Source organism: Citrobacter sp. RHBSTW-00599, assembly GCF_013784065.1.
Classification (GTDB): domain Bacteria; phylum Pseudomonadota; class Gammaproteobacteria; order Enterobacterales; family Enterobacteriaceae; genus Citrobacter; species Citrobacter braakii.
This window is the reverse complement of the sequence record NZ_CP056717.1, coordinates 1150478-1207104: the sequence shown is the minus strand read 5'-3', so window position 1 is coordinate 1207104 and position 56627 is coordinate 1150478. Positions and strand designations below refer to the sequence as shown.

Here is a 56627-nt window from a genome sequence, read left to right as displayed (position 1 = left end):
GCCGTCCACACGGTATGGGACAGGCACAGATGATCCACCAGATCCGCTGGCGTAAGGGGCGTGCCATGACGGGCAAGATAATCCTTTGACGCACAGATCGCCATACGGTAAGGGCACAGGTATTTCGCCACCACATCAGTCTGATGGATATCGCCAATACGGATCGCCAGGTCGACGCCTTCATTCACCAGATCAACCATCCGGTTGGTCAGATCCAGCTCAATGCGCACCTCTGGCCAGGCCTGTAAAAACGCAGCGGCCAACGGCGAGATAACGCAAGCGCCAAAAGAAGTAGGCGCGCTAATGCGCAGCGTCCCCGCAGGGGCCAGCCGCAGACGCTCTACCGAACGCTCAGCTATCGACACCTGCTCCAGCACGCGGCGGGCTTCTTCAAAATAGACACGCCCGGCATCGGTCAGGCTCTGGCGGCGAGTATTGCGCTCCAGCAGACGCGTGCCGAGCTGTGCTTCCAGTTGGGTGATATATTTTCCCACCATCACCGCAGACATCTCGAGTCTAGTTGCCGCGGAGGTAAAGCTTCCGCTCTCCACCACGGCGATAAACGTTTCCATGCCGCGCAGCTTATCCATATTACAAACTCCTGGTTAGTAATCATCTAACTTATAGCCAGTTTATCCGATTTCATTTTCATTAAAGAATAGTGGCTCACACTATTCTGGAGGTGGTTATGAAAATCGTCATTATTGGTGCCAGCGGTACAGTGGGGCGCGCAGTCACAGAAACGTTAAGCCGTAAACATGAGGTGATCCGCGTAGGTCGCACGCAGGGAGATTACCAGGTCGATATCACCTCGCAGGAGAGTGTCGAGGCATTGTTTGAAAAAGTCGGTCGGGTAGATGCGATCGTTTCCGCCACCGGCAACCTGTTCTTTGGCCCGCTGTCGACAATGACCGACGAGGACTTTAATCAGGGATTACAGGATAAGCTGTTAGGCCAGATACGTCTGGCATTAACCGGACAACATTTCCTCAATGATGGCGGCTCTATTACGCTAATTAGCGGCATTATCGCCGATGAACCCATCGCACAAGGGGCGAATGCGGCAACGATCAATGCCGGGCTGGAAGGATTTGTGCGCGCTGCTGCCTGTGAGCTAGGTCGTGGTCAGCGCATTAACCTGATAAGCCCAACCGTACTCAGTGAATCCGCCGAAGCATACGATGGTTTCTTCCCAGGCTTTGAAAGCGTCCCCGCCGCTACCGTTGCCAATGCCTATCGCCGCAGCGTGGAAGGCATCCAAACCGGGCGCATTTATAAAGTCGGTTACTGACTTTGCTGCTGCCGTTGAGTTACCCTCAGCGGCAGCATAATTAACTCTTTGTTTTAAAATAACATTACCTGTCCTCCCTTCTCATCCCCGCACTTAACCTCACTTTTTATAATGTTAAATAATTGTTGTTTTTGATCACAAATAATAAACAAACAAGCTCATTCTGTGCGCGTTTTTCAAAAATGTAGATATTTTTAATTTATGGCTACGAAACGAGCTGCGCCATATCTCCCTGACAATCTACTGAGAGGAACGATTTGATGAACGCACTGACTGCCGTAAAACCGAACGCTGATGATCCAGCCCAGCACTACAGCGGTTTCACGTTGAAACCATCAGCCCAGTCCCCACGCCTGCTGGAGCTGACTTTTTCCGCTGAGACCACTGAGCAATTTCTGAAAGCCGTAGCGCAGTGGCCGGTGCAGGCACTGGAATACAAATCCTTCCTGCGCTTCAAAGTGGGCAAGATCCTCGACGACCTGTGCGGCAATCAGTTGCAGCCTTTGCTGCTGAAAACGTTGCTCGATCGTGCCGAAGGCGCACTGCTGATCAACGCCGTCGGCGTGGATGATGTGGCACAGGCTGAAGAGATGGTCAAGCTGTCGACGGCGGTAGCGCATCTTATCGGGCGCTCCAATTTTGATGCGATGAGCGGTCAATACTATGCCCGTTTTGTGGTGAAAAACGTTGATAACTCAGACAGCTATCTGCGCCAGCCGCACCGTGTAATGGAGCTGCATAACGACGGAACCTACCTCGAAGAAATCACCGACTATGTGCTGATGATGAAGATTGACGAGCAGAACATGACCGGCGGTAACTCGCTGCTGCTGCACCTCGACGACTGGGAACATCTGGATCAGTACTTTACCCACCCGCTGGCGCGTCGCGCCATGCGCTTTGCCGCACCGCCAAGCAAAAACGTCAGCCAGGAAGTGTTCCATCCGGTGTTTGACGTTGACCAGCAAGGCCGTCCGGTGATGCGCTACATCGACCAGTTCGTCCAGCCAAAAGATTATGAAGAAGGCGTCTGGCTGAGCGATTTGTCCGATGCGTTGGAAACCAGCAAGGCCATTATTTCAGTTCCGGTTTCAGTCGGTAAATTCCTGTTAATCAACAACCTGTTCTGGTTGCACGGTCGCGATCGCTTTACCTCGCATCCTGACCTGCGCCGCGAACTGATGCGCCAGCGTGGTTATTTCGCTTACGCGACAAACCACTACCAGACCCATCAGTAAGCGCGAAGGAATAAAGCGGATGTATGATTTTGTGATTATTGGCGGCGGCATTATCGGCATGTCGACCGCCATGCAGCTGATTGATGTCTATCCGGACGCCAGAATCGCGCTGCTGGAAAAAGAGTCCGGCCCGGCCTGTCACCAGACGGGCCACAACAGCGGCGTAATTCATGCCGGGGTCTATTACACCCCCGGCAGCCTGAAGGCGCAGTTTTGCCTGGCCGGAAATCGCGCCACAAAAGCCTTTTGCGACCAAAACGGCATCCGCTACGACGTCTGCGGAAAAATGCTGGTTGCCACCTCCGAACTGGAAATGGAGCGCATGCGCGCGCTGTGGGATCGCACCGCCGCTAACGGCCTTGAGCGCGAATGGCTGAATGCGCAGGAGCTTCGCGAGCGTGAACCCAACATCACCGGGCTGGGCGGTATTTTTGTTCCGTCGAGCGGGATCGTCAGCTACCGCGAAGTCACCGCCGCGATGGCGAAAATATTTCAGGCCAAAGGCGGTGAGATTATCTACAACGCTGAGGTCAGCGCGCTAAAAGAGCACGCTGCGGGCGTTGTCGTACATACCCGTCAGGGTCAGGAATTTGAGGGAGCGACGCTGATTAGCTGCTCTGGCCTGATGGCGGACCGACTAGTGAAAATGCTCGGCGTTGAACCCGGCTTTATCATCTGTCCGTTCCGTGGCGAATATTTCCGTCTGGCGTCAGAACATAACCAGATAGTCAACCATCTGATCTACCCCATCCCCGACCCGGCGATGCCGTTTCTCGGCGTTCATCTGACCCGGATGATTGACGGCAGCGTCACCGTGGGCCCCAACGCGGTACTGGCATTTAAACGTGAAGGCTACCGTAAACGCGACTTCTCGCTCAGCGATACGCTGGAGATCCTCAGCTCTTCCGGCATTCGTCGCGTGCTGCAAAACAACCTGCGCTCAGGACTTGGCGAAATGAAGAATTCGCTGTGCAAAAGCGGTTATCTGCGGCTGGTACAAAAGTACTGCCCGAGTCTGACGCTCAAGGATCTGCAGCCCTGGCCTGCTGGCGTGCGGGCACAGGCTGTATCACCGGACGGCAAGCTAATCGACGATTTCCTGTTTGTCACCACACCACGCTCAATTCACACCTGTAACGCGCCTTCTCCGGCAGCAACGTCGGCGATCCCTATCGGCGCGCATATTGTCAGCAAAGTTCATGCGCTGCTGGAGAACCAGAGTAATCCCGGACGCACGCTGCGTGCGGCACGTAGCGTGGAAACATTACACGCCGCATTCACCCGTTAAAACGATTAAGACAGGACGCAATTATGCAACTTAACGATCCAACCTTATTTCGCCAGCAGGCACTGATCGACGGCAACTGGCGTGACGCCAACAGCGGCGAGACCATCGCGGTGACCAACCCCGCCAACGGTCAGCAATTAGGTAGCGTACCGAAAATGGGGGCGGATGAAACCCGCGAAGCAATTAACGCCGCTAACCGCGCTCTGCCCGCCTGGCGTGCGCTGACCGCCAAAGAGCGGGCCAACATCCTGCGCCGCTGGTTCAACCTGATGATTGAGCATCAGGACGATCTCGCCCGTCTGATGACCCTGGAACAGGGTAAACCGCTGGCAGAAGCCAAAGGTGAAATCACCTATGCCGCTTCCTTTATTGAGTGGTTTGCCGAAGAGGGCAAACGTATCTATGGCGATACGATCCCCGGCCACCAGGCCGACAAACGCCTAATCGTCATCAAACAGCCGATCGGCGTTACCGCCGCGATTACGCCGTGGAACTTCCCCGCGGCGATGATTACCCGCAAAGCCGGTCCGGCGCTGGCGGCTGGTTGCACAATGGTGCTTAAACCGGCCAGCCAGACCCCCTACTCCGCACTGGCGCTGGCAGAGCTTGCCAATCGCGCCGGGATCCCGGCAGGCGTTTTCAGTGTGGTGACCGGTTCAGCGAGCGCGGTCGGCAACGAGCTGACCGGCAACCCGCTGGTACGCAAGCTGTCATTTACCGGCTCAACCGAAATTGGCCGTCAGTTAATGCAGCAGTGCGCCAAAGACATCAAAAAAGTGTCGCTGGAGCTGGGCGGCAATGCGCCGTTTATCGTCTTTGACGATGCCGATCTTGATAAAGCCGTGGAAGGCGCACTGGCATCGAAGTTCCGTAACGCTGGCCAAACCTGTGTCTGCGCCAACCGCCTGTACGTGCAGGACGGCGTGTATGACCGTTTTGCCGAAAAACTCCAGCAGGCAGTAAGCAAACTGCACCTCGGCGATGGTCTGCAACCTGACGTCACCACCGGGCCGCTGATCGACGAGAAAGCGGTAGCCAAAGTGCAGGAACACATCGCCGATGCTCTGGATAAAGGCGCGCGCATTATCGCGGGCGGCAAACCTCACGCACTCGGCGGCAACTTCTTCCAGCCCACCATTTTGGTGGATGTGCCTGACAACGCGAAGGCCGCCAAAGAAGAGACGTTCGGCCCGCTGGCTCCGCTGTTCCGGTTTAAGGACGAGGCTGACGTCATCGCTCAGGCCAATGACACCGAGTTTGGTCTGGCCGCCTATTTCTACGCCCGTGATTTGAGCCGCGTCTTTCGCGTTGGCGAAGCGCTGGAATACGGCATTGTCGGGATTAACACCGGCATTATCTCCAACGAAGTCGCCCCGTTTGGGGGAATTAAAGCCTCCGGTCTTGGCCGTGAAGGATCGAAATACGGCATCGAAGACTACTTAGAAATCAAATATATGTGCATCGGCCTTTAATAAAATAAATACTGGAGAACACCTGATGAGCACCAACAAAGAACTTATGCAACGTCGCAGCAACGCCGTTCCCCGTGGCGTAGGACAAATCCACCCTATTTTTGCCGAGCGTGCAGAAAACTGTCGAGTCTGGGACGTTGAAGGCCGTGAATTCCTCGATTTTGCTGGCGGTATTGCGGTGCTGAACACCGGCCACCTGCACCCGCAGATCGTCTCTGCGGTAGAAGCACAGTTGAAAAAGCTGTCCCATACCTGTTTTCAGGTGCTGGCCTATGAGCCGTACCTGGAGCTGTGCGAAATCATGAATAAGAAAGTGCCGGGCGATTTCGCTAAAAAAACCCTGCTGGTGACAACCGGCTCGGAAGCGGTGGAAAACGCGGTGAAAATCGCCCGCGCCGCCACCAAACGAACCGGCACTATCGCCTTCAGCGGCGCTTACCACGGTCGAACCCACTACACCCTGTCGCTGACCGGGAAAGTAAATCCGTACTCTGCAGGAATGGGGTTAATGCCGGGCCACGTGTATCGTGCGCTTTATCCTTGCCCGCTGCACGGCATCAGTGAAGACGATGCTATCGCCAGCATTCACCGTATCTTCAAAAATGATGCCGCTCCGGAAGACGTTGCCGCCATCGTGATTGAGCCAGTCCAGGGCGAAGGTGGTTTTTACGCCGCCTCTCCTGCTTTTATGCAACGTCTGCGCGCCATTTGTGACGAGCACGGCATCATGCTGATTGCCGATGAAGTACAGAGCGGCGCGGGCCGTACCGGTACGCTGTTCGCTATGGAGCAGATGGGCGTTGCGCCCGATCTCACCACCTTTGCCAAATCTATTGCTGGTGGCTTCCCGCTGGCGGGAGTGACCGGGCGCGCCGAAGTCATGGACGCTATCCCACCGGGCGGTCTGGGCGGTACCTATGCCGGTAACCCGATTGCCTGTGCCGCCGCCCTGGCGGTACTGAATATTTTCGAACAGGAAAATCTGCTGCAAAAAGCCAACGACCTGGGGCAAACCCTGCGCGAAGGCCTGCTGGCTATCGCGGAAACCCACCGCGAGATTGGCGATGTACGCGGGCTGGGAGCGATGATCGCAATCGAACTGTTTGAAGACGGCGATCACACGAAACCAGACGCCAAACTGACCGCGGAAATCGTCGCGCGTGCGCGCGATAAAGGGCTGATCCTGCTCTCCTGCGGACCTTACTACAACGTACTGCGCATTCTTGTCCCACTGACCATTGAAGATGCCCAAATCCGCCAGGGGCTGGACATTATCGCTCAGTGTTTTGCCGAAGCGAAGCAGGGTTAACACCGCATTCGACCAATAAAAAACGCAATCCTCAGGCCGGATAAGGCGGAGCCGCCATCCGGCAGACAGGGTCAATAACAATAAATACGCGTGCCCCGGCGCGGGAATGCCGGGGTGCTCTCCCAAGTGAAATACTTTCGAGAGGTTTAAAAGATGGGGCAAGTGTCACAATCACATGATTTAGGGGGCGGGCTGAAATCACGCCACGTCACCATGCTGTCTATTGCCGGGGTTATTGGCGCAAGTTTGTTTGTGGGTTCAAGCGTGGCGATTGCAGAAGCCGGTCCCGCAGTATTACTGGCCTATCTGTTCGCCGGATTGCTGGTGGTGATGATTATGCGCATGCTGGCCGAAATGGCCGTTGCCACCCCGGATACCGGTTCCTTTTCCACCTACGCCGATAAGGCCATTGGCCCGTGGGCGGGTTATACCATCGGCTGGCTGTACTGGTGGTTCTGGGTGTTGGTTATCCCGCTGGAAGCGAATATCGCCGCCATCATTCTGCACTCCTGGGTTCCAGGCATTCCTATCTGGCTGTTTTCTCTGGTTATCACGTTGGCATTAACCGGCAGTAATTTGCTGAGCGTCAAAAATTACGGTGAGTTCGAGTTCTGGCTGGCGCTGTGCAAAGTGATTGCCATTCTGGCGTTTATCACTCTCGGCGCGGTGGCGATTAGCGGTTTCTACCCCTATGCCGAGGTCAGCGGAGTTTCGCGTCTGTGGGATCAGGGCGGCTTCATGCCCAACGGTTTTGGCGCGGTGATCAGCGCGATGCTAATCACCATGTTCTCCTTTATGGGCGCAGAGATTGTTACCATCGCCGCCGCCGAGTCCGATACCCCGGATAAGCACATCGTCCGCGCCACCAACTCGGTTATCTGGCGTATCTCCATCTTCTATCTGTGCTCTATTTTCGTGGTCGTCGCGCTGATTCCGTGGAACATGCCGGGACTGAAAGAGGTGGGCTCTTACCGCTCGGTGCTGGAGTTACTGCATATCCCACACGCGAAGCTGATCATGGACTGTGTCATATTGCTGTCAGTAACCAGTTGTCTGAACTCCGCGCTGTATACGTCGTCGCGTATGCTTTACTCCCTGAGCCGTCGTGGCGATGCTCCCGCCTTTATGGGTAAAACGAACCGGAGTAAAACGCCTTATGTGGCGGTGTTGCTGTCTACGGGGGCCGCGTTCCTCACCGTGGTGGTCAACTATTACGCCCCGGCCAAGGTGTTCAAATTCCTGATCGACAGCTCTGGCGCCATCGCCCTGCTGGTTTATCTGGTGATTGCAATTTCCCAACTGCGGATGCGCAAAATCCTGCTGGCGCGAGGCGGTGAAATTAAACTGAAAATGTGGCTCTATCCGTGGCTTACCTGGCTGGTAATCGCCTTTATTATCTTTGTGCTGGTGGTGATGCTCTTTCGCCCAGCTCAACAACTGGAAGTTATCTCTACCGGGTTATTAGCCATAGGAATTATTTGCACCGTGCCTATTATGTCACGCTGGAAAAAACTGCTATCGTGGCAAAAAGCACCGTTGCAAAATACGCATTAAACCTTTTCCCGGCGCAGGCCGGGAAAACCGTTCAGGAGTAAGACCATGACCGCCATTCCCCAACCGACGGCCATTGATGGATACCGCTGGCTGAAAAACGACATCATCCGCGGTGTGTATCAGCCTGATGAAAAACTGCGTATGAGCCTGCTGACCTCACGCTATGAGCTTGGCGTGGGACCGCTACGCGAAGCGCTTTCGCAGTTGGTTGCCGAGCGGCTGGTCACGGTGGTCAATCAGAAAGGGTATCGTGTCGCCCCAATGTCCGAACAGGAGTTGCTCGATATTTTCGATGCCCGCGCCAATATGGAAGCCATGCTGGTCGCGCTGGCCATTGAACGCGGCGGCGACGCCTGGGAAGCTGAAATTCTGGCGCGGGCGCATATGCTCGGCAAGCTTGAAGCCGTTGACGCCAGTGAACAGATGCTCGACGAGTGGGATCAGCGCCATCAGGCTTTTCATTCGGCAATTGTCGCTGGCTGCGGTTCACAGTATCTGCTGCAAATGCGCGAACGGCTATTCGATTTGGCGGCGCGCTACCGGTTTATCTGGCTGCGAAAGACGGTGCTGTCGGTGGAGATGTTGGAAGATAAACACGATCAGCACCAAACGCTGACCGAAGCAATTCTGGCACGCGATGCTGCACGTGCCAGCGAATTAATGCGCCAGCACCTGCTGACGCCCATTCCGATTATTCAACAAGCGATGTCCGGCAAATTGCTGACGCAATAAGCCTGAACTTTCTTATTGTTCTGGAATACGCAAAACCTGCCCTGGATAAATTTTATCCGGGCTTTTCAGCATCGGTTTATTCGCTTCAAATATCTGGTTATACAGGTTGGCGTTACCGTATACCTGTTTGGCAATAGCGCTCAGGGTATCTCCTGATTTTACGGTATAAAACTGGCTTTCACTCGCCGGCGCAGAAGTTTTTACCTGATCGTCGACGCTGGCAATACCAGAGATATTACCAATCGCAATCAGGATTTTTTCTTTCGCTTCCTGACTTAATCCATCGCCAGAAACGGTGGCTTTACCTTCGTTAATTTGGACGTTCACTTTATCCGCATCCGGGATGCCCGTTTTGTTCAGGTGTTCCTGTACCTTTTTTGCCAGATCGGCAGTGTCATGGTTGCCAGTAACCGCATCCCACAGTTTTTCACCCGCATCTTTTACAAAATTAAAGAGTCCCATATCCACCTCGGTAGTTAACAATCAACACCAGGAAGTGTAGCAGAGGAGAAAGAAGCGCAAAGAAAACGGCGCCAGAGCGCCGTAGTAGAAAAGTAATTAGTTACGCGTTTGTATCCAGAAGGCGTGGATCAGACCCGGGATGTAGCCCAGCAGCGTCAGAACAATATTGAGGATAAATGCCCAGCCGAACCCCTTCCCCAGCAGCACGCCAAGCGGGGGCAGAATAATAGTAAAAACGATTCTCCAGAAACCCATACACACTCCATACAAGCAAAAAGTTACTCATTGTTTAAAAAGAGATTTTATCTCTAAGCATAGTCAGTGTACCTAACTCTGCCAGCCTTCCCCTGCTGTTTTACCCTCCTTTACGCTCTTTACGCTGGCGTACGTTGACCATTTATTTTAGAATAATCTTAATTTAGAACATGCTTAAATACATATGACTGAACTTGAACAACTCCAGGCCAGCGCTGAGCAGGCTGCCGCCCTGCTAAAAGCGATGAGTAACCCGAAAAGGTTGCTGATTTTGTGCATGCTCTGCGGCTCACCCGGTACCAGCGCGGGCGAATTAGCCCGTGTTACCGGCCTGAGTCCTTCCGCCACTTCGCAGCATCTGGCGCGTATGCGTGAAGAGGGCCTGATAGACAGCCAACGCGATGCCCAGCGCATCCTGTACTCCATCAAAAATGCGGCCGTGAATTCACTGATCGCCACATTAAAAACACTGTATTGCCCATAAGGAGCCATCATGACCATTGGGACGATTTCCCCACGCGAGGCGCAGACGCTGGTCGCACAAGGCGCAAAACTGATTGATATCCGCGATGCTGACGAGTATCTGTACGAGCATATTCCGGAGGCGCATCTGGCGCCATTACCTACGCTTGAGCAGGGATCGCTGCCTGCAAATTTACGCGCCGGGCAGGTGATTTTTCACTGCCAGTCAGGCAAACGTACACAAAACGCGGCGACAAAACTGAACGCTATTGCCGCGCCTGCGCAGGTCTGGTTGTTGGAAGGTGGCATTGACGGCTGGAAAGCCGCAGGTTTTCCGGTGGCAAAAGATCGTTCACAACCGTTACCGCTGATGCGCCAGGTGCAGATAGCCGCAGGCAGCCTTGCCTTACTCGGCGTCATTCTGGGCTACACCGTTAGCAGCGCCTTCTTCCTGCTGAGCGGTTTTGTGGGCGCCGGGCTAATACTCGCTGGCTTGACCGGCTTTTGCGGCATGGCGCGATTGCTGGATATCATGCCCTGGAACCGACGTACTCATTAAGCGGTAATCATTGAAACTGCACTGTACCCGCTGATTGACGTGATCTATGGTGAGTTCTGCGATAAATAAAGGAGAGCAATATGTTTAAACCTGGCGATCTGGTTCAACCACGCATGGGTGGACCTAAACTGAAAGTTGTCGAAGTCAATGGCGATCACATTGTGGCGGTACACGCCAGTAATGAAAGCGGCGAAAAATTCACGCTGAAAGCAGCTGACGTGACGCGATATACCGAAGAGGGTGATTTTGGCGTTTGCTGAAAATAAGCGGTGAGGTCGCCCTCACCGCATTAATAATCAGATCAAAAAGTCATCAAGAGATTTACCGGCAGCCAGTGCCTGGGCAATTGGCTTCGGTGTGCGACCTTGTCCGGTCCATGTTTTTGTTTCACCATTGAGATCGGTAAAACGATATTTCGCCGGGCGCGGCTGACGTTTTTTAACTGAACCTGCCGTCGCAGGCGTCATGCTCAGCAGCTCTTCCGGATTGATCCCGTCTGCCTGCATCATCGCCAGCAAAGTATTAATTTTTTCCTGCTGTTCTGCACGTTGGCGCTGTAGTTGTTCTTCTTCATCACGGCGTTCTTTGGTCACTACCCTGAATTTTTCAAGCATATCTTCCAGCACGTCAACGGAAAATTCACGAGCCATTGCACGCAGCGAGCGGATATTATTTAAGTTTTTTAACATTGAACTCATATTAACAAAACCTCTTTAACGTAAAACATAAAAACGGTATTACCCTAAATATTGTATGCAACTGCTTATTATATTTCCAGTCTAATTTATTCGCATATTACTAATCAAAAAAGCTAATTCGTGTATTTATAGCATCCATTTTGACATCGCCTATGCGATATATTCTATTCCTCTGCTAGTCGCTATAAATATACCTGCAAGGAGTCTCAGGGTATCAGTCGAGAAACAGGCCACAACATCGCGCGGAGCCGGTGCGTATACATATTGCACATTAGTCAACATTGAGAAAAGGAGCGCAAAAAATTCAGAAAAACAAATTTCCATAACCCATTGATCTAAAATGCCTTTAATTAAATCAGCAACGAAAATACCAAAACGAACAAAAAACAAACCATTACAGAGCATTTTATCGACAAAAAGGTAATAAATAAAAATTTTAAGCTAGTTGCTAGTTATTATCCAGGCAGATATCCTATTCAAACGCGAAAGTAGCAAGACAAATCACTAGCAAGAAGGTATTCAAAACCTTTTTTTCCCTTTTTACAAGGAGCATTAACATGTTCTCTCCGCAGTCACGCTTGCGTCATGCAGTAGCAGACACGTTCGCGATGGTTGTTTATTGTTCTGTCGTGAACATGTTGATCGAAATATTCCTTTCAGGAATGAGCTTCGAACAGTCTCTGTACTCCAGACTGGTGGCTATCCCCGTCAACATACTGATCGCGTGGCCATACGGCATGTATCGCGATTTGTTTATGCGCGCGGCGCGTAAAGCCACGCAAGCAGGATGGGGGAAAAACCTGGCGGACGTGCTGGCTTATGTCACCTTCCAGTCACCAGTGTATGTGATTATTCTATTGACGGTTGGCGCCGACTGGCACCAGATTACGGCTGCAGTAAGTTCGAACATCGTGGTATCAATGCTGATGGGCGCGGTCTATGGCTACTTTCTTGATTATTGCCGCCGCCTGTTTAAGGTCAGCAGCTATCATCAGGCTAAAGCCTGACAGATCTCTTCGCGACTGGCCCTGCCAGTCGCATTATTAGTTTGAACTAACGTCGCCAAACAACCCACTCAGATAACGCTCAAGCGCAATTCGCGAACTGAAGCCGTGCGGAATACCATAATGTTCGTGAGTCTCTCCGGCTAAATATAGCGGGAATTGCTGGTAGTGATCGCAGGTTTTAATATCCGTCGCAGGTTCCGCCAGCGAAGAGCTGCGCTCTTTTAGCGTGGGATGGATAACTAATGCGGTACGTCCCATACGTGCTTCACGGTTAACGTACACATAATTTTCGCCACGACGATAGCCGTACGTTTTTTGCGTCACTACATCGACGATAAAGCCCACTTTTTCAAGTACGCGCGCCACCTCATCAGGTCGTAAATACATATATTTTCCTCGTTATCTTTTTTACTGCGGGCTTACCTTACCTGATTCAGCATTAGCAACGCTTTCAGAAAAGTCCATAAACGAGTGGCGATGGTGGGACTAATATCTTAAGAACCGCGCAGAATTATGTCAGCGACATCCGCAGTTGATACGCCGCCTGCTGCGCCATTTCCACCGAGCTGATGTTGGTAAACGACAGCAATATTCCCCCCTTTCCTGCTGAAGTTATTCGCCAGCGGCTTAACGCCTGAACCGCCAGCCCGGCCTGATTCGCTTTGCGCACTAGCGCAACATCATCTCCGTCGACAGTTATCACCAGCTGAATCCCTCCTTCCTGAGGAATGACGTTAAACCCTTGTTCGCTCAACGCGTTTTCCATCCATTGACGTCGCAGGGCATAATTCTGGCGCATACGTTTTAAGTGCCGCCAGAAGTGGCCATCTTGCATAAAATCCGCCAGCGTTTGCTGCCATAAAACCGGAACGCTACAGGCCGTTAGCGCCGCCTGCTGACGAAAATGTTCGACCTGAGTCAGGGGTACCACCAGCCATGCCGTGCGCAAAGCCGGAAACATCGATTTGCTGAACGTTCCGGCATAAATCACCCGCTGGGGCGCATCCAGACTTTTTAGCGGCGGCAACGGTTTGCCGTGGTAGCGAAATTCACTGTCGTAATCATCTTCAATGATCCACGCCTGCGCCCGAGTCGCCCATTCAAGCAGTTGGTGGCGACGGTCTAATGACAGGGCGACGCCCAGCGGACTTTGGTGTGCGGGTGTGAGCAGCACAAAACGCGCCTGCGGGTAGTCACGGATCCCAGCGCAGACATCCAGGCCATCGGCATCAACTGCCACCGGCATCAGCTCAATGCGCTCCTGAGCCACCACGGGGTGAATCAACGGAAAGCCAGGATCTTCGACCCACATCCCCTCACCGGGTTGAGACAGAGCGCGCAGGATTAACGTCATTGATGCCGCGTAGCCTGAAGTAATAAAAATCTGCTCCGGCTGGCACTCAATACTGCGTGAGACGCGCAGGTAATCGACAATCGCCTGACGTAACACCCGTTCGCCGCAAACATCGCCCACGGCCAGGTCAAAACGCGTTTGGGTGCGTAAACGCCGCCCCATCACCCGCGCCCAGACGTCCCGCGGGAAGAGATCGAGTGCGGGTAATCCCATCTGAAAAGGCTGCGGCCTGGGGTTTTCTCCGGCGAAGATGGCGGGAGACACAGGTGCGTTTTCCGGTCGCAGTTGCTCACTGACAAATGTTCCTGCCTGCCCGCGTCGCGCGAGCCAGCCCTGCGCCACCAGTTCTGCATAGGCATTTTCCACCGTCGAACGTGATACCCCCAGCTCCTGGGCCCAGGTCCGACTGGAGGGCAATCTTGTGCCTGGCTTTAGTTCACCTTTCTCAATGGCGTTTTTTAACTGACGGGCGATTTGCTGATAGCGTGGCATTTATGGTCTGCTTTTTTGGCAACAATATGGCTCTCTGTAGCAGTCCATTATAGTGCTACATTGCGGGTCATCCAAACGAGGAGAAATACCATGACAATGTTACGCCAGCCCTATTATGAACTCAGTCCTGAAATCTATAACGCTTTGGTTCAGGCCAGCAAAGCGCTGGAAAACTGCGCGCTGGAACCTACGCTGACGGAACTGATTTACCTGCGAGTCTCGCAAATCAACGGCTGCGCCTTTTGCCTGGAAATGCACAGTAAGGCGCTGCGCAAATCCGGTGTTGCGCAGGCCAAACTGGACGCGCTGGCAGGCTGGCGGGTGAGTCATCACTTCAGCGAGCAGGAGCGTGCGGCGCTGGCGTGGGCCGAATCCGTCACCCATATAGCCAGCACCCATGCCGAAGATGACGTTTATCTGCCGCTGCTCGACCATTTTAGCGCGAAAGAGATTAGCGATCTGACGTTTGCTATTAGCCTGATGAACTGCTTTAACCGTCTGGCGGTAGGGATGCGCATGTGATTCTGCGCTGCCGGATGGCGACATAAACGCCATCCGGCAACCTGCCATAGTTTCTATCACTTCCTCCGTCACGCTCATCACCCATGCCCTCATCAATCTAAAATTACCATATCTTGTATGGTTGAATCTTTTTAAAACTACATCTAGTATCTCCTCTATCAAGACACACACAACCTGACGCCCTCTATCGCGTCATTCTTTTACTTTTAGATGGAAATACGAATCATGCGCATTGTTATTTACACTCGTAACAACTGTGTTCAGTGCCACGCCACTAAGCGGGCGATGGAAAGCCGCGGGTTTGACTTTGAGATGGTAAACGTCGATTTACACCCTGATATGGCGGATCGCCTGCGCGATCAAGGCTTTCGTCAGTTACCGGTCGTGGTCGCAGGGGAAACCAGTTGGTCAGGATTTCGCCCGGACATGATCAACCGTCTGCGCCCGGCTCCTCAAGTGGCCAGCGCATGAGTCAGCTCGTCTACTTCTCCAGCAGCTCCGAAAATACGCACCGCTTCATGCAGCGTCTGGGGCTGCCTGCCATCCGCATTCCGCTTAACGAACGCGAGCGGATCCGGGTAGACGAACCTTACATTTTAATCGTGCCCTCCTACGGTGGCGGCGGTACAGCTGGCGCGGTCCCGAGACAGGTGATCCGCTTTTTAAACGATACGCACAACCGGGCGTTAATCCGTGGAGTGATCGCCTCCGGCAATCGCAATTTCGGGGACGCCTACGGTCGCGCGGGTGATGTCATCTCACAAAAATGCGGCGTGCCGTGGCTCTATCGCTTTGAGCTGATGGGCACCCAAAGCGATATCGACAACGTGCAAAAAGGAGTGAGCGAATTTTGGCAACGACAACCGCAGAACGTGTAGAACAGCAGACGCTGGATTATCACGCCCTGAACGCCATGCTGAATCTGTACGATAAGGCCGGGCGCATTCAGTTCGACAAAGACCATCAGGCGGTGGAGGCATTCTTTACCGCCCACGTTCGCCCCAACTCGGTGGCGTTTGCCAGCCAGCAGGCGCGTCTGGACACGTTGGTGGATGAAGGCTATTACGATGCCAGCGTGTTAGCCCGCTACGATCGCGCGTTTGTGCTGAAGCTATTCGCCCACGCCCACGCCAGCGGATTCCGTTTCCAGACGTTCCTCGGCGCATGGAAGTTCTACACCAGCTATACGCTGAAAACGTTCGACGGGAAGCGCTATCTCGAAGACTTTGAGGATCGCGTAACGATGGTGGCGCTCACGCTGGCGCAGGGCGATGAAGCGCTCGCTCTGCAACTGACCGATGAAATGCTCTCCGGGCGTTTTCAACCCGCCACGCCAACCTTTTTAAACTGCGGTAAACAGCAACGCGGCGAGCTGGTTTCCTGCTTCCTGTTACGCATTGAAGACAACATGGAGTCAATTGGACGGGCGGTCAACTCGGCGCTGCAACTCTCCAAACGCGGCGGCGGTGTGGCATTTTTGCTCTCTAACCTGCGTGAGGCGGGTGCGCCCATTAAGCGCATTGAGAACCAGTCCTCAGGGGTGATCCCGGTAATGAAAATGCTGGAGGATGCGTTTTCTTATGCGAATCAATTAGGGGCGCGTCAGGGTGCGGGCGCGGTGTATCTGCACGCGCATCATCCGGATATTTTGCGTTTTCTCGATACCAAACGTGAAAACGCCGACGAGAAAATCCGTATCAAAACGCTCTCGCTTGGTGTGGTGATCCCGGATGTCACCTTCCAGTTAGCCAAAGAAAATGCCCAAATGGCGCTGTTTTCACCGTATGACGTGGAACGCATTTACGGCAAACCATTCGGTGATATCGCCGTAACTGAACGGTATGACGAACTGGTTGCCGACAAACGAGTGCGCAAAAAATACATTAACGCCCGCGATTTCTTCCAGCGGCTGGCCGAGATCCAGTTCGAGTCCGGCTACCCTTACATCATGTTTGAAGACACGGTGAATCGCGCTAATCCAATTGCCGGTCGTATCAATATGAGCAACCTGTGCTCAGAGATTTTGCAGGTTAACAGCGCTTCCACCTACGATGAAAACCTCAATTACGCACAAACAGGGCACGATATCTCCTGCAACCTCGGCTCGTTGAATATCGCTCATACCATGGATTCGCCAGACTTTGGGCGGACCGTGGAAACGGCGGTTCGCGGTTTAACGGCCGTTTCGGACATGAGCCATATCCGCAGCGTACCCTCAATTGAGGCCGGGAACAGCGCATCGCACGCTATCGGTCTTGGGCAGATGAACCTGCACGGGTATCTGGCACGGGAAGGTATCGCCTACGGCTCACCTGAAGGGCTGGATTTCACCAATCTCTATTTCTACACCATCACCTGGCATGCGCTGAATACGTCGATGAAGCTCGCCCGGGAACGCGGCAAAACCTTTGCCGGATTCAGGCAGTCCCGCTACGCCAGCGGTGAGTATTTTAACCAGTATCTGCAGGGCGACTGGCAGCCAAAAACCGCCAAGGTTCGCACACTGTTTGCCGCCAGCGGCATTACGCTGCCAACGCGTGAAATGTGGTCGCAGTTGCGTGAAGATGTCATGCGCTACGGCATTTATAACCAGAATTTACAAGCGGTTCCGCCAACGGGTTCTATCTCCTACATCAACCATGCGACATCAAGCATTCACCCGATCGTGTCAAAAGTGGAGATTCGCAAAGAGGGCAAAACCGGGCGCGTTTACTACCCTGCCCCGTTTATGACCAATGAGAATCTGGCCTTGTATCAGGATGCCTACGAGATTGGTCCACAAAAAATCATTGATACCTACGCTGAAGCAACGCGGCATGTCGATCAGGGGCTTTCACTGACGCTCTTTTTCCCCGATACCGCCACCACTCGCGATATCAACAAAGCGCAAATTTACGCCTGGCGTAAAGGCATCAAATCGCTGTATTACATCCGACTACGCCAGTTGGCGCTGGAAGGAACCGAAATCGAAGGTTGCGTGTCATGCGCGCTGTAAGGAGGACAACATGACATTATCCCGCGTGAGTGCCATCAACTGGAACAAGATTGAGGATGATAAAGATCTCGAGGTTTGGAATCGCCTGACCAGTAACTTCTGGTTACCGGAAAAGGTCCCGCTCTCCAACGATATCCCGGCCTGGCAAACGTTGAACGCCGCCGAACAGCAGCTGACTATCCGCGTTTTTACCGGGCTGACGCTGCTCGACACCATTCAGAACATAGCCGGTGCGCCAGCATTGATGGCCGATTCGTTAACGCCGCATGAAGAGGCGGTGCTATCGAATATCAGCTTTATGGAAGCGGTGCACGCCCGTTCGTACAGCTCAATTTTCTCCACTCTTTGCCAGACCAAAGACGTGGATGCGGCTTACGCGTGGAGTGAAGAAAATACCCCACTCCAGCGCAAGGCGCAGATCGTTTTGACACATTACGCCAGCGACGAACCGTTGAAGAAAAAAATTGCCAGCGTGTTTCTGGAATCCTTCCTGTTCTATTCCGGCTTCTGGTTGCCAATGTATTTCTCCAGCCGCGGAAAACTGACCAATACCGCCGATCTCATTCGTCTGATCATTCGTGATGAAGCCGTTCACGGGTATTACATTGGTTATAAATATCAAAAAGGTCTGGAGCACATTTCTGAATCCGCACGCGAGGAGTTAAAGAATTTTGCCCTCGACCTGCTGATGGAATTGTATGATAACGAAGCGCGTTATACGGAAGAATTGTATGCAGAAACCGGCTGGGTGGATGACGTCAAAGCCTTCCTTTGCTACAACGCCAATAAGGCATTAATGAATTTGGGGTATGAGGCATTATTTCCGCCAGAAATGGCGGAGGTTAACCCGGCAATCCTTGCTGCGCTGTCGCCCAACGCTGACGAAAACCACGATTTCTTCTCGGGTTCCGGTTCATCATACGTGATGGGAAAAGCTGTCGAAACCGAAGACGACGACTGGAATTTCTAGCACTCATTTCCGCGGGAAATACCGTACATTTTTCGCGGAAATATTTTAACAGGATCACACTTTTGTCGTGCAAATATAATTGTGTGATCTACACTCAATATCAGCCGCATTATTCGCCTGCATTTCAGCAATTCAGGCGACTTTTCATTGCCATTTACAAAAAATATTACCCCATTCACATTCGCGCTCAGCCCTTATATCACGGGAAGTCCCGCCACATGGCCTTCAGCAATATTCGTGCCACAAACAAATTCAGGGTTGTCTCAGATTCTCAGTATGTTAGGGTAGAAAAAGGTCACTATTTCCATCAGGTAATATATCGATATAAACAAATAACAGGAATCATTCTATTGCATGGCAATTAAATTAGAAGTTAAAAATCTCTATAAGATATTTGGAGAGCATCCGCAGAGAGCCTTCAAATATATTGAAAAAGGACTTTCAAAAGAGCAGATTCTGGATAAAACAGGGCTATCGCTTGGCGTTAAGAACGCCAGTCTGGCCATTGAAGAAGGCGAGATATTTGTCATCATGGGATTATCCGGTTCGGGTAAATCCACAATGGTACGCCTTCTCAATCGCCTGATTGAACCCACCCGCGGGCAAGTATTGATTGACGGCGTAGACATCGCCCGGATATCCGATGCTGAGCTTCGCGAGGTGCGCAGAAAAAAGATTGCGATGGTTTTCCAGTCCTTTGCCCTGATGCCGCACATGACGGTCCTGGACAATACGGCATTCGGCATGGAATTAGCCGGTGTTGGCGCGGATGAACGTCGTGAAAAAGCGTTAGATGCGCTACGCCAGGTTGGTCTGGAGAATTATGCTCACGGATACCCGGATGAACTTTCCGGAGGGATGCGCCAGCGTGTGGGCCTCGCCCGTGCATTAGCCATTAACCCTGACATCTTATTAATGGATGAGGCCTTTTCTGCCCTCGATCCGTTAATTCGTACCGAGATGCAGGATGAACTGGTAAAACTACAGGCGAAACATCAACGTACCGTGGTCTTTATTTCCCACGATCTCGACGAAGCTATGCGTATTGGCGACAGAATTGCCATTATGCAAAACGGTGAAGTGGTCCAGGTCGGCACGCCAGATGAAATCCTGAATAATCCGGCCAATGATTATGTACGCACCTTCTTCCGCGGCGTTGATATTAGCCAGGTCTTTAGTGCCAAGGATATTTCACGTCGTAGCCCTGAAGGTTTAATTCGTAAAACGCCCGGGGTCGGTCCACGTTCAGCGCTGCAATTATTGCAGGACAAAGATCGCGAATATGGTTACGTGATCGAGCGCGGCAATAAATTCGTCGGCGTTGTCTCTATCGACTCTTTAAAAACAGCATTAAGTCAGGCGCAAGGTATTGAAGCGGCATTGATCGATGAGCCGCTAGCCGTGGATGCACAAACTCCTCTCAGCGAGTTGCTTTCTCATGTCGGCCAGGCCCCGTGCGCGGTGCCGGTTGTTGATGAGGAACAACAGTATGTGGGCATCATTTCAAAACGCATGCTGTTACAGGCTTTAGATCGTGAGGGGGCAAACAATGGCTGATCAAACCAATCCGTGGGATACCACACCAGCGGCCGACAGTGCCGCACAAACCGCCGATGCCTGGAGTACGCCATCAGGCGCGCCAGCTGACGGCGGTGGCGCAGACTGGCTGACCAGCGCACCCGCGCCGGCGCCAGAGCATTTCAATATTATGGATCCGTTCCATAAAACGCTGATCCCGCTGGATAGCTGGGTCACAGAAGGGATCGACTGGGTCGTTACCCATTTCCGTCCGGTCTTCCAGGGCATTCGAGTCCCGGTGGATTATATTCTCAACGGCTTCCAGCAGCTTCTGTTGGGTATGCCAGCCCCGGTGGCGATTATCCTGTTCGCTCTGATTGCCTGGCAGATTTCCGGCGTTGGAATGGGCGTTGCTACGCTGATTTCATTGATTGCAATCGGGGCCATCGGCGCGTGGTCGCAGGCCATGATCACCCTGGCGCTGGTACTAACCGCTCTGCTGTTCTGCGTGGTGATCGGTCTACCGATGGGGATCTGGTTGGCGCGCAGTCCACGGGCGGCAAAAATTGTTCGTCCGCTGCTGGACGCCATGCAAACCACACCGGCGTTCGTCTATCTGGTGCCGATCGTCATGCTGTTTGGTATCGGCAACGTCCCGGGCGTGGTGGTGACGATTATCTTCGCCCTGCCGCCAATCGTGCGTCTGACCATTCTGGGGATTAACCAGGTGCCAGCCGACTTGATTGAAGCCTCGCGCTCATTTGGCGCCAGCCCGCGTCAGATGCTGTTTAAAGTGCAGCTCCCGCTGGCGATGCCTACCATTATGGCCGGGGTCAACCAGACGCTGATGCTGGCGCTCTCAATGGTCGTCATCGCGTCGATGATCGCCGTCGGCGGACTGGGTCAGATGGTTCTGCGCGGAATCGGTCGTCTGGATATGGGGCTTGCCACCGTCGGCGGGGTTGGGATCGTGATCCTCGCCATCATTCTCGACCGCCTGACGCAGGCTGTCGGTCGCGACGCCCGTAGCCGTGGCAACCGTCGCTGGTACACCACCGGTCCCGTTGGGCTTATCACTCGCCCATTCACGAAGTAATTCACCCGTTGCCCGGTGGCGTATTGCTTACCGGGCCTATACGTCCCTCCAATAATTAAGGAACAACGATGCGACAGAACGTCATTATTGCCACAGCGTTTGCCACCCTTGTCTCCACCAGCACTTTCGCTGCCGATCTGCCAGGCAAAGGCATCACTGTACAGCCAATCCAGAGCACTATCTCTGAAGAATCCTTCCAGACGCAACTGGTCGCCCGTGCGCTGGAGAAACTGGGTTATACCGTTAACAAAACAAGCGAAGTTGACTACAACGTCGGCTATACCTCCATTGCCTCTGGCGATGCAACTTTTACCGCTGTGAACTGGCAGCCGCTGCATGATGATATGTATGCCGCAGCGGGCGGAGACAAAAAGTTCTATCGCGAGGGGGTATTCGTTACGGGTGCCGCGCAAGGTTATCTGATCGATAAAAAAACCGCTGAGCAGTATAAAATCACCAATATTGCCCAGTTAAAAGATCCGAAGATCGCCAAAATCTTTGACACCAACGGCGACGGAAAAGCAGACATGATGGGCTGCTCGCCGGGCTGGGGCTGCGAAGCGGTGATCAACCACCAGAACAAAGCCTTCGATCTGGAAAAAACCGTCGAGGTCAGCCACGGTAACTATGCGGCGATGATGGCTGACACTATTACCCGCTTTAAAGAAGGCAAACCCATTCTTTACTACACCTGGACACCGTACTGGGTGAGCGACGTTATGAAACCGGGTAAAGATGTGGTCTGGCTGCAGGTGCCGTTCTCTTCCCTGCCAGGCGAGCAGAAAGACATTGATACCAAGCTGCCAAACGGCGCCAACTACGGCTTCCCGGTGAACACTATGCATATCGTCGCCAACAAAGCCTGGGCGGAGAAAAACCCGGCTGCGGCGAAACTGTTTGCCGTCATGAAGCTGCCGCTGGCGGATATCAACGCGCAGAACGCGATGATGCACGACGGGAAGGCATCTGAAGCCGACGTGCAAGGTCACGTTGACGGCTGGATCAAAGCCCACCAGCAACAGTTTGATGGCTGGGTGAAAGAAGCGCTGGCTGCGCAGAAATAACCCCCTCGTAGGTCTGATAAGCGTAGCGCCATCACACCAATGCCTGATGGTAGCGCGATGCACCTTATCCGGCCTACACGCCCTCCCCCCAACCGCACAATCCATCACCCAACAAATCAGCAACATTTAATCACTTACGTTATGATTGTTTTCTGCAACCCATTTTTCAGTTGAAAACCATGACGAAAACCACTCAGGGACTTAGCCCTTCGCTGATCCTGTTAATGTCTATCGCCACCGGCCTCGCCGTCGCCAGTAACTATTACGCGCAGCCGCTGCTCGACACCATCGCACGTAACTTTTCGCTATCGGCCAGCACCGCTGGCTTTATCGTCACCGCGGCCCAGCTAGGCTATGCCGCCGGCCTGCTGCTTTTAGTACCGCTTGGCGATATGTTTGAACGTCGGATGCTGATCGTCTCCATGACGCTGTTAGCAGCAGGCGGCATGCTTATTACCGCCAGCAGCCAGTCGCTGGGCATGCTGATCCTCGGCACCGCCCTGACCGGGTTGTTCTCGGTAGTGGCACAGATTCTGGTTCCGCTGGCGGCGACGCTTGCCACGCCGGATAAGCGCGGTAAAGTTGTCGGCACCATTATGAGCGGCCTGCTGCTGGGTATCCTGCTGGCGCGCACCGTGGCGGGATTACTGGCCAATCTTGGCGGCTGGCGCACCGTATTTTGGGTCGCATCGATATTAATGGCACTGATGGCGATTGCGCTGTGGCGCGGTCTGCCGAAGATGAAATCAGATACTCATCTCAACTATCCGCAACTGTTAAGCTCCGTATTCAGCCTGTTTATCCATGATAAATTGCTGCGTACCCGCGCGATGTTGGGCTGCCTGACCTTTGCCAATTTCAGTATTCTCTGGACCTCTATGGCGTTTTTGCTCGCCGCGCCGCCGTTTAACTACTCTGAAGGAACGATCGGGCTGTTTGGCCTGGCAGGGGCCGCAGGGGCGTTAGGCGCGCGTCCGGCAGGTGGTTTTGCCGATAAGGGAAAATCACATCTCACCACGACCACAGGTCTGTTATTACTGCTGCTCTCCTGGTGGGCTATCTGGTTAGGGCATAGTTCCGTACCAATGCTGATTATCGGTATCCTGGTCCTGGACCTCACCGTTCAGGGTGTGCATATCACCAACCAGACGGTTATCTATCGCATTCATCCGAACGCGCGTAATCGCCTGACCGCCGGATACATGACCAGCTATTTTATTGGCGGGGCGGCAGGTTCGCTGATTTCGGCCTCCGCCTGGCAGCATGCCGGTTGGGCTGGCGTTTGTCTGGCCGGTACGACCGTTGCCCTACTCAACCTGTTGGTCTGGTGGCGAGGATATCACCGTCAGGAAGCCGTAAATTAAGCATATAGCGTATGTTTACCGCTGATTGGGCTCCGCAGGGTGTTAAGGAGCCCATCAGTCTGCTAAGGTTATAACTCATTGAACCAAGTTATATTAATTTCGGTAATGAAACCTATAACCCTATGGAAAGCCCGATATCCCAGTCTGAACCCAGTTCTGCGACGCTAACTGAAGGATTCAAAGACAGCCTGCCAATAGTCATCAGCTATATTCCGGTCGCTTTTGCATTTGGTCTCAATGCCACTCGCCTTGGCTTTACTCCGGTTGAAAGCGTGTTTTTCTCCTGCATTATCTATGCGGGAGCCAGCCAGTTTGTCATCACCACAATGCTCGCCGCAGGCAGTTCTTTGTGGGTCGCCGCACTGACCGTCATGGCCATGGATGTACGCCATGTTTTGTACGGACCTTCCCTGCGTAGCCGAATCGCCCAGCGACTGAGCAAACCCAAAAGCGCGCTGTGGGCCTTTGGCCTCACCGATGAAGTCTTTGCCGCCGCCACGGCGAAGCTGGTACGGGATAACCGGCGCTGGAGTGAAAACTGGATGATCGGCATTGCGCTATGCTCCTGGGCCTCCTGGGTGTTTGGCACGGTGATCGGCGCGTTTTCCGGTAGTGGTTTACTCAAGGATTACCCGGCAGTTGAAGCCGCGTTGGGCTTCATGCTCCCGGCGCTGTTCATGAGCTTCCTGCTCGCCTCTTTCCAGCGTCAACAAGCACTTTGTGTGACTGCAGCACTGGCCGGCGCGCTGGCTGGCGTCATGCTGTTTTCCATTCCTGCCGCCATCCTTGCAGGCATTGTCTGCGGATGCCTGACGGCTCTTATCCAGTCATTTTGGCAGGGAGGTCCCGATGAGCTATGAGGTCTTGCTGCTTGGCCTGTTGGTCGGCTGCGTTAACTACTGTTTTCGTTATTTGCCGCTCCGTCTTGGAGTGGGGAATGTTCGCCCGACGAAGCGCGGCGCGACGGGCATATTACTCGACACCATTGGCATTGCATCAATTTGCGCCCTGTTGGTGGTGTCTACCGCGCCAGAAGTGATGCACGATTCTCGTCGGTTCGTGCCTACGCTGGTGGGGTTTGTCATACTGGGCGCAAGCTTCTATAAGACCCGCAGCATCATCATTCCAACCTTACTGAGTGCTCTGGGCTATGGATTAGCCTGGAAAATGCTGATTGTCTTATAGATAAAAACAATCATTTTAAATAAATAATACATTTACTTTATTTGTCACTGTCGTTACTATATCGGCTGAAATTAATGAGGTTATACCCAAATGGATAGTTCGTTTACGCCCATTGAACAAATGCTAAAATTTCGCGCCAGCCGCTACGAAGAGTTCCCTTATCAGGAAGTGCTTCTGACTCGTCTATGCATGCACATGCAGGGCAAGCTGCTGGAAAACCGCAATAAGATGCTGAAAGCTCAAGGGATTAACGAGACATTGTTTATGGCGTTGATTACGCTGGAGTCTCAGGAAAACCACAGTATTCAGCCTTCTGAACTGAGTTGCGCGCTTGGCTCGTCACGCACTAACGCAACCCGCATTGCGGATGAGTTAGAAAAACGTGGCTGGATCGAACGTCGCGAAAGCGATAACGATCGCCGCTGTCTGCATCTGCAATTGACCGAGAAAGGCCACGCATTTTTGCAAGAGGTGTTACCGCCTCAGCATAACTGCCTGCATCAGCTTTGGTCATCTCTCAGCACCACCGAAAAAGATCAGCTTGAGCAAATTACCCGTAAACTTCTGACCCGTCTTGACCAGATGGAACAGGATGGCGCGGTATTAGAAGCGTTGCGCTAACGCGCCGACTCGCTCAGAAATCCAGATTTATAAATGAAAAAACCGACAGGCCAGCACGCATACTGCTGGCCTGTCTGATAAACAGGTCGGCTCAGCCGATGTGAAAAAAAAAGAAGATCGTGGAGAACAACATGAGCGCAAATGCGGAGACTCAAACCCCGCAGCAACCGGTCAAGAAGAATGGCAAACGTAAAAGTATGCTGCTCCTTCTGACCTTGCTCTTTATTATCATTGCCGTGGCATATGGGATTTATTGGTTTTTAGTACTGCGTCATGCCGAAGAGACAGACGATGCGTACGTGGCAGGGAACCAGGTTCAAATCATGGCGCAGGTATCAGGCAGCGTGACGAAAGTCTGGGCTGATAACACTGACTTTGTAAAAGAAGGCGATGTGCTGGTCACCCTCGACCAGACGGACGCAAAGCAGGCATTTGAAAAAGCCAAAACTGCGCTGGCTTCCAGCGTGCGTCAGACGCACCAGTTGATGATCAACAGCAAGCAGTTACAGGCAAGCATTGAAGTGCAGAGAACCGCGCTGGCGCAGGCACAAAGCGACTTTAATCGCCGTGTCCCGCTGGGCAATGCCAACCTGATTGGCCGCGAAGAGCTGCAACATGCGCGTGATGCCGTCGCCAGCGCTCAGGCTCAGCTTGATGTTGCTATCCAACAATATAATGCCAACCAGGCGATGATTCTCGGCAGTAAGCTGGAAGACCAGCCCGCCGTGCAACAGGCTGCCACTGAAGTGCGCAATGCCTGGCTGGCGCTGGAACGAACCCGAATCGTCAGCCCAATGACTGGCTATGTTTCCCGTCGTTCCGTGCAGCCGGGAGCGCAAATTAGCCCGACCACGCCGCTGATGGCGGTCGTTCCAGCCACTAACCTGTGGGTGGATGCCAACTTCAAAGAAACACAGCTCGCGCACATGCGTATCGGTCAACCGGCGACCGTGATCAGCGATATTTACGGCGATGACGTGAAATATACCGGTAAGGTTGTCGGCCTGGATATGGGTACGGGCAGCGCCTTTTCCCTGCTGCCAGCACAAAACGCAACGGGTAACTGGATCAAAGTCGTCCAGCGTCTGCCGGTGCGTATTGAACTGGATGCACAGCAGCTGGCGCAGCATCCGCTGCGTATCGGTTTATCTACGCTGGTTAAGGTAGATACCTCAAATCGTGACGGACAAATTCTGGCAAGCCAGGTTCGCACCACGCCGGTATCAGAAAGTAATGCACGGGAAATCAACCTTGCTCCGGTCAATAAGATGATCGAAGAGATCGTGCAGGCCAACGCGGGCTAATTCAAAGGTGCGTGTGATGCAACAGCAAAAACCGCTGGAAGGCGCGCAGCTCGTCATTATGACGATCGCGCTGTCCCTGGCGACATTCATGCAGGTGCTGGACTCCACCATTGCTAACGTGGCGATCCCCACTATCGCCGGGAACCTCGGCTCTTCACTGAGCCAGGGAACCTGGGTGATCACCTCATTCGGGGTGGCGAACGCTATCTCGATTCCGATCACCGGCTGGCTGGCAAAGCGCTTTGGCGAAGTAAGGCTATTCATGTGGTCAACTATCGCCTTCGTCATTGCGTCATGGGCATGCGGGATGTCCACCAGCCTGAACATGCTGATTTTCTTCCGCGTAATCCAGGGGATTGTCGCCGGACCATTAATTCCGCTGTCACAAAGCTTGTTGCTGAATAACTATCCTCCCGCCAAACGTTCTATCGCTCTGGCGCTATGGTCGATGACGGTGATTGTTGCCCCGATATGCGGCCCTATTCTTGGGGGCTATATCAGCGACAACTATCACTGGGGCTGGATATTTTTCATCAACGTGCCAATCGGTGCTGCGGTGGTATTGATGACTCTGCAAACCCTGCGCGGTCGGGAAACCAAAACCGAGCAGCGGCGCATCGATGCCATTGGTCTGGCCCTGCTGGTCATTGGTATCGGCAGCTTGCAGATTATGCTCGACCGCGGCAAAGAGCTGGACTGGTTCGCCTCTCAGGAGATTATCATCCTGACGGTGGTCGCCGTGGTCGCCATCAGCTTCCTGATCGTCTGGGAGCTTACCGACGAGCACCCCATTGTCGACCTCTCGCTGTTTAAGTCGCGCAACTTTACCATCGGCTGTCTGTGTATCAGTCTGGCCTATATGCTCTACTTCGGCGCAATCGTCCTGCTGCCGCAGCTGTTGCAGGAGGTATACGGCTATACGGCAACCTGGGCCGGTCTGGCGTCAGCGCCGGTTGGGGTGATTCCGGTGATCTTATCGCCAATTATCGGCCGCTTCGCGCACAAGCTTGATATGCGTCGGTTAGTTACGTTCAGTTTTATTATGTACGCCGTCTGTTTCTACTGGCGTGCGTGGACGTTCGAACCGGGTATGGACTTTGGCGCATCGGCCTGGCCACAGTTTATTCAGGGTTTCGCGGTAGCCTGCTTCTTTATGCCGCTGACGACTATCACGCTGTCCGGCTTACCGCCTGAGCGTCTGGCCGCGGCATCAAGTTTGTCGAACTTTACGCGAACGCTGGCCGGCTCTATTGGCACATCAATTACGACGACGATGTGGACTAACCGCGAGTCACTTCACCATGCGCAGTTAACGGAATCCGTTAATCCTTACAATCCAAATGCGCAGGCAATGTACGATAAGCTGCAGGATTTAGGGATGACGCATCAGCAAGCGTCAGGCTGGATAGCCCAGCAGATCACCAATCAGGGGCTGATTATTTCCGCCAACGAAATCTTCTGGATGTCGGCGGGGATCTTCCTGGTCTTGCTTGGCCTGGTGTGGTTTGCCAAGCCACCCTTCGGTGCGGGCGGCGGCGGCGGTGGCGCGCACTAAATATCTGATAAAAGGGATCTGCGGATCCCTTTTTTATTGCCCCGTAAACCACCTCCCAGGGATATGGTTGAGGGGAGGCAATAAAAAACCCCGGTTATAAGCCGGGGTTAATTTAAATACTGGAACAACTAATCAGTATGACTAAATATGCAGTTCCTGCAGTTTCTCTTTCGGCAGCGCCAGCTCTTCATTGTTGTTAACGCGTACATCATGCTCCAGAATATGACGTGCGATATCCTGTGCTTCGCTAAGAGAGTGCATCTGATACGTACCACACTGGTAAACGTTCAGCTCCGGGATCTGGTTTTGATCCTGCACTTTCAGCACGTCCGCCATCGCCGCTTTCCACGCGTCGGCAACACGCTGCTCGTCTGGCGTACCAATCAGGCTCATGTAAAAGCCAGTGCGGCATCCCATCGGAGAGATATCGATAATCTCCACGCCGTTGCCGTTGAGATGGTTACGCATAAAACCTGCAAACAGATGTTCCAGCGTGTGGATACCTTTCTCAGGCATCACTTCTTTGTTCGGAATGCAGAAACGCAGATCAAACACGGTGATCGCGTCGCCATGCGGGGTGTTCATCGTTTTTGCAACCCGGACCGCGGGAGCTTCCATCCGGGTGTGATCGACAGTAAAACTATCTAACAACGGCATTTAGCCACCTCCGATAAATTTTTTGAAAATAATCTGAACTCTTTGTTCCGGGGCGAGTCTGAGTATATGAAAGACGCGCATTTGTTATCATCATCCCTGTTTTCAGAGATGAAATTTTGGCCACTCCCGAGTGGCCTTTTTCTTTTGTATCAAGCGTGCTTTTCCAGCCACACGCTAAACGGCTCAGTATCAGCCGCTTCGATCTCCTGCTGACGACGCTTTGAAGCCTCGGTTTCAGCAATAAATTCCGCTTCCTGCAATATTTCTAACGGCTCTTCACGCAGCAGATTTCGGTAAGCCTCACCCAGCGCTTTACCCGTGCCGCCAATGCCTTCATCAATCATAGACCGTAGGATGCGGGCAGAGAAAGTCAGTTCTGGGTTGTCAAAACAGGCAACCAGTTCATCACAGACCTTTTGATACTCCTCTCCCCCATCGATGCTGTCCAGCGTTTGTGCCACGCGTTTCAGATCACGGAACAGATCTTTCCCTACCTTAGGCAGCGGGAACTGGGCTGTTTCACAGCCAATACCTAACGTCAGCCCAGGCTTACGACCTTCAAGAATCACCCGATTCCAGTTTTTACGCGTACACAGCAATTCATCGCTGCTCATTTCCGGGGCATCGGCCAGCGCACACCAGACCATAAACAGATCGAGGAAACGCACCTGCTGCTCGTCCACACCGATCGGTGAGAACGGGTTGATATCCAGTGAGCGAACTTCAATGTACTCAATACCGCCACGCAAAAGCGCGTCAGAAGGCGTTTCGCCACGACGAGTGACGCGTTTCGGGCGAATAGGTGCATACAGCTCATTTTCAATCTGCAGAACGTTGCTGTTGATTTGCAGACGCTTACCGTCCTTCTCCAGACCGATCGCCGCGTACTCCTCGGAAGGGGTTTTAATCGCGCGCTTTAATCCTGCCACATACTCATGCAAATCGTTAAACGTAATTCCGAGATTGCTTTGCGACTTATTGGTATAGCCCAAATCACTCAGGCGCAGCGACGTCGCATACGGCAGGTAATACATCCCACAGTCGGTTTTTTCAAACGGCAGGGTTGTCGGTTTTCCTTGCAGGAAAGAGGAACAAATGGCCGGAGAGGCGCCAAACAGATACGGGATCACCCAACCAAAACGGTAGTAGTTGCGGATCAGACGGAAGTAACCCGCGGAGATCTTCTCTTTAGCATCTTCGCCGTCCGTTACGCCACATTTCGCCTGCCAGAAAGCCATCGGCAATGAGAAATTGTAGTGTACGCCGGAGATAGTCTGCATCAACGCGCCGTAACGGTTTTTGAGGCCTTCACGGTACAGCGTTTTCAGACGACCAGTATTCGACGTACCGTACTGCGCCAGTTCGATATCCTGACCTTCGGCAATATAGCAAGGCATGCTCAACGGCCACATACGTTCGTCGCCCAGGTTCCTGGCGGTATACCGATGCAGGTCGCGCATGAACGTGAGCATTTTCTCAATGTCGTCGCCTGGAGGCGTAATAAACTCCAGTAGTGCTTCGGCAAAGTCAGTGGTTATCCATTTATGCGTTAGCGCTGAGCCTAACACCTCAGGATGGCCTGTCGTTGCTAATGACCCATCTGCATTAACGCGCAGCGTTTCGCGCTCCAGCCCACGTTGAATCCCCTTTAACGCCTGAGGATGGTTTTCCAGCCAGGCCAGCGCCTGTGATACGTCCGGGATCAAATTGACCTCCCGCCTGTCAAAATCGTTTTAATTAGCATAATGGTATTGGTTACCCTGAAGGCTATCTCACAACACAATTAGTGCCACCACATAATGCCTTGCGTCGTTACCGCTGCGACAACTACATAGCGCAGCGCCTTGCCAAGGCATAAGAAAAAAAGTACTGGACCCCACGAGATGCGCATCCATCCAGCTAACAGGCACAGTAAATCACCCACAACCGGCATCCAGCTTAATAATAGTGTGACAGCGCCATAGCGCCGCAGCCAGCCAGTGGCTTTTTCTTGCCAGCGCGATGTTTTACGCAATGGAAAGAAACGCCCAAGGATAACGTTAGTTAACCCTCCAAGGCTATTACCCATTGTTGCTGTTAAGACTAAGACCCAGGGATGACTTACCCCAGAGACCAGCAAAGCAACTAAAACAACTTCAGAATTGCCGGGTAATAGCGTAGCGCTGAGAAAACTGCTGGCAAACAGTGACAGGAGCGATAGTCCATCACTCACAATAACCGGACATCCACCGCGTCCATTCCTGCGGCACGCGCCGCCTGCAGTCCAAAATCGGCATCTTCAAACACGACACAGCGTGCCGGAGCAACACCCATACGTTCGGCACAGAGCAAAAACGTATCAGGAGCAGGTTTATGGTGTTGTACGTGATCGGCTGCGACTACAGCATCAAAATAGCGACGCAGCCCAAGGTGTGCGAGCAGAGCTTCCGCAATCGCGCTTTCACTCCCCGTACCTACCGACATAGGACGACGACCATGCCAGGCTTTCACGACGTCAACCAATGGCAAAGGCTGGACGCTATCCAGCAGCATGCTTCTCACCTTGTCGGTTTTTTCACGCGCCAATGCATGAGGGTCAAGATCGGCATGATTCAATTCAATTACCGACTGGGCAATACGCCACGTTGGGGAGCCATTGAGGGCGACCATGGCTTGTTCATCAAAACGTAATCCATAATGCCCCAATACCTCATGCCACGCCTTACGGTGCGTTGGCTCGGTATCCAGGATGGTGCCATCCATATCAAAAATCAAACCCGCATAACGTTCGTACATCGTCTTCTCACAAGCCGAATGACCAGACGTTATTTTATCGTAATTGATTGATTTTGTCGCTGACAGCGAATTAAGGGGTGTTCCGGGAGTATGTGGAAATGATTCAAAGGAGAGAAGATGGTGCATCCGGGAGGATTACTCGGCTGCGCCTCGCCCTGGGACCGTTGCTGAAGCAACGTTATCCTCCCTGGTGCTCACGATTATCTCGCAGACCATGAAACAACAGTGTTGCTGTTATCTCGGAGAAGATGGTGCATCCGGGAGGATTCGAACCTCCGACCGCTCGGTTCGTAGCCGAGTACTCTATCCAGCTGAGCTACGGATGCATCAGGCAAACTTGCTTTACTGCAGACTTGATGTCGCTGCTAAAGCGCTATCAAGTAAGATGGTGCATCCGGGAGGATTACTCGGCTGCGCCTCGCCCTGCGGGCCGTTGCTGAAGCAACGTTATCCTCCCTGGTGCTCGCGATTATCTCGCAGACCATGAAACAACAGTTTTGCTGTTATCTCGGAGAAGATGGTGCATCCGGGAGGATTCGAACCTCCGACCGCTCGGTTCGTAGCCGAGTACTCTATCCAGCTGAGCTACGGATGCATCGGGAAACTTGCTTTACTGCCGATATTGATATCGTAATGAGCGATATCAAGTAAGAGATGGTGCATCCGGGAGGATTACTCGGCTGCGCCTCGCCCTGTGGGCCGTTGCTGAAGCAACGTTATCCTCCCTGGTACTCACGATTATCTCGCAGACCATGAAACAACAGTTTTGCTGTTATCTCGGAGAAGATGGTGCATCCGGGAGGATTCGAACCTCCGACCGCTCGGTTCGTAGCCGAGTACTCTATCCAGCTGAGCTACGGATGCATCAGGGAAACTTACTTTACTGCAGATTTGATGCCGCTGCTAAAGCGCTATCAAATAATATGGTGCATCCGGGAGGATTCGAACCTCCGACCGCTCGGTTCGTAGCCGAGTACTCTATCCAGCTGAGCTACGGATGCAAATGGCGGTGAGGCGGGGATTCGAACCCCGGATGCAGCTTTTGACCGCATACTCCCTTAGCAGGGGAGCGCCTTCAGCCTCTCGGCCACCTCACCAACACGCCTCTTGCGAGTGCTTCGAAGAACTTGTTTCTGCTCATCGTCGCTGCGTGGCGCACATATTACTTTCTGGGACTTATAAGTCAAACAATTTTTCCAGCGCTTTTATCGTTTGCACATTTCACGCGCAATTAGTCTGCAAAAACGGCAAAAAGAGTGTTTTATCAACAGATAAATTGGCAATTTCCTGAGGCAATGAACAAACGGAAAAATCGCAGGGAAAGGCAATGCGCGGATGGGAATCGAAAAAATGAGGAAGACGAAGAAGAAAAGAGAAGAAAAGGGATAATTCAATCAGGTTGCGCCTCACCAGAAAGGTGAGACGCGAAAACCTTAGTAACTGGACTGCTGGGATTTTTCAGCCTGGATACGCTGGTAGATCTCTTCACGATGGACAGAAACTTCTTTCGGGGCGTTTACGCCAATGCGCACCTGGTTGCCCTTCACCCCTAAAACTGTCACGGTGACCTCATCGCCTATCATGAGGGTCTCACCAACTCGACGAGTCAGAATCAGCATTCTTTGCTCCTTGAAAGATTAAAAGAGTCGGGTCTCTCTGTATCCCGGCATTATCCATCATATAACGCCAAAAAGTAAGCGATGACAAACACCTAAGTGTAAGCAGTCACGGCATCACATTCTGTTAAACCTAAGTTTAGCCGATATACACAACTTCAACCTGACTTTATCGTTGTCGATAGCGTTGATACAAACGCTGCGGATTGAAGTCCGCAGCGTCGACTTACGCTTATAATTATTACAGTTTTGCGCTGACCCAGCCTTTCACACTGGCTAACGCTGCTGGCAGAGCCGCAGCATCCGTACCACCGGCTTGCGCCATGTCCGGACGACCACCACCCTTACCGCCTACCTGCTGAGCGACCATTCCAACCAGCTCCCCTGCTTTCACGCGATCTGTCACGTCCTTAGACACACCCGCAATCAGAGAAACCTTACCTTCCACTACCGTTGCCAGAACGATAACGGTAGACCCCAGTTGATTTTTCAGATCATCAACCATGGTACGCAACATTTTCGGCTCAACGTCCGCGAGTTCGCTGACCAGCAGCTTCACGCCATTGATATCAACCGCTTTGCTGGAGAGATTTGCACTCTCCTGCGCCGCAGCCTGTTCCTTCAATTGCTGCAATTCTTTTTCGAGTTGACGCGTACGCTCCAGCACGGAACGAACTTTGTCACCAATATTCTGGCTATCGCCTTTCAGCAGCTGCGCAATATCGCTTAAGCGATCGCTCTCAGCATGCACGGTTTGGATAGCGCCTTCACCGGTCACAGCTTCGATACGACGAACGCCCGCCGCAGTGCCTGACTCAGACACAATACGGAACAGACCGATATCACCCGTACGGCTGGCATGAGTACCACCACACAGTTCGGTAGAGAAATCACCCATGCTCAGAACACGCACGTGGTCGTCATATTTCTCGCCAAACAGCGCCATTGCGCCTTTGGCTTTCGCCGCTTCGAGATCCATGATGTTCGTTTCAATCGGCAGATTGCGACGAATTTGCGCATTCACCAGATCTTCAACGGCACGGATTTCAGCAGGCTTCATAGCTTCAGTATGAGAGAAGTCGAAGCGCAGCACTTTATCGTTAACCAACGAGCCTTTCTGTGCCACATGCGTGCCCAGTACCTGGCGCAGCGCCGCGTGCATCAGGTGCGTTGCGGAGTGGTTCAAGCGAATGCGCGCACGACGAGTGTCATCAACATCAGCCTGTACTGCATCGCCAATTTTCAGAGAACCCGTAGACAGCTTACCGATGTGACCAATGGCCTGGCCATATTTCTGCGTGTCGCTCACGGCAAACGCGAAGCCTGCGCCTTTCAGTTCACCCTTGTCGCCAACCTGACCACCAGATTCCGCATAGAACGGAGTCTGATCCAGTACGACAACTGCGTCCTGACCTGCGTTAATTGCGTCTACCGCTTTACCATCAACAAACAGCGCGGTCACTTTGCCGTTCAATTCCAGGTGTTCGTAGCCTTTAAATTCAGAGGCACCATCAACACGAATCATCGCATTGTAGTCTGCGCCAAAGCCGCTGGCTTCACGCGCGCGACGGCGCTGTTCTTCCATTGCAGCTTCAAAGCCCGCTTCGTCAACCTTAATGTTGCGCTCGCGGCAAACGTCCGCCGTCAGGTCAACCGGGAAACCGTAGGTATCATACAGACGGAATGCGGTTTCACCATCCAGTGTATCGCCGGACAGTTTTGCCAGTTCTTCATCCAGCAGCGCCAGACCACGCTCCAGTGTACGCGCAAACTGCTCTTCTTCGGTTTTCAGAACCTGCTCAACCATAGCCTGCTGACGCTTCAGTTCTTCACCTGCGGAGCCCATGACGTCCACCAGCGGACCAACCAGCTTGTAGAAGAAGGTATCCTTCGCGCCCAGCATGTTGCCATGACGTACCGCGCGACGAATGATACGACGCAGCACATAACCACGGTTTTCATTCGACGGGACAACGCCATCGGCAATCAGGAATGCACAGGAGCGGATATGGTCAGCGATAACGCGCAGCGACTTGTTGCTCAGATCGGTCGCGCCGGTGACTTTCGCCACGGACTCAATCAGTGAACGGAACAGGTCGATTTCATAGTTGGAATTAACGTGTTGCAGCACGGCCGCAATACGCTCAAGGCCCATACCGGTATCCACGGACGGCTTCGGCAGCGGTTCCATGGTACCGTCAGCCTGACGGTTGAACTGCATGAAGACGATGTTCCAGATCTCAATGTAGCGATCGCCATCTTCTTCTGCGCTTCCCGGAGGGCCACCCCAAATATGGTCGCCGTGGTCGTAGAAAATTTCGGTGCACGGACCGCAAGGGCCGGTATCACCCATCTGCCAGAAGTTGTCGGAAGCATAAGCCGCGCCTTTGTTATCACCGATACGGATGATACGTTCGCGCGGAATGCCGACTTCTTTTTCCCAGATTTCATAGGCTTCATCGTCAGTTTCATAGACGGTGACCCACAGACGCTCTTTTGGCAGGGCAAACCAGTTTTCACCGGTCAGCAGTTCCCATGCGTATTGAATAGCATCATGTTTGAAATAATCGCCGAAGCTGAAGTTGCCCAGCATTTCGAAGAAAGTATGGTGACGTGCAGTGTAACCGACGTTTTCCAGGTCGTTGTGCTTACCGCCCGCACGCACGCAACGCTGCGAGGTGGTTGCGCGGGAATAATTACGCTTGTCGAGGCCAAGGAACACATCCTTGAACTGGTTCATCCCGGCGTTGGTAAACAACAAAGTAGGGTCATTGTTCGGTACCAGGGAGCTGCTGGCAACTACCTGATGTCCTTTACTATGGAAAAAATCGAGAAACGCCTGACGGATCTCAGCGGTGCTCTTGCTCATAATTATCCTGAAGAAATCAAGCTAACGAAATGTCATTACCAGCATCGGCACGTAAACTGCGCCTCTGGCAATCGAAAAGTGGGAATAAGATAAGTTTTCTTTACTGGGAAGTAAAATCCCGTATGCGCTCAATCGTCAAAATTTCGCCATATTGCCTGAATATCTTCCATCAGATAGCCACGGTAGAGCAAAAAGCGCTGGACCTTTACCTTATCTGAGAAATCTACAGGTAAAGGTTCTCCGTATTTACGAATGGCCTGCGCGCGCGCAAGTGCTGCCCAGTCAATTTCACACTCGCGCATGGCTCGTTCAACGGCTTCCCGCGAAATCCCTTTTTGGTTTAATTCCTGACGCACACGCGCGGGTCCATAACCTTTACGGCTACGGCTGGAGATAAACTGCTGAACGAAGCGGTCATCATCCAGATAACGACTTTCAATACACCAGGCGATGACCTTGTCGTAATCCTCCGGCGTTGCATCAATGTCTTCCGGTCCATTTTTTCCCATCACCGGAGCGGCCAGCTTACGCCGCAGTTCCTGCTCGCTGTGATCGCGCATCGCCAGTATACGTACAGCGCGGTCAAGAAGTCGGGAATAAGCGGAGCGGCGGGAAGTTGCTTCTGTCATAGTGAGCCTTCAGAAATGGAAAAGGGCTGCATGGTATGCAGCCCTTCTATGTGCGATAACGTCAGATTATCAGAAATCTTCGTTCGTTTCTTTTACATCTTCACCGCTGTCATCAACAGAGAAGTCTGGTTTTGAATCCGGGTTATTGAGCAGTAACTCGCGTACTTTCTTCTCAATTTCCTTCGCCGTTGCCGGGTTTTCCTTCAGCCAGTTAGTAGCATTCGCTTTACCCTGACCAATTTTCTCACCGTTGTAGCTGTACCATGCACCGGCTTTTTCAATCAGCTTCTCTTTCACGCCCAAATCAACCAGTTCGCCGTAGAAGTTGATACCTTCACCGTAAAGAATCTGGAATTCAGCCTGTTTGAACGGCGCGGCAATTTTGTTTTTCACGACCTTAACACGGGTTTCGCTACCAACCACGTTGTCGCCTTCTTTCACCGCGCCAATACGACGGATATCCAGGCGAACAGAAGCATAGAATTTCAGGGCGTTACCACCGGTGGTGGTTTCCGGGTTACCGAACATAACACCAATCTTCATACGGATCTGGTTGATGAAAATCAGTAGCGTGTTGGACTGCTTCAGGTTACCGGCCAGCTTACGCATGGCCTGGCTCATCATACGTGCCGCAAGGCCCATGTGAGAGTCACCAATCTCGCCTTCGATTTCTGCCTTCGGCGTCAATGCGGCAACGGAGTCGACAACAATAACGTCAACCGCACCGGAGCGCGCCAGCGCATCACAGATTTCCAGCGCTTGTTCACCGGTATCAGGCTGAGAGCACAGCAGGTTGTCGATATCAACGCCAAGCTTGCGCGCATAGACGGGATCCAGCGCGTGTTCAGCATCGATGAACGCACAGGTTTTACCTTCGCGCTGTGCGGCAGCAATAACCTGCAGGGTCAGCGTCGTTTTACCGGAAGATTCAGGCCCGTAGATTTCAACGATACGGCCCATTGGCAAACCGCCCGCGCCCAATGCGATATCCAGAGAAAGCGAACCAGTGGAGATGGTTTCCACATCCATGGAACGGTCTTCACCCAAGCGCATGATGGAGCCTTTACCGAATTGCTTTTCGATCTGACCCAGCGCTGCCGCCAACGCTTTCTGTTTGTTTTCGTCGATAGCCATTAATTACTCCTGTCATGCCGCTTTCGGGTTAAACCGCTAAACGTGATAGATAATGTTCTGTTGGGGTAATTATACTGTATGCTCATACAGTATCAAGTGTTTTGTAGAAATTGTTGCCACAGGGTTTGTAACGCGTAGGCGGTAGCCTGTCGACGTACCGCATCGCGATCGCCGCTGAAGCATTCCCGGCGAGTAATCCCCTCGCCGCTCGCGCTGGCAAAAGCGAACCATACCGTCCCCACGGGCTTTTCTTCACTGCCGCCATCTGGCCCCGCAATACCGCTAATCGAAACAGCGAAATGCGCGCGGGCCGCTTTTAGCGCGCCAATCGCCATCTCCACCACCACAGGTTCGCTCACCGCCCCATGCTGGACCAGCGTCTCTTCGCGCACGCCAATCATCTGCGCTTTGGCTTCATTGCTGTAGGTCACAAACCCGCGTTCAAACCAGGCGGAGCTGCCGGCAATATCCGTAATTGCTTTAGCTACCCAGCCGCCGGTGCAGGATTCCGCCGTCGTCACGGTTGCCCCGCGCGCTTTCAACGCCAGACCAACCTGCTCGCTTAACTGCATCAGTTCACTGTCGGTCATTTCAGCCTCTGTCAGTTAAAAAATATGCCGGACAAGATAGCACTTTCATAACCAAAATGGGGATGAGGAGACAATTTTACGAGGGGTATTCAGAAAATAGATAAACCGCATTCAAAAGAGTACCGGATAACGCACCAGGATAGCGTATTCGGTCTACAAGGAATTGCCCCTGTAGACCGATAACAAATGATTACTGCACGCGCGCCAGCGCGACCGCCTGACCCAATTGCCACACGGCCATGGCATAGTGGGTACTGTGGTTATAGCGGGTGATGGTGTAGAAGTTCGGCAGTCCATACCAATACTGATAACCGGTACCGATATCCAGTCGCAGCAGGCTGGCCTGCTGATGATTACCCAGAGACTGCTGCGGCGTCAGGCCTGCGGCGGCAAGCTGAGAAATGCTGTACTGGGTTTTAAAGCCGTTCGCCAGCCCAGGCGCCTGGCCATTCGCCGGAACCGCAACCATATCGCCTTTCACCCAGCCGTGGCCTTTGAAATAGTTCGCCACGCTACCGATAGCATCAACCGGATCCCACAGGTTAATGTGACCATCGCCATTGAAATCAACGGCATATTGTTTATAGGAAGATGGCATAAATTGGCCGTAGCCCATCGCCCCTGCGAAAGAACCTTTCAAATCGAGCGGATCGTCGCTTTCATCTCGCGCCATCAGCAGGAAGGTTTCCAGTTCACCAGAGAAATATTCTGCACGACGAGGATAGTTAAACGACAACGTCGCCAGCGCATCCAGAATCCGCGTTTTACCCATCACGCGGCCCCAGCGAGTCTCTACGCCAATAATGCCAACGATAATTTCCGGCGGTACGCCGTAGACCTGCCATGCACGGTTCAGCGCATCTTCATATTGGTTCCAGAAGGCCACACCGTTTTGCACGTTATCCGGAGTGATGAACTGTTTACGATACCGCAGCCATGCACCGTTAGGTCCGGCTGGCGGTTGAGTCGTCGGCGCCTGGCGGTCCATCAAACGCAGTACCGAGTCCAGACGCTTGGCCTGCGACAGGATCTCCTGCAGCTGCTGGCGGTCAAAGCCGTGCTTGTTCACCATTTTCTCGATGAACTGCTGCGCGTTCGGATTATTGGCAAAATCGCCGCCCGTTTGCATGACATTGTGCTGTGGCTCAAGCAGGAAGCCGCCGGATGGCGTACCCGTAGTCGTTTGAGTCTCTGAAGGTTTAGGTTTGCTGCTACAAGCAGCAAGCAATACGAAAAGGGGAAGTAACGCTACATAGCGACGCTTGAACATGAGACATCCATTAAACAAATTCAGCCTGGGAGAAGTATGGTAAAGCATCCTCCGCCACACAAGGAAGCAGTAGTCGCTCTCCTTCACAGAATTTCCCCCCTCTTGCACTCCTGACCGGCACATTTGCGCGTTCTCACGCACAATCTTTCAAATTAAAATATTTATCTTTCATTTTGCGATCAAAATAACACTTTTAAATCTTTCGATCTGATTAAAATTAGTTACCGTTTGGCAAGATAACTAAAACCCCTACAGGAGAGAATAATGATCGACACCATCACACTCGGTGCTGAGTGGTTTATCGGATTGTTCCAGAAAGGCGGAGAGGTGTTTACCGGCATGGTGACCGGTATTCTGCCTCTGCTAATCAGTCTGCTGGTCATCATGAATGCGCTGATTAACTTTATCGGTCAGCAACGTATTGAACGTTTTGCCCAGCGCTGCGCCGGAAACCCGCTGTCCCGCTATCTACTGCTGCCGTGCATCGGCACATTTGTGTTTTGTAATCCTATGACGCTGAGCCTGGGCCGCTTTATGCCGGAAAAGTTCAAGCCCAGCTACTACGCAGCCGCCTCTTACAGCTGCCATTCAATGAACGGCTTATTTCCCCACATCAACCCCGGTGAGCTGTTCGTCTATCTGGGGATCGCCAGCGGACTGACCACGCTGGGTCTTCCGCTCGGCCCGCTGGCGGTGAGCTATTTGCTGGTCGGCCTGGTGACCAACTTCTTCCGCGGCTGGGTGACCGATTTCACCACCACCATCTTTGAGAAAAAAATGGGCATTCAACTTGAGCAGAAAGTACATCTGGCGGGAGCAGCATCATGACGCGTATTCGTATTGAAAAAGGCACCGGCGGCTGGGGCGGCCCGCTTGAACTGGATGCCGAGCCAGGCAAGAAAATTGTCTATATCACCGCCGGGACTCGCCCCGCAATTGTCGACAGGATAGCCAGCCTGACAGGTTGGCAGGCCGTTGATGGCTTCAAAGAAGGCGAGCCGCCAGAGAACGAAATTGGCGTGGCGATCATCGACTGCGGCGGCACGCTGCGCTGCGGGATCTATCCAAAACGCCGTATACCAACAGTGAATATTCACGCGACGGGTAAATCCGGTCCGCTGGCCCAATATATTATCGAAGATATCTATGTCTCTGGCGTGAAAGAAGAAAACATTACCGTTATCGGTGAAGCATCCGCTGCGCCAACGCCTGCAAACAGCACGATGGGTCGCGAGTACGACACCAGCAAGAAAATTACCGAACAAAGCGACGGTCTGTTGGCAAAAGTCGGCATGGGAATGGGTTCAGCCGTTGCGGTTCTGTTTCAGGCCGGGCGAGACACTATCGATACCGTCCTGAAAACCATTCTGCCGTTTATGGCGTTCGTCTCGGCGCTGATCGGCATCATTATGGCGTCTGGTCTGGGGGACTGGATTGCCCATGGACTCGCACCGCTGGCCAGCCATCCGCTGGGGCTGGTAACCCTGGCGCTGATCTGCTCTTTCCCGCTGCTGTCCCCTTTCCTCGGCCCTGGTGCGGTCATCGCCCAGGTTATCGGCGTCCTGATCGGCGTACAGATTGGTTTGGGCAACATTCCTCCGCATCTGGCGCTACCTGCCTTGTTCGCCATTAACGCTCAGGCGGCATGCGACTTTATTCCAGTCGGATTGTCGCTAGCCGAAGCGCGCCAGGACACGGTCCGCGTCGGTGTGCCATCCGTACTAGTGAGTCGTTTTCTGACCGGCGCACCGACCGTTCTCATCGCCTGGTTTGTTTCCGGCTTTATTTACCAATAAGAGGCACTCAAAAATGACCGTGATTTATGAAACCACCATCACCCGCATCGGCCAGAGCGCCCCGGATGCACTCTGCGACCAGATGCTAATTACCTTTCGTGAAGGCGCGCCTGCGGATATCGAAGAATTTTGCTTCATCCATTGCCATGGGGAGCTGAACGGCTCTTTGCAGGCTGGGATCCAATTTGAGCTAAGCCAGCATCGCTACCCGGTCACAGCCGTTGGCAGCGTGGCGGAACAAAACTTACGTGAACTGGGGCATATCACTCTGCGTTTTGACGGACTGAGTGAAGCGGAATTTCCCGGCACCGTGCACGTTGCGGGCCCCGTACCGGACGGTATCGCACCGGGCTGTATTTTGAAGTTTATTGCTTAAGATTTAAGGAGATAAAGATGAATCAGGTTGCCGTTGTCATTGGTGGAGGCCAGACCCTGGGGGCATTTCTTTGCCGTGGGCTTGCGACAGAAGGGTACCGCGTCGCGGTGGTGGATATCCAAAGCGATAAAGCCGCCAACGTCGCGCAGGAAATTAACGCCGAGTTTGGCGAAGGCACCGCCTACGGTTTTGGCGCTGATGCCACCAGCGAACAAAGTGTGCTGGCGCTGTCGCGCGGAGTGGATGAAATATTTGGCCGCGTCGATCTGCTGGTTTACAGCGCGGGTATCGCAAAAGCCGCGTTTATCAGCGACTTTCAGCTTGGGGATTTTGACCGCTCGCTGCAGGTGAATCTGGTCGGCTACTTCCTCTGCGCACGTGAATTTTCACGCCTGATGATCCGCGATGGCGTCCAGGGACGCATTATCCAGATCAACTCCAAATCAGGGAAAGTGGGCAGTAAACACAACTCAGGCTATAGCGCGGCAAAATTTGGCGGCGTAGGTTTAACCCAGTCGCTGGCGCTGGATCTGGCAGAGTACGGGATCACCGTGCATTCACTGATGCTCGGCAATCTGCTGAAATCACCGATGTTCCAGTCATTATTACCGCAATATGCGACCAAGCTTGGCCTTAAGCCAGACGAAGTCGAGCAGTACTACATTGATAAGGTTCCACTTAAGCGCGGCTGCGATTATCAGGACGTGCTGAACATGCTGCTGTTTTACGCCAGCCCGAAAGCCTCTTACTGCACCGGTCAGTCCATTAACGTGACCGGTGGTCAGGTGATGTTCTAAGAAACATGATTGCCCGGTGGCGCTGCGCTTACCGGGCCTACACACACCTGGTCGGATAAGGCACAGCCGCCATCCGGCAAAATCAAAGGAGCACATTATGGTTTCCGCACTGATTACCGTCGCCGCTATCGCCTGGTGCCTGCAACTGGCGCTCGGTGGCTGGCAAATATCCCGCTTTAACCGGGCGTTTGATCAACTCTGCCAGCGGGGTCGGGTTGGCGTAGGTCGTTCCGGTGGACGGTTTAAACCCCGCGTGGTGGTCGCCATCGCGCTGGATGAACAGCAGCGGGTTACCGATTCGTTATTTATGAAAGGTCTTACTGTATTTGCCAGGCCCGGTAAAATTGCCACGATAATGGGCAAACATCTTGATGATTTACAGCCTGATGTGATCTTTCCCCATGATCCGTTAGCGCAGAATGCACTATCATTGGCGCTTAAACTGAAACATGGGTAATTTCGTTGTGAATGCTAATAGCTTGCGAAATTATCATTTTGCAACCTAATAAGTCAGGGTAATCACGCCTATGAAACCTCGTCAGCGACAGGCGGCCATACTGGAGCACCTGCAAAAGCAGGGAAAATGCTCGGTTGAAGAACTGGCCCACTACTTTGACACAACCGGTACGACCATTCGCAAAGACCTGGTCATTCTGGAGAATGCCGGAACCGTCATTCGTACCTATGGCGGCGTGGTATTAAATAAAGACGAATCCGACCCGCCAATCGATCACAAAACGCTAATCAATACGCATAAAAAAGAGCAGATTGCCGAAGCCGCCGTCCGTTTTATTCACGATGGCGACTCGATTATTCTGGATGCGGGCAGCACCGTATTGCAGATGGTGCCGATGCTCACCCGCTTTAGCAACATCACCGTCATGACCAACAGTCTGCACATTGTTAACGCCCTTTCAGAGCTGGACAACGAGCAAACTATCCTGATGCCCGGCGGGACCTTTCGCAAAAAATCTGCGTCATTTCACGGTCAGCTGGCAGAAAACGCCTTTGAGCAGTTCAGCTTTGATAAACTCTTCATGGGTACCGACGGCATTGACCTCAATGCCGGCGTGACCACCTTTAATGAGGTGTTTAGCGTCAGTAAAGCGATGTGCAATGCCGCTCGCGAAGTGATTCTGATGGCTGACTCGTCAAAATTTGGGCGCAAAAGCCCCAATGTTGTGTGCAGTCTGGAAAGCGTCGACAAGCTGATTACCGATGCGGGTATCGACCCTGCGTTTCGTCAGGCGCTGGAAGCAAAAGGGATTGAAGTGATCATAACCGGAGAAACCAATGAGTGATGCACTACTGAACGCGGGCCGTCAGACGTTAATGCTGGAGCTACAGGAAGCCAGCCGACTGCCTGAACGACTGGGCGATGATTTTGTCCGCGCCGCCAATACTATCATCCACTGCGAAGGCAAAGTGATTGTCTCCGGGATTGGCAAATCAGGCCATATTGGCAAAAAAATAGCGGCGACCCTCGCCAGTACCGGCACGCCCGCTTTTTTTGTGCATCCGGCTGAAGCGCTGCACGGCGACTTAGGGATGATTGAAAGCCGTGATGTCATGCTGTTTATTTCCTACTCCGGCGGCGCAAAAGAACTGGATCTCATCATTCCGCGCCTGGAAGACAAATCCGTCGCTCTGCTGGCAATGACCGGAAAACCGACCTCACCGCTGGGTCTGGCAGCCAAAGCCGTGCTGGATATTTCCGTTGAGCGCGAAGCCTGTCCGATGCGCCTGGCACCGACTTCCAGTACCGTGAACACTCTGATGATGGGCGACGCGTTGGCAATCGCCGTGATGCAGGCGCGCGGCTTTAACGAAGAAGATTTTGCCCGCTCGCATCCGGCGGGTGCGCTGGGCGCTCGTCTGTTAAATAAAGTGCATCATCTGATGCGCCGTGACGATGCCATTCCGCAGGTGACGCTCACCACCTGCGTCATGGACGCGATGCTGGAACTAAGCCGTACGGGTCTTGGCCTGGTAGCAGTCTGCGACGACGAGTCGCTGGTGAAAGGCGTCTTTACCGACGGCGACCTGCGACGCTGGCTGGTTGGCGGCGGAGCGCTCACCACTCAGGTTAGCGAAGCAATGACCCATAATGGCATTACGCTGCAGGCGCAGAGCCGCGCCATTGACGCCAAAGAGATCCTGATGAAGCGCAAAATCACTGCCGCACCGGTGGTAGATGAAAACGGTAAACTCACCGGTGCTATCAACCTGCAGGATTTCTATCAGGCAGGTATTATCTAATCCTTCAGCCCCAGACGTTTCGCCAGCCGGTGCAGGTTGGCGACGTCTGTTTCCAGCACCCGCGCACTTGCCGCCCAACTGTGATTATTTTGCGCCAACGCCCGGCGGATCATCTCCCGCTGGAATGACTCCGTTGCCTCACGCAGGTTGCGATGCAGCGGGCTCTCCGCAACAACCTCCGCCTGCGGAGCCGGGGTTTCATCCTGCAGGGCAAAATGCTGCGCCTCAAGCACCACTTCATCCCCTGCCCTGGTGGCCCTTGCCAGAACAACCGCCCGGTGAATGGCATGTTCCAGCTCACGCACGTTCCCGGGCCAGCCATAATTCAACAGATGGCTACGCGCGCCGGGACTTAACACCACGCGGGAAAGTCCCAGCCGCAGCCGACATTGTTCGCAAAAATAACCGGCCAGCAGTACCACATCTTCGCCGCGTTCACGAAGGGGCGGTACGGAAAGGGGAAAGACGCTCAGACGGTGGAACAAATCCGCACGGAAATTCCCGGCCAGCACCTCTTCCCGTAAATCACGGTTCGTTGCCGCCAGCACCCGAACATCCACGCGCAGGCTGCGATCGTCACCCACACGCTGAATATCGCCGTACTGCAACACACGTAGCAACTTAGCCTGTAACGCCAGCGAGAGCTCGCCAATCTCATCGAGAAACAGCGTCCCATTGTCAGCCATTTCAAACTTACCGCTACGATTGCTGATAGCCCCGGTAAAGGCGCCTTTTACGTGACCAAACAGCTCACTTTCCGCTACGGTTTCCGGCAACGCCGCGCAGTTCAGATACACCAGCGGATTCACCGCGCGCGGCGAACCTTCATGGATAGCCTTAGCTACCAGCTCCTTCCCGGTCCCCGTTTCGCCGCTAATCAGTACGTTGAGATCGGATCCCGCCACAATCTCAATCTCTTTTTTCAACTGCAGCATATTGGGCGACAGGCCAATCATTTGGGTTTCAGTCACCTGCTCGAAGGCCGTCGACGGGCCCGGCAACATATTCTGGCTTTCCAGTTGTTCAATCAGCAGCGCATTGCTCAGCGCGCCCGCCGCCAGCGCGGCAATCAGCCTAAGCTCTTCATCGCTGAAAACGTCGAATTGATCGGGCTCCATGCCATCCAGCGTTAACGCGCCAATCAGATTTTGACCGGCGAACAGCGGTAAGCCAATGCAGGCGTGTACCTTCAGGCTCTCCTGGCCCGGAATAAGCCCATCGTAAGGGTCTGGCAAATCGCTGTCGGCAGGGAAACGAACCACGTCCCCGGCGCGGGCAATCGCCTCCAGACGAGGATGCCCTTCCAGGGTAAAGCGCCTGCCGAGAACGTCCTGCGCCAGCCCATCGATCGCCAGCGGAATAAACTGTCGCGACTCATAGCGCAGCAATGCCGACGCGTCGCACTCCAGCACCTGACGCAAGGTGGTTATCAGGCGTTGAAAACGGTCCTGATGTCCAATACCGCTTTGTAATTCAATGGCGATACCCGCCAGCACGTCTACGGAAAAACTCATGACGACCTCATTGTCATTTTGACAATTCATATTGTCATATTGACAATAAAATGAATAGTCATTTTGACTACCACCTTATAGGCATTAAAAAACAACCCCTTTAAAATCAATAAATAAAAAGTTGGCACGCAACCTGCAATAAGCAAAACATCTTTTTTAGAAAAACGCTGAATTAATTACTGAGGTTGCTATGTCTATTCTGGTTAAAAATAACATTCATTGGGTTGGCCAACGTGACTGGGAAGTTCGTGATTTCCACGGGACTGAATATAAAACGCTGCGCGGTAGCAGCTACAACAGCTATCTCATCCGTGAAGAAAAAAATGTCCTGATCGATACAGTAGACCACAAGTTTAGCCGTGAATTCGTGCAGAACCTGCGCAGTGAAATTGACCTGGCAGATATCGACTACATCATCATTAACCACGCGGAAGAGGACCATGCCGGTGCGCTGACTGAGCTGATGTCCTGCATCCCTGACACGCCAATTTACTGCACAGCCAACGCTATTGACTCTATCAACGGGCACCACCACCACCCGGAGTGGAACTTCAACGTGGTGAAAACCGGCGACTCGCTGGACATTGGCAACGGTAAACAACTGATCTTCGTTGAAACACCGATGCTGCACTGGCCTGACAGCATGATGACCTACATGACCGGCGATGCGGTGCTGTTCAGTAACGACGCCTTCGGCCAGCACTACTGTGATGAACGTCTGTTTAACGACGAAGTTGACCAGACCGAACTGTTCGAACAGTGCCAGCGTTACTACGCCAACATCCTGACGCCGTTCAGCCGTCTGGTGACACCGAAAATCACTGAGATTCTCGGCTTCAACCTGCCGGTGGATATGATTGCCACTTCCCACGGCGTGGTATGGCGCGACAACCCGACACAAATCGTTGAAATGTATCTGAAATGGGCGGCTGACTATCAGGAAGACCGTATCACCATTTTCTACGATACCATGTCCAACAACACCCGCATGATGGCGGACGCCATTGCCCAGGGCATTAACGAAGTTGACCCGAACGTGGCGGTGAAAATCTTTAACGTCGCCCGTAGCGACAAAAACGAAGTCCTGACTAACGTCTTCCGCTCTAAAGGCGTGCTGGTTGGTACTTCAACGATGAATAACGTAATGATGCCAAAAATCGCTGGTCTGGTAGAAGAGATGACCGGCCTGCGTTTTCGTAACAAACGCGCCAGCGCCTTTGGTTCACACGGCTGGAGCGGCGGCGCGGTAGACCGTTTGTCCACACGCTTGCAGGATGCCGGTTTCGAGATGTCGCTGAGTCTGAAAGCGAAATGGCGTCCGGATCTGGACGCGCTGGAACTGTGTCGCCAGCATGGCCGTGAAATCGCACGTCAGTGGGCGCTTGCTCCGCTGCCGGAAACAATCGTCAAAACGGCAACCAAAGAGGAAGAGTGCGCCTGTGCCGCGGCGGTTGCCGCTGATCTTGGTCCAAGCATGCAGTGCAGCGTATGCCAGTGGATTTACGACCCGGCAAAAGGTGAACCGCTGCAGGATGTCGCGCCGGGAACACCGTGGAGCGACGTTCCGGATAACTTCCTGTGCCCGGAATGTTCATTAGGTAAAGACGTCTTTGACGTACTGGCAACGGAGGCAAAATGAGCCGCGGAATTGTCATTATTGGTTCAGGCTTCGCCGCCCGCCAGTTAGTCAAAAATATCCGTAAGCAGGATGCAAATGTCCCGCTGACCCTGGTTGCTGCAGACAGTATGGATGAGTACAACAAGCCCGATCTCAGCCATGTTATTAGTCAGTCGCAACGTGCAGACGACCTCACCCGCCAGTCGGCGGGGGAGTTTGCCGAACAGTTTAATTTGCGCCTCTTTCCGCACACCTGGGTAACCGACATCGATGCCGATGCTCACGTAGTGAAAAGCCAGGAGCAACAGTGGCCATACGACAAACTGGTGCTGGCGACGGGAGCATCTGCCTTCGTACCGCCGATTACCGGACGTGAGTTAATGTTCACATTGAACAGCCAACAAGAGTATCGCGCCTGTGAAACACAACTGCGTGACGCCCAACGGGTGCTGATTGTCGGCGGCGGCTTGATTGGCAGCGAACTGGCGATGGATTTTTGTCGTGCTGGTAAAGCGGTGACGCTTATCGACAACGCCGCCAGCATTCTGGCTTCGCTGATGCCGCCAGAAGTAAGCAGTCGCTTACAGCATCGTCTGACCGATATGGGCGTACACCTGCTGCTGAAATCGCAGCTTCAAGGGCTGGAGAAAACGGAGTCGGGGATTCGCGCCACGCTCGATCGTAGCCGCAGCGTAGAAGTCGATGCGGTGATCGCCGCTACGGGTCTGCGCCCTGAAACCGCGCTGGCGCGTCGCGCCGGATTGAACATCAATCGTGGCGTCTGCGTCGACAGCTACCTGCAAACCAGCCACCCGGACATTTATGCCCTCGGCGACTGTGCAGAAATTAACGGTCAGGTACTCCCATTCCTGCAACCGATTCAGCTGAGCGCCATGTATCTGGCGAAAAACCTGCTCGGCGGTAATGCGCCATTGAAGTTGCCTGCCATGCTGGTAAAAGTCAAAACGCCGGAATTACCCTTGCATCTGGCTGGGGAAACCCAGCGCCGCGATCTGAACTGGCATATTGCCGCCAAAGCGCAAGGGATGGTGGCCAGAGGGATGAACGATGCAGGCCAGCTATGTGCCTTTGTCGTCAGTGAAGACCGCATGAAAGAGGCCTTTGCGCTGCTGAAAACGCTGCCCGTGTAAGTACAGGATACCGTTGCTTGATTTATTAACCTCACGCACATGGATGTGCGTTGCCACTTGTCGGTATGCCCCGACCTGTAGTTCTTGCCCCGCCAGTCCCGGGGCTTTTTTTATGTTTGCGCCAACGCCCGCGCCGCGGCAATCACGCCCTGCCCCAACGACAACCCGCCGTCGCCCGCCGGTAAACGCTGCGGGAACAGTAAGGTAAAATCATGCAGATAAAACGCCAGCCGGGCTGACAATAAGCGGTTATGCATCACACCTCCGCTGAATACCAGCGTCTTAATCCCCCGCTCTTCGGCCTGCAAACGCATCAGGGTAGCAAACCCACGCGCCAGCGCGTCGTGAAACGCCCACGCTCTTTCGGCAGGTTTGACCTGCCAGGTCAGCCATTGCTGCCAAAAAACCGCTAAGTCCAGCTGATTGCCATCAAGCGGCACCGTGACAGGGTGCTCAACGCCAGCACATTGCGATGCCATCGCCTCCATCGCGCAGGCCGCCTCACCTTCATAACTCAGCGATTCCGGCGCACATTGAAGCGCGGCGGCAACGGCATCAAACAGCCGTCCGCACGATGACGCCAGCGGCGCGTTAATCCCCCGCTCAATGGCGCGCGCCAGCACGTTCCAGTTTTGATGTTGCAGCACCGATGTTTCCGGGTAGCGCTGCCAGTCAGGAACAAAACGCAGGCACTGCGCGAGCAAATTGCGCCACGGCTGTTTTGCCGCCAGATCGCCCCCCGCCAGCGCTACCGCTGGCAAGCCGCCAAGGTGTTCGCATTCACGATAGTTGACCCGCAAACACTCCCCCCCCCACAGCGCGCCATTTTCCCCCATGCCGATACCGTCTAACGTCAGGGCAATCACGTCACCACCATCGAGCGACCAGCCGTGCTCGGCCAGACACGCAGCGGCATGCGCATGGTGATGCAGCACCGTTTCGGTTGGCAGATTCATTTCGCTGGCCCACTGGCTGGAAACATAACCAGGGTGTGCATCATGCACGATACGCTGCGGCGTAAAGTCATAAATGTTCTGGATCAGGCGCAGCGCATCACGCCACTGCTGCTGAATGCCGTCATCGCTGAGATCGCCCAAATGCTGGCTGATAACCGCCTGTTCACCACGCACCAGGCAGAAGGTATTTTTCAGATCTGCGCCCAGGCAAAGCATCGGCGGCACGTCGTGAAATCCTGGCGGCAGCGCCACCGCATCCGGCACGTAACCCCGTGAACGACGCAGCATCTCCCCACTGTCGCGTACCACAGAGTCATCCATCCGCTGCACAATTTCGCGGTTATGCAGCAGGAAACCATCGGCAATTTCGTGTAAATCTTCCAGCGCCTGCGCGTTGGTAATAGCGGGCGGTCTGCCGCTGAGATTGCCGGAGGTCATTACCAACGGACAATTCATCTCTTGTAAGAGCAAATGCTGCAACGGATTCGCTGGCAGCATGACGCCCACTTCCGTTAACCCTGGCGCAATGCCCTCGCTCAATGCTGCGACATAGCGTTTCTGCACCAACACAATCGGCGCGGCTGGGGTTGTCAGCAAACGACGAGCGGGTTCAGGCAGTCCGTCATCACCGGGCAGCATCACTGCCAGAGGTTTTGCTGGACGGTGTTTGCGCAGCCTGAGCAGCGCTACGGCGTCATCATTTCGTGCATCGCACACCAGATGAAACCCACCAATCCCTTTAACGGCCACAATACCGCCCGCTTTCAGGCGCGATACTGCCGCCTGCAACGCCTCTTCTTTCTCCGCCCGCTCACCCGCGCTAAACCATTCGAGGTGGGGACCGCATGCCGGACAGGCAACGGGCTGGGCATGGAAGCGACGGTCGTATGGATCACGATACTCTTTATCGCATTGCGCACAGAGTGGGAATGACGCCATCACGGTAAACGGGCGATCGTAAGGCATGGCGCGGATAATCGTAAACCGCGGGCCACAGTGGGTGCAGTTGATAAAGGGATAACGATAGCGGCGTTCGCCGGGGGTGTTCATTTCAACCAGACATTCTGGACAGGTCGCGGCATCCGGAACGATTTGCGTATTCATCGTTCCGCCAGCACTTTGCCGAATCGAGAAATCGGCAGGCGGCTGCGTCCAGGCGAACGGTTCGCTCTCAACGCTGTCAATGCGCGCCAGCGGCGGGCAGTGTTGATGCAATTGCGCAATAAACTCTGCCGGATCTTCCTGTATACGCACAACCACACCGTCACCGTCGTTACACACATCGCCATGTAGCTGTAACCGCTGCGCCAGTTGCCAGACGTAGGGGCGAAATCCGACGCCCTGTACCTTACCGCGAATACGCAGCTGTACGCCGGAGTGGTTGTTTATTGTCATGATGAATTCCCGCGGTATTGTATCCCTGAAATGTCCGTTTGCCGGATGGCGGCTTCGCCTTATCCGGCACGTATTTTACGCGGATTTTCAGATATCAGAACAGCAAAGATGCCGTGGAATCCAGCGCCGCGCGACGGCGTTTTTCAGCGCTTAGTTGCTCAAGCTTATTGCGATCCACATAAATCAGCGCGTGAGTCGGGCAGACTTCCATACAGGCAGGACCGGCCTCACGATGGTGGCACAGGTCGCACTTATTGGCTTCGGCTTTTTCTGCCCGGACGTTCAGACCTGCCCCGCTGTTACGAACAACCGGACGCACGACCACTTCCATTGCGCCATAAGGGCAAGCCACAACGCAGGTTTTACACCCAATACAGCGCTCCTGCATCACGTGAACAAAGCCTTTATCACGGCTGATTGCACCGTTCGGACAGACGTTAGCGCACGGCGCGTCTTCACACTGGCGACACAGCGTCGCCGTGGAGACATTAACGCCTTTGATGACGTGAATGCGGGGTAAAAAGGTTTCAGGGGTCAGCGATGCGCAGTCCTGGTTATCCTGATGGGATACCACGCAGGCCACTTCACAGGTACGGCAACCAATGCATTTATTGGCGTCTGCAATGATGAAACGGTTCATCAATTTCTCCAGCAATGACAGATTATCTGCCGAAGCATTCATAAATCGTGCCAGAATTTAATTGACTGTTATTAAAGGTTTTTTATTTTGATGAATGCAGAGAAGCCGTGTCATCGTCACTAGTGACGATGACAAATGACAGCCGTCAGCGCAAAACGAGCGGCGCAACAGAGTCGCGTTGAATGAGTTCACCGGTGAAGGTTTTTGGCGGCGTAAACGCCCCGTCATCCAGCATAAAGATCAGGCGGCCTATCGTTTCCTGAATCATTTCCGTTACCGGGATTTTGACGCTGGAAAGCGCCGGAATAGTGTATGGCGCGATAGCGATATCATCGAAGCCAATCACCGACACCTGAGCAGGGACGCTCACGCCATGCGCGTGCAACTGCTTCATCGCACCGATCGCCATATCATCATTGCTGGCCACCAGCGCGGTAAAATTGACCTGACGCGAAAGCAAAGTATCGACCCCCGCTGCGCCGCAGGCTGGCGTCCATTTCCCTTTAACAATCAAATCATTATTAAGCGGAATGCCATGATGTGCCAGCGCGTCTTTATAGCCTGAAAGTCGCTCCACGCCGGTAGGCGAATCCATCGAGCCGGTAATAAATCCAATCTCTTTGTGCCCGCTGGCAATGAGTTGAGTAACGGCGTTAAAACTGGTTTGCTTTTGATCGCACCACACGCAGTGGCTGGTATTTTTCCGCAGCCGCCGATTAAGCACCATAATCGGCTGGGCGTGGGCGTCGATGATATCGTCTATCTCATCCACGCTAAGAAAACGCGGATAGATCATAATCGCGTCACAGCGCAGGTCGAGCAGGTACTGGATCGCCTGACGCTCTTCCTCTGCGCTGTGCTTACCGTCAGCCAGCAACAACTGGCGTCCCTTATCTTCCGCCATCCGCGCGGTATGAAACAGCAGTTCGCTGAAATAGACGCCGTGATAAAGGGTGTTAGTTACCACCAGACCCAGCGTCTGCGTGGTTTTCGCTGCCAGACTGCGTGCCAGCAAGTTAGGGCGGTAACCACTCTCTTCAATGGCCTGAAACACGCGGTCTTTGGTTTCCTGGCTGACATAGCCATTCCCGGAAAGCACCCGGGAAACCGTCGCTTTTGACACCCCGGCACGCTTCGCCACCTCCAGCATCGTGGTCATATTACTCATCCCTTTTCTCTCAATGTGACGCAGTGTACTGCACCGTTTCGCCGCTGTCCTTGCTGCTCAATTGCAAACGCTGACATCTGGTGATCGGAGTCACAATTATAAAAAATGATCAAAATTAAACCTTGCACATTACGTGTAATTTAAACATGATTTTGTGGAACCGGTTTCCTATCTGCGTTTCATCAACCCAGAAAAGCGACCAACGTAAACGGATAAAACATAACGTACTCTACTGATAAAACAGGATTAAATCCGATGTCCAAAAATTATGCAGCGCTGGCGCGCTCGGTTGTGACGGCTCTGGGAGGCGTGGACAACATCACAGCAGTGACCCACTGTATGACCCGTTTGCGTTTCGTTATCAAAGATGACTCGCAGGTCGACAGCACGACGCTGAAGACGCTCCCTGGCGTGCTCGGCGTGGTGCGCAGCGATAACCAGTGCCAGGTGATCATCGGCAACACCGTTTCGCAGGCGTATCGCGAGGTAGTCAACCTGTTACCTACCAATATGCAACCTGCAGAGCCGCAAACCAAACCTCGGCTGACGCTGAAGCGGATTGGCGCTGGGATCCTCGACGCGCTGATCGGCACAATGTCCCCGTTGATCCCGGCTATTATCGGCGGATCAATGCTCAAGCTGCTGGCAATGATCCTCGAAATGACCGGCGTGCTGGTGAAAGGATCGTCCACGCTCACTATTCTGACCGTAATCGGCGACGGCGCCTTCTTCTTCCTGCCACTGATGGTCGCCGCCTCAGCAGCCATAAAATTCAAAACCAACATGTCGCTGGCAATCGCCATCGCAGGCGTACTGGTGCATCCCAGCTTCATCGAACTGATGGCGAAGGCCGCGCAGGGTGAGCACGTTGAGTTTGCCCTGATCCCGGTGACGGCGGTGAAATACACCTACACGGTGATCCCGGCGCTGGTCATGACCTGGTGTCTGTCCTACATCGAACGCTGGGTCGATCGCATCACTCCGGCGGTAACCAAAAACTTCCTTAAACCGATGCTAATCGTGCTGATCGCCGCCCCACTCGCCATCGTCATCATTGGCCCGATCGGTATCTGGATCGGTAGTGCAATTTCTGCGTTGGTTTATACCATTCACGGCTATCTCGGCTGGCTGTCGGTGGCCATTATGGGCGCATTGTGGCCGTTGCTGGTGATGACCGGTATGCACCGCGTCTTCACGCCAACCATTATTCAGACCATTGCCGAAACCGGAAAAGAAGGCATGGTGATGCCGTCAGAAATTGGCGCCAATTTGTCGCTGGGCGGTTCATCGCTGGCAGTGGCATGGAAAACCAAAAACCCGGAACTGCGTCAGACGGCGTTAGCGGCAGCCGCCTCGGCCATCATGGCAGGCATTTCCGAACCCGCGCTGTATGGCGTGGCGATCCGCCTGAAACGCCCACTGATTGCGAGTCTTATCAGCGGCTTTATCTGCGGTGCCGTTGCCGGAATGGCCGGACTGGCGAGCCACTCCATGGCGGCTCCAGGCTTGTTCACCAGCGTACAGTTTTTCGATCCAGCCAATCCGATGACCATCGTTTGGGTGTTTGGCGTGATGGCGCTGGCGGTCGTGCTTTCCTTTGTATTAACACTGCTCCTCGGCTTTGAAGATATTCCTGTCGAAGATGCAGCCGCGCAGGCCAGAAAAAACCAGGCCGCGCAACCAGGCAATATCAATAGAGCCAGCATTTGACTGGTATGAACTGAGGTTAACTATGTCTGTTTTTCCGCAAGGATTTTTATGGGGCGGCGCACTGGCCGCCAACCAGTCTGAAGGGGCATACCGGGAAGGCGGCAAAGGGCTGACCACCGTCGATATGATCCCCCACGGCACAAACCGCATGGCCGTCAAACTGGGTCAGGAAAAACGCTTTACGCTGCGGGATGACGAACTTTATCCCAGCCATCAGGCAATCGACTTTTATCATCGCTATAAAGAAGATATCGCGCTGATGGCGGAAATGGGGTTTACGGTTTTTCGTACTTCCATTGCCTGGAGCCGTCTCTACCCCAAAGGCGACGAGCTGACGCCTAATGAAGAGGGTATCGCGTTTTACCGGGCCGTGTTTGCCGAGTGTAAAAAATACGGTATTGAGCCGTTAGTTACGCTGTGTCACTTCGATGTGCCGATGCATCTGGTCAGCGAGTATGGCTCCTGGCGTAACCGCAAAATGGTGGAGTTCTTTACCCGCTATGCCCGTACCTGCTTCGAGGCCTTTGACGGTCTGGTGAAGTACTGGCTAACGTTCAACGAAATCAACATTATGCTGCACAGCCCTTTTTCTGGCGCCGGACTGGTATTTGAAGAAGGTGAGAATCAGGATCAGGTGAAATATCAGTCCGCCCACCACGAACTGATTGCCAGCGCCCTGGCAACTAAAATTGCCCATGAAATTAATCCGCAAAACCAGGTCGGCTGTATGCTGGCGGGCGGTAATTTTTATCCTTATTCCTGTAAACCGGAAGATGTGTGGACCGCGCTGGAAAAAGACCGCGAAAACCTGTTCTTTATTGATGTGCAGGCGCGCGGGGCTTACCCCGCTTACTCTGCCCGTGTGTTTCGCGAAAAAGGCGTGGTGATAGAAAAAGCGGCGGGAGATGACGATATCCTGAAAAACACCGTCGATTTCGTCTCGTTTAGCTATTACGCATCGCGCTGCGCCTCCGCTGAAATGAATACTGGCAATACCAGCGCCGCTAACGTGGTGAAGTCGCTGCGTAATCCGTACATTGCCGCCAGCGAATGGGGCTGGGGTATCGATCCGCTCGGCCTGCGCATCACCATGAATATGATGTATGACCGCTACCAGAAGCCGTTGTTTCTGGTGGAAAACGGGCTGGGGGCGAAAGATGAGATCGATGCTAACGGCGAAATCAATGACGACTATCGCATTAGCTATTTACGCGAGCACATTCGCGCTATGGCAGATGCTATTGAGGATGGCGTGCCGCTGCTGGGCTACACCACCTGGGGCTGTATCGATCTGGTTTCAGCCTCAACCGGTGAGATGAGCAAACGCTACGGTTTTGTGT

General features: G+C 53.4%; 56 protein-coding genes and 5 tRNA genes (2 of these 61 running past the window's edge). 36 read left to right on the top strand and 25 right to left on the bottom strand.

The genetic code is table 11. The annotated features are described in order from the left end of the window. A protein-coding gene (locus tag HV243_RS05785; RefSeq protein WP_016157283.1) for a LysR family transcriptional regulator crosses the window boundary here: on the bottom strand, positions 1-590 show its 5' portion. It extends 301 nt beyond the left edge of the window; 590 of the gene's 891 nt are visible here — the first part of the coding sequence; the start codon lies at positions 588-590; the stop codon falls past the left edge of the window. 98 nt (positions 591-688) lie between these two features. Here HV243_RS05785 and HV243_RS05780 point away from each other — a divergent pair, with 98 nt between their 5' ends. The 7 genes from HV243_RS05780 (at position 689) to csiR (ending at position 8884) form a co-directional block, all read left to right on the top strand. After that, positions 689-1291, top strand: coding sequence for a short chain dehydrogenase (locus HV243_RS05780; RefSeq protein WP_047499476.1), 603 nt, complete (start codon positions 689-691; stop codon positions 1289-1291). A 260-nt stretch (positions 1292-1551) separates the two neighbouring features. After that, on the top strand, positions 1552-2529 hold the full coding sequence (gene glaH, locus HV243_RS05775) for a glutarate dioxygenase GlaH (protein ID WP_053389463.1): 978 nt from the start codon (positions 1552-1554) through the stop codon (positions 2527-2529). A gap of 19 nt (positions 2530-2548) precedes the next feature. Then, positions 2549-3817, top strand: coding sequence for an L-2-hydroxyglutarate oxidase (lhgO, locus tag HV243_RS05770; RefSeq protein ID WP_016157289.1), 1269 nt, complete (start codon positions 2549-2551; stop codon positions 3815-3817). Between the two features lie 23 nt (positions 3818-3840). Then, complete coding sequence (gabD, locus tag HV243_RS05765) at positions 3841-5289, top strand: NADP-dependent succinate-semialdehyde dehydrogenase (RefSeq protein WP_131351287.1); 1449 nt, start codon at positions 3841-3843, stop codon at positions 5287-5289. Positions 5290-5314: 25 nt separating this feature from the next. Further along, on the top strand, positions 5315-6598 hold the full coding sequence (gabT, locus tag HV243_RS05760; protein WP_046274853.1) for a 4-aminobutyrate--2-oxoglutarate transaminase: 1284 nt from the start codon (positions 5315-5317) through the stop codon (positions 6596-6598). A gap of 153 nt (positions 6599-6751) precedes the next feature. Further along, positions 6752-8152: a GABA permease gene (gene gabP, locus HV243_RS05755; protein WP_016154136.1), complete on the top strand. Its 1401-nt coding sequence runs from the start codon at positions 6752-6754 to the stop codon at positions 8150-8152. A 45-nt stretch (positions 8153-8197) separates the two neighbouring features. Further along, positions 8198-8884, top strand: coding sequence for a DNA-binding transcriptional regulator CsiR (gene csiR / locus HV243_RS05750; RefSeq protein ID WP_047358821.1), 687 nt, complete (start codon positions 8198-8200; stop codon positions 8882-8884). 12 nt (positions 8885-8896) lie between these two features. Here csiR and lysM read toward each other — a convergent pair whose 3' ends face one another. Together lysM and HV243_RS05740 are read right to left on the bottom strand one after the other, a co-directional pair. After that, complete coding sequence (lysM, locus tag HV243_RS05745) at positions 8897-9346, bottom strand: peptidoglycan-binding protein LysM (protein WP_016154138.1); 450 nt, start codon at positions 9344-9346, stop codon at positions 8897-8899. Between the two features lie 96 nt (positions 9347-9442). Further along, complete coding sequence (locus HV243_RS05740; protein WP_003037242.1) at positions 9443-9601, bottom strand: YqaE/Pmp3 family membrane protein; 159 nt, start codon at positions 9599-9601, stop codon at positions 9443-9445. A gap of 184 nt (positions 9602-9785) precedes the next feature. Between HV243_RS05740 and HV243_RS05735 the strand changes: the two genes are divergently transcribed. The 3 genes from HV243_RS05735 (at position 9786) to HV243_RS05725 (ending at position 10882) form a co-directional block, all read left to right on the top strand. Continuing rightward, the gene (locus tag HV243_RS05735) at positions 9786-10085 is read left to right on the top strand and encodes a metalloregulator ArsR/SmtB family transcription factor (RefSeq protein WP_016154139.1); all 300 of its coding nucleotides are present in this window, start codon (positions 9786-9788) and stop codon (positions 10083-10085) included. 9 nt (positions 10086-10094) lie between these two features. Continuing rightward, positions 10095-10622 carry a rhodanese family protein gene (locus HV243_RS05730; protein ID WP_053389461.1) on the top strand — a complete coding sequence of 176 codons (528 nt, stop codon included), beginning with the start codon at positions 10095-10097 and terminating at the stop codon, positions 10620-10622. A gap of 80 nt (positions 10623-10702) precedes the next feature. Next, positions 10703-10882: a hypothetical protein gene (locus tag HV243_RS05725; RefSeq protein ID WP_016154141.1), complete on the top strand. Its 180-nt coding sequence runs from the start codon at positions 10703-10705 to the stop codon at positions 10880-10882. Between the two features lie 36 nt (positions 10883-10918). Here HV243_RS05725 and stpA read toward each other — a convergent pair whose 3' ends face one another. Next, the gene (stpA, locus tag HV243_RS05720) at positions 10919-11320 is read right to left on the bottom strand and encodes a DNA-binding protein StpA (RefSeq protein WP_053389460.1); all 402 of its coding nucleotides are present in this window, start codon (positions 11318-11320) and stop codon (positions 10919-10921) included. Between the two features lie 557 nt (positions 11321-11877). Here stpA and alaE point away from each other — a divergent pair. Next, positions 11878-12327, top strand: coding sequence for an L-alanine exporter AlaE (gene alaE / locus HV243_RS05715; RefSeq protein WP_016154144.1), 450 nt, complete (start codon positions 11878-11880; stop codon positions 12325-12327). 36 nt (positions 12328-12363) lie between these two features. Here alaE and HV243_RS05710 read toward each other — a convergent pair whose 3' ends face one another. Beyond that, positions 12364-12714 (bottom strand): DUF2002 family protein, encoded by a 351-nt coding sequence (locus tag HV243_RS05710; protein WP_053389459.1) that lies wholly within the window; start codon positions 12712-12714, stop codon positions 12364-12366. A 124-nt stretch (positions 12715-12838) separates the two neighbouring features. Next, positions 12839-14173, bottom strand: a complete 1335-nt coding sequence (locus HV243_RS05705; RefSeq protein ID WP_053389458.1) for a PLP-dependent aminotransferase family protein — start codon at positions 14171-14173, stop codon at positions 12839-12841. Between the two features lie 90 nt (positions 14174-14263). Between HV243_RS05705 and HV243_RS05700 the strand changes: the two genes are divergently transcribed. From HV243_RS05700 to emrB, 14 genes are all read left to right on the top strand, one after another. Further along, positions 14264-14695: a carboxymuconolactone decarboxylase family protein gene (locus HV243_RS05700; protein ID WP_016154147.1), complete on the top strand. Its 432-nt coding sequence runs from the start codon at positions 14264-14266 to the stop codon at positions 14693-14695. A 225-nt stretch (positions 14696-14920) separates the two neighbouring features. After that, positions 14921-15166, top strand: a complete 246-nt coding sequence (gene nrdH, locus HV243_RS05695; protein ID WP_016157297.1) for a glutaredoxin-like protein NrdH — start codon at positions 14921-14923, stop codon at positions 15164-15166. Continuing rightward, a complete protein-coding gene (gene nrdI / locus HV243_RS05690) occupies positions 15163-15573 on the top strand; it encodes a class Ib ribonucleoside-diphosphate reductase assembly flavoprotein NrdI (protein WP_016157298.1) in 411 nt (136 codons plus the stop codon). The genes nrdH and nrdI overlap by 4 nt, the downstream gene beginning before the upstream one ends. Then, complete coding sequence (nrdE, locus tag HV243_RS05685; RefSeq protein ID WP_047358818.1) at positions 15546-17690, top strand: class 1b ribonucleoside-diphosphate reductase subunit alpha; 2145 nt, start codon at positions 15546-15548, stop codon at positions 17688-17690. The genes nrdI and nrdE overlap by 28 nt, the downstream gene beginning before the upstream one ends. A 10-nt stretch (positions 17691-17700) precedes the next feature. After that, positions 17701-18660: a class 1b ribonucleoside-diphosphate reductase subunit beta gene (nrdF, locus tag HV243_RS05680; protein WP_019077528.1), complete on the top strand. Its 960-nt coding sequence runs from the start codon at positions 17701-17703 to the stop codon at positions 18658-18660. Positions 18661-19014: 354 nt separating this feature from the next. Further along, on the top strand, positions 19015-20217 hold the full coding sequence (proV, locus tag HV243_RS05675; protein ID WP_016157301.1) for a glycine betaine/L-proline ABC transporter ATP-binding protein ProV: 1203 nt from the start codon (positions 19015-19017) through the stop codon (positions 20215-20217). Beyond that, positions 20210-21274, top strand: coding sequence for a glycine betaine/L-proline ABC transporter permease ProW (proW, locus tag HV243_RS05670; RefSeq protein WP_016157302.1), 1065 nt, complete (start codon positions 20210-20212; stop codon positions 21272-21274). The genes proV and proW overlap by 8 nt, the downstream gene beginning before the upstream one ends. A 68-nt stretch (positions 21275-21342) precedes the next feature. After that, a complete protein-coding gene (proX, locus tag HV243_RS05665) occupies positions 21343-22338 on the top strand; it encodes a glycine betaine/L-proline ABC transporter substrate-binding protein ProX (RefSeq protein WP_016154154.1) in 996 nt (331 codons plus the stop codon). 179 nt (positions 22339-22517) lie between these two features. Continuing rightward, entirely contained in the window at positions 22518-23702 is a 1185-nt protein-coding gene (locus HV243_RS05660) for an MFS transporter (RefSeq protein WP_053390099.1), read from the top strand. A gap of 122 nt (positions 23703-23824) precedes the next feature. Further along, on the top strand, positions 23825-24562 hold the full coding sequence (locus HV243_RS05655) for an AzlC family ABC transporter permease (protein ID WP_019077531.1): 738 nt from the start codon (positions 23825-23827) through the stop codon (positions 24560-24562). Continuing rightward, positions 24552-24887, top strand: coding sequence for an L-valine transporter subunit YgaH (gene ygaH / locus HV243_RS05650; protein ID WP_016154157.1), 336 nt, complete (start codon positions 24552-24554; stop codon positions 24885-24887). The genes HV243_RS05655 and ygaH overlap by 11 nt, the downstream gene beginning before the upstream one ends. 90 nt (positions 24888-24977) lie before the next feature. Beyond that, positions 24978-25508 carry a multidrug efflux transporter EmrAB transcriptional repressor EmrR gene (gene emrR / locus HV243_RS05645; protein ID WP_003037300.1) on the top strand — a complete coding sequence of 177 codons (531 nt, stop codon included), beginning with the start codon at positions 24978-24980 and terminating at the stop codon, positions 25506-25508. A gap of 131 nt (positions 25509-25639) precedes the next feature. After that, entirely contained in the window at positions 25640-26812 is a 1173-nt protein-coding gene (gene emrA / locus HV243_RS05640; protein WP_181603938.1) for a multidrug efflux MFS transporter periplasmic adaptor subunit EmrA, read from the top strand. Between the two features lie 16 nt (positions 26813-26828). Next, complete coding sequence (gene emrB, locus HV243_RS05635) at positions 26829-28367, top strand: multidrug efflux MFS transporter permease subunit EmrB (RefSeq protein ID WP_016154159.1); 1539 nt, start codon at positions 26829-26831, stop codon at positions 28365-28367. A 141-nt stretch (positions 28368-28508) separates the two neighbouring features. On the opposite strand, the gene luxS is transcribed toward emrB, so the two are convergent. From luxS to mltB, 15 genes are all read right to left on the bottom strand, one after another. Further along, entirely contained in the window at positions 28509-29024 is a 516-nt protein-coding gene (gene luxS / locus HV243_RS05630) for an S-ribosylhomocysteine lyase (RefSeq protein ID WP_053390101.1), read from the bottom strand. Positions 29025-29173: 149 nt separating this feature from the next. Then, positions 29174-30730: a glutamate--cysteine ligase gene (gshA, locus tag HV243_RS05625; protein ID WP_016154161.1), complete on the bottom strand. Its 1557-nt coding sequence runs from the start codon at positions 30728-30730 to the stop codon at positions 29174-29176. A 77-nt stretch (positions 30731-30807) separates the two neighbouring features. Then, complete coding sequence (locus HV243_RS05620) at positions 30808-31236, bottom strand: YqaA family protein (RefSeq protein WP_003825961.1); 429 nt, start codon at positions 31234-31236, stop codon at positions 30808-30810. Continuing rightward, complete coding sequence (yqaB, locus tag HV243_RS05615; protein WP_049270940.1) at positions 31233-31799, bottom strand: fructose-1-phosphate/6-phosphogluconate phosphatase; 567 nt, start codon at positions 31797-31799, stop codon at positions 31233-31235. The genes HV243_RS05620 and yqaB overlap by 4 nt, the downstream gene beginning before the upstream one ends. A gap of 249 nt (positions 31800-32048) precedes the next feature. After that, a tRNA-Arg gene (locus tag HV243_RS05610) sits at positions 32049-32125 on the bottom strand. 192 nt (positions 32126-32317) lie between these two features. Continuing rightward, positions 32318-32394, bottom strand: a tRNA-Arg gene (locus HV243_RS05605). 192 nt (positions 32395-32586) lie between these two features. Then, a tRNA-Arg gene (locus HV243_RS05600) sits at positions 32587-32663 on the bottom strand. Positions 32664-32723: 60 nt separating this feature from the next. After that, a tRNA-Arg gene (locus HV243_RS05595) sits at positions 32724-32800 on the bottom strand. 3 nt (positions 32801-32803) lie between these two features. Then, positions 32804-32896 (bottom strand) — tRNA-Ser (locus HV243_RS05590). Between the two features lie 336 nt (positions 32897-33232). After that, on the bottom strand, positions 33233-33418 hold the full coding sequence (gene csrA / locus HV243_RS05585; protein WP_000906486.1) for a carbon storage regulator CsrA: 186 nt from the start codon (positions 33416-33418) through the stop codon (positions 33233-33235). A gap of 238 nt (positions 33419-33656) precedes the next feature. Further along, on the bottom strand, positions 33657-36284 hold the full coding sequence (gene alaS / locus HV243_RS05580) for an alanine--tRNA ligase (RefSeq protein WP_053389536.1): 2628 nt from the start codon (positions 36282-36284) through the stop codon (positions 33657-33659). A 128-nt stretch (positions 36285-36412) separates the two neighbouring features. After that, on the bottom strand, positions 36413-36913 hold the full coding sequence (gene recX, locus HV243_RS05575) for a recombination regulator RecX (protein ID WP_016154165.1): 501 nt from the start codon (positions 36911-36913) through the stop codon (positions 36413-36415). 69 nt (positions 36914-36982) lie between these two features. After that, complete coding sequence (recA, locus tag HV243_RS05570) at positions 36983-38047, bottom strand: recombinase RecA (RefSeq protein ID WP_016154166.1); 1065 nt, start codon at positions 38045-38047, stop codon at positions 36983-36985. A 92-nt stretch (positions 38048-38139) separates the two neighbouring features. Then, positions 38140-38637 (bottom strand): nicotinamide-nucleotide amidase, encoded by a 498-nt coding sequence (pncC, locus tag HV243_RS05565; RefSeq protein ID WP_016154167.1) that lies wholly within the window; start codon positions 38635-38637, stop codon positions 38140-38142. Between the two features lie 190 nt (positions 38638-38827). Next, entirely contained in the window at positions 38828-39907 is a 1080-nt protein-coding gene (gene mltB, locus HV243_RS05560; protein WP_046274844.1) for a lytic murein transglycosylase B, read from the bottom strand. A 264-nt stretch (positions 39908-40171) separates the two neighbouring features. Here mltB and srlA point away from each other — a divergent pair, with 264 nt between their 5' ends. The 7 genes from srlA to gutQ all read left to right on the top strand — a co-directional run bounded on the left by srlA (position 40172) and on the right by gutQ (position 45135). Then, positions 40172-40735, top strand: a complete 564-nt coding sequence (gene srlA / locus HV243_RS05555) for a PTS glucitol/sorbitol transporter subunit IIC (protein WP_016154169.1) — start codon at positions 40172-40174, stop codon at positions 40733-40735. Then, entirely contained in the window at positions 40732-41703 is a 972-nt protein-coding gene (locus HV243_RS05550; RefSeq protein WP_053389535.1) for a PTS glucitol/sorbitol transporter subunit IIB, read from the top strand. Before srlA ends, HV243_RS05550 begins: the two co-directional genes overlap by 4 nt. Positions 41704-41716: 13 nt before the next feature. Further along, positions 41717-42079, top strand: a complete 363-nt coding sequence (gene srlB / locus HV243_RS05545) for a PTS glucitol/sorbitol transporter subunit IIA (protein WP_053389534.1) — start codon at positions 41717-41719, stop codon at positions 42077-42079. Positions 42080-42096: 17 nt separating this feature from the next. Next, positions 42097-42876 (top strand): sorbitol-6-phosphate dehydrogenase, encoded by a 780-nt coding sequence (srlD, locus tag HV243_RS05540; RefSeq protein ID WP_003037345.1) that lies wholly within the window; start codon positions 42097-42099, stop codon positions 42874-42876. Between the two features lie 97 nt (positions 42877-42973). After that, positions 42974-43333 carry a transcriptional regulator GutM gene (gene gutM, locus HV243_RS05535; protein WP_016154172.1) on the top strand — a complete coding sequence of 120 codons (360 nt, stop codon included), beginning with the start codon at positions 42974-42976 and terminating at the stop codon, positions 43331-43333. Between the two features lie 70 nt (positions 43334-43403). Beyond that, positions 43404-44177, top strand: coding sequence for a DNA-binding transcriptional repressor (locus tag HV243_RS05530; protein WP_003037350.1), 774 nt, complete (start codon positions 43404-43406; stop codon positions 44175-44177). Next, positions 44170-45135 (top strand): arabinose-5-phosphate isomerase GutQ, encoded by a 966-nt coding sequence (gutQ, locus tag HV243_RS05525; RefSeq protein WP_053389533.1) that lies wholly within the window; start codon positions 44170-44172, stop codon positions 45133-45135. Before HV243_RS05530 ends, gutQ begins: the two co-directional genes overlap by 8 nt. Here gutQ and norR read toward each other — a convergent pair. Next, positions 45132-46649: a nitric oxide reductase transcriptional regulator NorR gene (gene norR, locus HV243_RS05520; RefSeq protein WP_053389532.1), complete on the bottom strand. Its 1518-nt coding sequence runs from the start codon at positions 46647-46649 to the stop codon at positions 45132-45134. The genes gutQ and norR overlap by 4 nt on opposite strands. A 190-nt stretch (positions 46650-46839) precedes the next feature. On the opposite strand from norR, the gene norV reads away from it, so the two are divergent. Next, the gene (gene norV / locus HV243_RS05515; RefSeq protein ID WP_053389531.1) at positions 46840-48288 is read left to right on the top strand and encodes an anaerobic nitric oxide reductase flavorubredoxin; all 1449 of its coding nucleotides are present in this window, start codon (positions 46840-46842) and stop codon (positions 48286-48288) included. Beyond that, positions 48285-49418: an NADH:flavorubredoxin reductase NorW gene (gene norW / locus HV243_RS05510; protein ID WP_181603937.1), complete on the top strand. Its 1134-nt coding sequence runs from the start codon at positions 48285-48287 to the stop codon at positions 49416-49418. The genes norV and norW overlap by 4 nt, the downstream gene beginning before the upstream one ends. 110 nt (positions 49419-49528) lie before the next feature. Here the strand turns inward: norW and hypF are convergent, their stop codons facing one another. From hypF to HV243_RS05495, 3 genes are all read right to left on the bottom strand, one after another. Beyond that, the gene (gene hypF / locus HV243_RS05505; RefSeq protein WP_053389529.1) at positions 49529-51769 is read right to left on the bottom strand and encodes a carbamoyltransferase HypF; all 2241 of its coding nucleotides are present in this window, start codon (positions 51767-51769) and stop codon (positions 49529-49531) included. A 94-nt stretch (positions 51770-51863) separates the two neighbouring features. Further along, positions 51864-52409, bottom strand: a complete 546-nt coding sequence (gene hydN / locus HV243_RS05500; RefSeq protein WP_003037366.1) for an electron transport protein HydN — start codon at positions 52407-52409, stop codon at positions 51864-51866. Positions 52410-52554: 145 nt separating this feature from the next. Next, positions 52555-53568, bottom strand: coding sequence for a LacI family DNA-binding transcriptional regulator (locus tag HV243_RS05495; RefSeq protein ID WP_053389528.1), 1014 nt, complete (start codon positions 53566-53568; stop codon positions 52555-52557). 264 nt (positions 53569-53832) lie between these two features. On the opposite strand from HV243_RS05495, the gene ascF reads away from it, so the two are divergent. Together ascF and HV243_RS05485 are read left to right on the top strand one after the other, a co-directional pair. Next, positions 53833-55287 carry a PTS cellobiose/arbutin/salicin transporter subunit IIBC gene (ascF, locus tag HV243_RS05490; RefSeq protein WP_053389527.1) on the top strand — a complete coding sequence of 485 codons (1455 nt, stop codon included), beginning with the start codon at positions 53833-53835 and terminating at the stop codon, positions 55285-55287. Positions 55288-55309: 22 nt separating this feature from the next. Further along, on the top strand, positions 55310-56627 hold the 5' portion of the coding sequence (locus HV243_RS05485; protein ID WP_053389526.1) for a 6-phospho-beta-glucosidase. Its footprint extends 107 nt past the window's final position; 1318 of the gene's 1425 nt are visible here — the first part of the coding sequence; the start codon lies at positions 55310-55312; its stop codon lies beyond the right edge, outside the window.

Coding starts and splice junctions, on each gene's coding strand:
- HV243_RS05780 (WP_047499476.1), top strand. CDS start 689: ATGAAAATCGTCATTATTGGTGCCAGCGGTACAGTGGGGCGCGCAGTC.
- glaH (WP_053389463.1), top strand. CDS start 1,552: ATGAACGCACTGACTGCCGTAAAACCGAACGCTGATGATCCAGCCCAG.
- lhgO (WP_016157289.1), top strand. CDS start 2,549: ATGTATGATTTTGTGATTATTGGCGGCGGCATTATCGGCATGTCGACC.
- gabD (WP_131351287.1), top strand. CDS start 3,841: ATGCAACTTAACGATCCAACCTTATTTCGCCAGCAGGCACTGATCGAC.
- gabT (WP_046274853.1), top strand. CDS start 5,315: ATGAGCACCAACAAAGAACTTATGCAACGTCGCAGCAACGCCGTTCCC.
- gabP (WP_016154136.1), top strand. CDS start 6,752: ATGGGGCAAGTGTCACAATCACATGATTTAGGGGGCGGGCTGAAATCA.
- csiR (WP_047358821.1), top strand. CDS start 8,198: ATGACCGCCATTCCCCAACCGACGGCCATTGATGGATACCGCTGGCTG.
- lysM (WP_016154138.1), bottom strand. CDS start 9,346: ATGGGACTCTTTAATTTTGTAAAAGATGCGGGTGAAAAACTGTGGGAT.
- HV243_RS05740 (WP_003037242.1), bottom strand. CDS start 9,601: ATGGGTTTCTGGAGAATCGTTTTTACTATTATTCTGCCCCCGCTTGGC.
- HV243_RS05735 (WP_016154139.1), top strand. CDS start 9,786: ATGACTGAACTTGAACAACTCCAGGCCAGCGCTGAGCAGGCTGCCGCC.
- HV243_RS05730 (WP_053389461.1), top strand. CDS start 10,095: ATGACCATTGGGACGATTTCCCCACGCGAGGCGCAGACGCTGGTCGCA.
- HV243_RS05725 (WP_016154141.1), top strand. CDS start 10,703: ATGTTTAAACCTGGCGATCTGGTTCAACCACGCATGGGTGGACCTAAA.
- stpA (WP_053389460.1), bottom strand. CDS start 11,320: ATGAGTTCAATGTTAAAAAACTTAAATAATATCCGCTCGCTGCGTGCA.
- alaE (WP_016154144.1), top strand. CDS start 11,878: ATGTTCTCTCCGCAGTCACGCTTGCGTCATGCAGTAGCAGACACGTTC.
- HV243_RS05710 (WP_053389459.1), bottom strand. CDS start 12,714: ATGTATTTACGACCTGATGAGGTGGCGCGCGTACTTGAAAAAGTGGGC.
- HV243_RS05705 (WP_053389458.1), bottom strand. CDS start 14,173: ATGCCACGCTATCAGCAAATCGCCCGTCAGTTAAAAAACGCCATTGAG.
- HV243_RS05700 (WP_016154147.1), top strand. CDS start 14,264: ATGACAATGTTACGCCAGCCCTATTATGAACTCAGTCCTGAAATCTAT.
- nrdH (WP_016157297.1), top strand. CDS start 14,921: ATGCGCATTGTTATTTACACTCGTAACAACTGTGTTCAGTGCCACGCC.
- nrdI (WP_016157298.1), top strand. CDS start 15,163: ATGAGTCAGCTCGTCTACTTCTCCAGCAGCTCCGAAAATACGCACCGC.
- nrdF (WP_019077528.1), top strand. CDS start 17,701: ATGACATTATCCCGCGTGAGTGCCATCAACTGGAACAAGATTGAGGAT.
- proV (WP_016157301.1), top strand. CDS start 19,015: ATGGCAATTAAATTAGAAGTTAAAAATCTCTATAAGATATTTGGAGAG.
- proW (WP_016157302.1), top strand. CDS start 20,210: ATGGCTGATCAAACCAATCCGTGGGATACCACACCAGCGGCCGACAGT.
- proX (WP_016154154.1), top strand. CDS start 21,343: ATGCGACAGAACGTCATTATTGCCACAGCGTTTGCCACCCTTGTCTCC.
- HV243_RS05660 (WP_053390099.1), top strand. CDS start 22,518: ATGACGAAAACCACTCAGGGACTTAGCCCTTCGCTGATCCTGTTAATG.
- HV243_RS05655 (WP_019077531.1), top strand. CDS start 23,825: ATGGAAAGCCCGATATCCCAGTCTGAACCCAGTTCTGCGACGCTAACT.
- ygaH (WP_016154157.1), top strand. CDS start 24,552: ATGAGCTATGAGGTCTTGCTGCTTGGCCTGTTGGTCGGCTGCGTTAAC.
- emrR (WP_003037300.1), top strand. CDS start 24,978: ATGGATAGTTCGTTTACGCCCATTGAACAAATGCTAAAATTTCGCGCC.
- emrA (WP_181603938.1), top strand. CDS start 25,640: ATGAGCGCAAATGCGGAGACTCAAACCCCGCAGCAACCGGTCAAGAAG.
- emrB (WP_016154159.1), top strand. CDS start 26,829: ATGCAACAGCAAAAACCGCTGGAAGGCGCGCAGCTCGTCATTATGACG.
- luxS (WP_053390101.1), bottom strand. CDS start 29,024: ATGCCGTTGTTAGATAGTTTTACTGTCGATCACACCCGGATGGAAGCT.
- yqaB (WP_049270940.1), bottom strand. CDS start 31,799: ATGTACGAACGTTATGCGGGTTTGATTTTTGATATGGATGGCACCATC.
- csrA (WP_000906486.1), bottom strand. CDS start 33,418: ATGCTGATTCTGACTCGTCGAGTTGGTGAGACCCTCATGATAGGCGAT.
- alaS (WP_053389536.1), bottom strand. CDS start 36,284: ATGAGCAAGAGCACCGCTGAGATCCGTCAGGCGTTTCTCGATTTTTTC.
- recX (WP_016154165.1), bottom strand. CDS start 36,913: ATGACAGAAGCAACTTCCCGCCGCTCCGCTTATTCCCGACTTCTTGAC.
- recA (WP_016154166.1), bottom strand. CDS start 38,047: ATGGCTATCGACGAAAACAAACAGAAAGCGTTGGCGGCAGCGCTGGGT.
- pncC (WP_016154167.1), bottom strand. CDS start 38,637: ATGACCGACAGTGAACTGATGCAGTTAAGCGAGCAGGTTGGTCTGGCG.
- mltB (WP_046274844.1), bottom strand. CDS start 39,907: ATGTTCAAGCGTCGCTATGTAGCGTTACTTCCCCTTTTCGTATTGCTT.
- srlA (WP_016154169.1), top strand. CDS start 40,172: ATGATCGACACCATCACACTCGGTGCTGAGTGGTTTATCGGATTGTTC.
- HV243_RS05550 (WP_053389535.1), top strand. CDS start 40,732: ATGACGCGTATTCGTATTGAAAAAGGCACCGGCGGCTGGGGCGGCCCG.
- srlB (WP_053389534.1), top strand. CDS start 41,717: ATGACCGTGATTTATGAAACCACCATCACCCGCATCGGCCAGAGCGCC.
- srlD (WP_003037345.1), top strand. CDS start 42,097: ATGAATCAGGTTGCCGTTGTCATTGGTGGAGGCCAGACCCTGGGGGCA.
- gutM (WP_016154172.1), top strand. CDS start 42,974: ATGGTTTCCGCACTGATTACCGTCGCCGCTATCGCCTGGTGCCTGCAA.
- HV243_RS05530 (WP_003037350.1), top strand. CDS start 43,404: ATGAAACCTCGTCAGCGACAGGCGGCCATACTGGAGCACCTGCAAAAG.
- gutQ (WP_053389533.1), top strand. CDS start 44,170: ATGAGTGATGCACTACTGAACGCGGGCCGTCAGACGTTAATGCTGGAG.
- norR (WP_053389532.1), bottom strand. CDS start 46,649: ATGAGTTTTTCCGTAGACGTGCTGGCGGGTATCGCCATTGAATTACAA.
- norV (WP_053389531.1), top strand. CDS start 46,840: ATGTCTATTCTGGTTAAAAATAACATTCATTGGGTTGGCCAACGTGAC.
- norW (WP_181603937.1), top strand. CDS start 48,285: ATGAGCCGCGGAATTGTCATTATTGGTTCAGGCTTCGCCGCCCGCCAG.
- hypF (WP_053389529.1), bottom strand. CDS start 51,769: ATGACAATAAACAACCACTCCGGCGTACAGCTGCGTATTCGCGGTAAG.
- hydN (WP_003037366.1), bottom strand. CDS start 52,409: ATGAACCGTTTCATCATTGCAGACGCCAATAAATGCATTGGTTGCCGT.
- HV243_RS05495 (WP_053389528.1), bottom strand. CDS start 53,568: ATGACCACGATGCTGGAGGTGGCGAAGCGTGCCGGGGTGTCAAAAGCG.
- ascF (WP_053389527.1), top strand. CDS start 53,833: ATGTCCAAAAATTATGCAGCGCTGGCGCGCTCGGTTGTGACGGCTCTG.